The following is a 57285-nucleotide window of genomic DNA, read 5'->3' as shown; positions in this document are numbered from 1 at the left end:
TAGTGCCGCCCTTGCGGCGCCATCCGTCGGCACCGCACTCCCCTTGCGAGTCCTGCCCTTGTCCAGCCCCAGCCACGTCGCCGACACGCTGATCACCGACCGTACGCAGTTGGTCGACTACATCGCGTCCGGCGAGAAGCCGGTGCAGGACTGGCGCATCGGTACCGAGCACGAGAAGTTCGGCTTCCGCCTCGACGACCTGCGCCCGCCGACGTTCGACGGCGACCGCGGCATCGAGGCGCTCCTGAAAGGACTGACCCGCTTCGGCTGGGAACCGGTCGACGAGAAAGGCCGCGTCATCGCCCTGACCAAGGATGGCGCGTCGGTCACGCTGGAACCGGCCGGCCAGCTCGAACTCTCCGGCGCGGCGGTGGAGACCATCCACCAGACCTGCGTCGAAGTCGGCACGCACCTGAAGGAAGTGAAGCAGGTCGCCGACGAACTGCGGCTCGGCTTCCTCGGCATGGGCTTCCAGCCCAAGTGGCGCCGCGACGAGATGCCGTGGATGCCGAAGGGCCGCTACCAGATCATGAAGTCGTACATGCCCAAGGTCGGCCAGCTCGGCCTGGACATGATGACGCGGACCTGCACGGTGCAGGTCAACCTCGACTACGCCACCGAAGCGGACATGGTGAAGAAGTTCCGCGTGTCGCTGGCGCTGCAGCCGATAGCGACGGCGCTGTTCGCCGACTCGCCGTTCACCGAGGGCAAGCCGAACGGCTACCAGAGCTTCCGTTCGCACATCTGGACCGATACCGACGGCGACCGCACGGGCATGCTCGATTTCGTGTTCGAGGATGGCTTCGGCTACGAGCGCTACGTCGACTACATCCTCGACGTGCCGATGTACTTCTCCTACCGCGACGGCATCTACCATGACGCCAGCGGCAAGTCGTTCCGGGATTTCATGCAGGGCAGGCTGGACGTGCTGCCCGGCGCGCTGCCGACGCTGCGCGACTGGTCCGACCACCTGACCACCGCGTTCCCCGAAGTGCGGATGAAGAAGTTCCTGGAGATGCGCGGCGCCGATGGCGGCCCGTGGAACCGCCTGTGCGCGCTGCCCGCGTTCTGGGTGGGCCTGCTGTACGACGATGCCGCGCTCGACGCCGCATGGGACCTGGTCAAGGACTTCTCGCTGGAAGAACGCCACGCGCTGCGCGATGGCGTGCCGAAGCATGCGTTGAAGTTGCCGTTCCGTGGCGGCAGCGTGCGCGACCTCGCACGCGAAGCGGTGAAGATCGCCATCGGCGGCCTGCAGCGTCGTGCGCGCCTGAACAGCAAGGGTGTGGACGAGAGCGGCTTCCTCGATGCGCTGGTCGAGATCGTCGAGGCGAACGAGACGCCGGCCGAGCGCAAGCTCGCCCTGTTCCACGGCGAGTGGAACGGCGACATCGATCGCGTGTTCCGCGAGTTCGCGTACTAGCCAGGATGGCCGGCGTCACCCGCCGCCACCCCGGGCTGTCCCGCCCCGGCGCTCTTTCGCGTTGTCCTTGTTGAAGCCGTGCGGGGCCTGTTGCCTGCCTGGTGACAGGGGGCTGCGGCGGGAATGCCGCGGTGTACATCGGGTCTCGCGAGCGACACATGGAACACGTACCGGTTACCCAACTGTTGAAACGCGCGCGCGAAGGCGACGTGCGCGCCGCCGATGCGGTGTTCGCCAGCCTGTACGACGAGCTGAAGCGTGCCGCGCACCTGCAGCTGCGCCGGCACCGCGATAACCTCGACACCACGGTGCTGGTGCATGAAACCTATCTGAAGCTGGCCACCGGCGAACGCCTGGCCGCCAACGATCGTGCGCACCTGCTGGCGATGTCGGCCCGCGCGATGCGGCAGGTGCTGGTCGACCACGCGCGCATCGCGCAGGCGCAGAAGCGCGGCGGCGGCGTGGACGCGCTGACGCTCACCGCGAGGCTGGGTGGCGACGAGCGCGCGGTGGTCGAGGTGCTGGCGCTGGACGAGCTGTTGAACGCACTGCAGCAAGCCGATGCGCGTGCCGCACAGATCGTCGAGCTGCGCTACTTCGGCGGTTACGAAGAAACCGAAATCGCGCAGATGCTGGGCGTGAGCGAACGGACCGTGCGCCGCGACTGGCGGACGGCACGTGCCTTCCTGCTGGCGGAACTGGGAAAATGAGCGACGGTGACATCGAAAGCCGGCGGCGGGCGCTGGCGCTGTTCCGCGAGGCCGTCGAGATCGCGCCGTCCGAGCGCGACGCGTGGTTGTCGCAGGCGTGCGCTGAGGATGAAGGCCTGCGATCAGCCGTCGATGCCCTGCTGGCGGCGGATGCGAGCAACACGGAACCGTTCGCCGGCGACGCGCTGGCGTGGGGACGTGCCTTCCGCGACGAACACGGCGAGGTCGCGCGCGATGCGCTGGTCGGCCGCAGCATCGGGCCCTGGCGCATCACCGGACTCCTGGGTCATGGCGGCATGGGGGCGGTGTACCGGGTCGAACGCGACGATGGCGCCTACGCGCAACATGCTGCGCTGAAGCTGATCCGCGCCGGTACCGATTCGCAGGCGGCGCGCGAACGCTTCCTGCGCGAGCGGCAGATCCTCGCCCGCCTGCGCCATCCGAACATCGCCACGCTGCTGGATGGCGGCATCAGCGGCGACGGCGATCCGTGGTTCGTGATGGAACTGATCGACGGCCAGCCGATTGATCGCTGGTGCGACGCCCGGCAGCTCGGGCTGCGCGAGCGCATCGTGCTGTTCCTGCAGGTCGTCGATGCCGTTCGCCATGCGCATCGCAACCTGGTGGTGCATCGCGACCTGAAGCCATCCAACCTGCTGGTCGACGGCGATGGCCGGGTGAAGCTGCTGGACTTCGGCATCGCCAAGGAGCTCGCCGACACCACGCGCGCCGCGACCGTCGACCGCGCGCTGACGTTCGAATACGCCTCACCCGAACAGCTGCTCGATGCGCCCATCACCACCGCCACCGACCTGTGGCAGCTGGGCGTGGTGCTGCATCGCTTGCTGTCGGGTGCGCATCCGTTCGGCGTGACGCGGGAAACACCGGTGGCGCACCAGTTGCAGCAGCTCGAACGCGATCCGGAACCGCTGACGCGGGCCGCATCGCAGGCGAGCAGCGAGCAGGCCACGCAACGCGGTGGCCACAGCCCCGCATCGCTGGCGCGCGCGCTGCGCGGCAGCCTTGCGCAGATCGTGCAGGCCTGCCTGCGTCGCGATCCTGAGGCGCGCTACGCCTCGGCCGACGTGCTGGCGAACGACCTGCGCGCCTGGCTGGACGACCGGCCGATCAATGCGGTGCGCCTGTCGCGTGCCGATCGCGCGCGCCTGTGGCTGCGGCGCAACCGCGGCTTGGCCACGGCAGCGGGTCTTGTAGCGGTGGCGCTGCTCGCCGGCACCGGCGTGGCGTCGTGGCAGGCGCAGGAAGCGCGTTCGCAGGCCCGCATCGCCGAACGCGAATCGGAGACGGCGCGCGCGACGCTGACGTTCCTCGCGGACACCCTCGCGGCGGCTGCGCCCGAGCAGGCGATGAGCACGGAAGTTAGCGTTCGCCAGTTGCTCGACCAGGCGCGGGCCAAGCTCGACCAGCGCACGCTCGAGCCGCAGGTGCGCCAGCCGGTGCAGCGCATGCTGGGGCGGTTGTATCGCTCGATCGGCGACGACCAGCAGGCCGTGCGGTTGTTTGCGGCAGGCCTGAAGGGCGTGACGCCGCGGACGAGGGAAGAGGCGCTGGCGTTGGCGGACGACCTCGTGGCCTATTCCGATGAACTGGGAGATCTGGAGCGCAACACCGAATCGCTGGCGGCCGCCGACCAGGCGGTTGCCCTGCGCCAGCGTTTCGCGCCGGATGATCCCGAGCAGCAACTTCGTGCGATGGCACACCTCACGCTGGGCCACGTCGAAAAATATGGCCTGGAATGGTGCAGGAAGCGGGCCGAAGCCTCGCTTGCGTTCGCCAAGCGCATGCCGTCTCCGCCGGCCGATGTGGTGCTGGACATCTATTCGGATATCGGCACGGCCGCTAACTTCCAGAACGACCGTCGTCGCCTGTTGTCGGTCAGCCGGGAGGGTCTGGCCTATGCGGATGCGCGCGGCATCGCGGCCGATTCACCCGTGCGACGGACGCTGGTCAGAAGCCTGGTGTCCGGGTTGTTGCTGGAGGGCAGGCCGGCCGAGGCGGAGCGCGTGGTGCGACAAGCCATCGCCGATGCCGAGAAGACCGGCGGCTACGGCGGCACCAGCGCGACGGTGTGGTACCAGACGTTGGCCGATACGCTGTTGGGCCAGGGACGCTACCGCGAGTCGCGGGAAGCGGCGGACAGGAGCTATGCGCTGTCCAGTGAGCTCGGCGAGGGGCCGCGTAACCTGGCGATGGCGCTGGCGAACCTCACCGCGATCAACCTCATGTACGGCGACTACGCCACGGCGCTGGCGCGCGCCACGCAGGGCATCGCACGGCTGGACGCAGCGGGCGTGTCCCCCGACGACAGCTTCCGCCGCACGATCGAGCGCGTGCATGCGCGTGCGATGGTGGCCAACGGGAAGTTCGACGAGGCAAGGACGCGGCTGGACGATCTCCGCAAGCGCTCACTGCGTCTGGATGGTGAAGCGTCGGACGAGTATGCGCAGGTGCTGGGCGACCAGTTGAACCTCTACCTGCGTACGCGCGATGCCGCGCGCGGCGCGCCACTGCTGGCGGACCTGCGCGCGCGCATGACGCAGCGCGGCGTGCCCGACACGCATGAGCAGTTCGGCTATTTCTCCGCGATGGCGGCCACCCTGGATCGCCTGCGCGGCAACGCGGCCTCCGCCGAACAGCATCAGCGCGACGCGGTCCAGCGGTTGCAGGTGAGCGCCAGTGCCGTCGACGTGGCGGTTGCCCGCGCAACGCTGGCCGAGGATGTCGCGGCGCGCGGCGACCGGAAGGCCGCCCGCCGCCTGCTGGACGACGCGTTGCCGGTGATGCGCGACATGCTGCTTCCCGGTGAACGCAACCTTGTCGACGCGGAGGCGCTGTCGGCGCGACTCTGAAGCCCGCCTCGTCGCGCCGGCGCCGGCCTGTTAGCGGATGGAGGGCATCACGAAGGGCTGGTAGAAGACCTGGAAGCCGAGATCGCGCGATTGCGCGAACCAGATGCTTGCCGTGCTGCTGCGGTAATAGCCATCGCCGCCTGCGTAATGGTCGCCGAGGGGAGCACGGTACAGCGCGCACGTCCGCCCACCGGCGTTGGTGATCGTCAAGGCGTACGATCCTGCCGGCAGCAGATTCGGTTGGGTGAACTCGATCAGCCGCATCGCGAACTCGCCGCTGGGTAGTGTTCTTGCGTCGAGCGCCACGCCGTCGACGCGCTGGACCTGCCGCACCTGCGCGCCCGGCACGCCGTTCGGTGCATCAACGATGGCGATCTCGATCTCTATCTGGTCGCCGGTGGCGCAGGCGAGCGGCAGCATGAGGTGGCGTATCGAACCCGCGCGCGGCAGCCGGAAGACCTGCGCATACTGGCCCGCCTGCGGTACGAGCGAGTACACCACGCCGCGGTCGATCGCGACCTGTTCGGCGGCGATGCGCGGCACCTGCTGCGCGTGTGCGGAAGTGGCAAGCAGCGTAAGGACGAGCAAGGGCAGTGCGTACTGCTTCGACATGCGGATCTCCCGAGGTGGCGGATTGCCGTGGTCAGGAGATATGCGAGAGAACGCTGCCGGAGCGGACAGAGCTAGGACTCCTCGCAGGGCGGGATCGGTACCAGCGTGTAGCGCTCGGTGCCGTTGTTGCAGCGGGTGCCCATCGGGGTCTTCACGCAGCCGTTGCCGGTACCGGTGAGGGTGCCGCCCTTCTCGCTGGCATCGACGGTGTAGGTGCCGTTGCCATACACGCCGATGCCGCGCATGTTGCCCTGGTAGCTGTAGGAGCCGCCTTCCTCGTTGTTCGGCGTGAACGTCACGGTGTTGCCGCCACCGCTGATGGTGAAGGTCTCGCCAAGATTGCAGATCGTGCCGGTGCCATGGAAATCGTCGAGGCCGCCGACCGCGTTGTAGGCCTGCGGGCGCTTGGTGTCGAACTCGAGTGTCGCGCGTCCCACGCCGCGCTTGCTGCGTGCTTCAAACTTGATGGTTGCTTCCTCGTTCTTCTTGTCCGGGCCCGCATACGCGTACTTCGCATCGGCCGGCACCTTGCCGCTGGACGGCTGCAGGCTGGCGCCGCCACTCAGTGTGGCGGTCACCGTGCCGCCGGTCGGTGCGCCATCGGATTTCGCGCGTGGGATCGCCTCCAGGTCGAACGCGGTGTTCGGACGAATGCCCTTGCGCTTGCCCGGACTGCTGGTGGCCTTCAGTTCCACGCAACGGCCGCTTTCCCACGGTCCCGCACCGTTGCCCATGCCGCGCAGCATGATCTCGGCGATCAGCTGCTGGTAGATGAAGGACTGTTCTGCCAGCTTCGCCGCGTGCTTGACCTCGTCCATGCGGAAAATGCTGAAACCGCTGTAGTCGTTGAAGTCTTCATAGCCGCTGCCGGCATTGCGATCGAACCCCATCTTGAGATCGAAGGTCTGCTGTTTGCCGCCGCCCGTGCCGCCCGCCGACATCGTCATGCTCGCGTTGGTGCCGTGATCCGGGATGAGGTGCGCATCGTCGTCGAGGAAGCGCTCGAGCTTGAACTCGCTGCGCACGTGTCCGCCGACGCCCGGCTGGCCGACGACGCTCATCTGCGAATCCACGTTCAACGTCACCGTCAGTTTGCCCTCGGGGTCCGGGCAGGCGTCCATGTGGATCTTGATCTTCATCTTGCCCGACAGGCCATCGGTGGCCTTGCCCTCGAACTCCAGCGTCTGGTCCAGCGACCCGTCCGTGCCGAACTTCAGCTCCGCGCCGCCCTTGCCGTCCTTGTCCCCGCCGAGCTTGACCGGTCCGGCCTTCGCGAGTTCGGCCAGCCTTTCATCCGACATGTCCTGCACGGCGCCATTGACCATGCCGCCGGCGATCAGCCCGCCGAACGCACCGATGGCGAGACCCGCAAAGCCGCTGTCCAGGCCGCTGCCATCGAACGCCGCCGGGATCATGCGCGGCGCATCGGCCTGCGCGCCACGCAGCCAACGCTCGTTCTGGTCACCCAGCGCTTTCAGCGCGGCCACGGCTTTCGCCTCGCCGCCGAGCGCGTCGACCATGCCGGTGGCTTCCATCACGCGGTAGTGCACGAGGTAGTCGAAGGTCGCCATCTTCCGCAGCGTCGCATCGGGTCCTTCGGCAAGGATGGCGTCGATCTGCGCCTGCGTGGGCGCGCGTGGGTTGTCGTTGCCGGCGCCACCATCGCCTGCGGAGGGCGAGCATGCGGCGAGGGCCAGCACGATGGCGGCCACGAATGAGGTGCGCGGGAGGTGCATGGCGATTCCGTAGTGGTCAGTGATCGGCGGCGGCGGCCAGCAGCGAGGGCGATTCCCGTGCCTTCAGTTTCAACAACGCTGCCCAGTCCTGCCGATTGAGGTTGCAGTACGCCGGTGTGTCGGGATTGCACGATGCGCCCGTGCCGTCGCGCATCGGCAGGTCGGCGAAACGACCCTGCGCATCCAGCCGCAGCATCCGCAGCGCAACGGTCTGCTGCACGTTGCCGCCGACGAGCCACGCGATGCCGGCACCCGCCGCCACCACGATGTCGCAATGCATCGGCAGCCCGACACCCTCGCCATCCAGCACGCCCAGCAGGCCCGGATAGCCCAACGAACGCGACTGTCCGCGCACGTAGCAGAGCAGGTCGCCCGGCGCAGGGGCGGCATCCTGCGGAGAAACCAGACGATAAGGACCGGCACCGGACCGCGCTGCCGAGCGCACGTAGTCCACGTGGCGGGACGAGGCAACGAAGCCCGGCACGCGCGCCTGCCGCATCACCCACGACACGAACGCCGCCGACCACGGCGTGTCCACCACGAAGCTGCGGCAGGCCGCGCCGGGCTTGCCGCACTCGTTGCCCAATCCGCTGCCGCTCCAGTATGCGGCGACCTTGCGCCACGCCTGCGCGCCATCGGCCAGCGCGTCGTTCTCGGCTTCGTACACGGCTTGGCCGCCGGCACGACCATCGGCATCGATGAACGGGCGGAACCAGGCATGGTTCTCCTGGCAGGCGATTGCGGCGATCCGCGTCGCGACATCGGTGGCGGCCAGCTGCGTGCGCAGCTGCGGGCAGGGATCGGCCGCGTGCGCGAACGGGGCGCATGCGAGGCTGGCGAGGGCGAACAACATCAGCAGGCGTTTCATGGCGTCATCCTTGGCGGCAGAGGGCAGGAGGCGCGCCGCCTGCCCGTGACGGGGTTCAGAGGTTCCGCATCAGGCCGCGCAGCAGTTTCTTCGCGCCGCCTTCTTCCTTCTTCCCGGGGTCCTGCTTGCCGTCGCCATCGCCTTCATCGGCGGGCATGCCGTCCATGCCGCCGAAGTCCATGCCCAGCATCGCCACGGTGGTGGCCTTGGTGCGCACGCGGACGTTCCATTCCGGGTCCCACGGCTGTTTCGGGTCGGTGGGTTTCGGCGGCCAGGTGATGTTGGTCTCCGGTCCGTAGGCGATCATGTTGAGCGAGGCGAATCCACCCTGCTGCCCGCCCTTGCCCGTCGCCTTGAAGATGCCCTGCGGGATCGCACAGCTGGTGCTGCCCGGCGCGAGCAGCACTTTCTGCTTCAGCCACTTGTCGATGTACGACCCGGTCAGGTAGTTCACCAGCTCATGGCCCGCCCCGGGGACTTCGGCGCTGCTCCACATGGTGAAGTTGCGCTCGTCCTGCATGGCGATCGCGTTGAGGAAGTACGCCTTCGCGCGGTCGACGGGCTGCCAGGTCAGGCCGATGCTGTCGGTCAGCTCGCCGCGGGTCTGCAGCGCGATCTTCGGCATGAAGTCCGCATTCTGGCCCAGCTCGAACTGCAGCGAGGCCGGTACGCCATCGCCGGTGATGCGGTGCTGGCCCACCAGCGACGAGCGCTCGGCCACGCGCTTGTTGTTCTTGAGGTTGGGCCACAGCGCGTAGCTGGGATTGACGTCGATGTCGCGGTCGGGAACGAACAGGCCGGGCGCCAGCGCGCCGTTCTGCTGGAACTGCCCATTCTTGATCTTCAGCGTCATCACCTTCGGCTGTCCGGGGCGCACGGTGGCGCTGCATCCCCAGTACTGCCGGATGGTCACTTCGATGTCGCGCGTCTCGGGGTCCTGCGGTTGCTCGACGTTCTTGCCGGGCGGGGACGGCAGCAGCGACAGCGACTTGCCCACGCCGAGGCCCGCCGGCACCGCCTGGTCCGCGGGCATGCCCGGCTTGAGCCGGTTGTGCAGGGCGATGTCGAGCAGCCGACCCTGGCTAGCGGGAATGTTGCGCGACTGCGGATAGGCCTGCGGGCCCCTCTCGCCGCCCATCATCCTGCCGGCCAGTCCGCCCAGCATGCCCATGTCGGGCATGCCGGCCATGGAATGGGTGGCGACATCGATCCAGACCTGCGTTTCGGGGCCGGTGGGCGGTGCGCTGCTGGCGGGCAGGGCGACGATCAGCGCGGTGGCGAGGGCGAGTTTCAGCGGCGGTCGGCGCATGGCATGGAGCTCCTGGTGTCTGCAATGAAGGGGTATGCGAAGGAATGCCTTCGCAGGGGACACGAGCCGGATATCCCGCACCGGCCGGCGCCCGGCTTTGCCCCGACCAGCGGTCCGATCTATACTCCCCCCCACTATCAGGATGACGCCGTGCCGCACTCGCCCGCCGACAAGAAAAAGGCCTTGATGCGCGTCAAGCGCATCCGTGGCCAGCTGGACGCGCTTGAGCGTGCGCTGCAGGAAGGCGCCGAGTGCGCGCCCGTGCTGCAACAGCTCGCCGCCGTGCGCGGTGCCGTCAACGGCTTGATGTCGGAAATCCTGGAAAGCCACCTGCGCGAGGAGTTCGCGCATCCGGCCTCGACCCCCGAACAGCGCGAGGCCGGCATCGATGCCGCCGTCGCGCTGGTCCGTTCCTATCTCAAGTAAGCAGGAGTGCCCCCATGAAATCCCGTGCCGCCGTCGCCTTCGCCGCAGGCGAACCGCTGAAGATCGTCGAGATCGACGTCGCCCCGCCGCAGAAGGGCGAGGTGCTGGTGAAGATCACCCACACCGGCGTCTGCCACACCGATGCGTTCACGCTGTCCGGCGACGATCCAGAAGGCCTGTTCCCCGTCGTGCTGGGCCACGAGGGCGCCGGCATCGTGGTGGAGGTGGGCGAAGGCGTGACCAGCGTGAAGCCGGGCGACCACGTGATTCCGCTGTACACCGCCGAGTGCGGCGAATGCCTGTTCTGCAAGAGCGGCAAGACCAACCTGTGCACGTCGGTGCGCGCCACGCAGGGCAAGGGCGTGATGCCGGACGGCACCTCGCGCTTCTCCTACGAAGGCCAGCCGCTGTACCACTACATGGGCTGCTCGACCTTCAGCGAGTACACGGTCGTCGCCGAGGTCTCGCTGGCGAAGATCAATCCCGACGCGAATCCGGAACACGTCTGCCTGCTGGGCTGCGGTGTGACCACCGGCATCGGCGCCGTGCACAACACCGCCAAGGTGCAGGAAGGCGATTCGGTCGCCGTGTTCGGCCTGGGCGGTATCGGCCTGGCGGTGATCCAGGGCGCGCGCCAGGCCAAGGCCGGCCGCATCATCGCCATCGACACCAATCCGTCGAAGTTCGACATGGCGAAGCAGTTCGGCGCCACCGACTGCGTCAACCCGAAGGACTTCGACAAGCCGATCCAGCAGGTCGTCGTCGAGATGACCGGCTGGGGCGTCGACCATTCGTTCGAGTGCATCGGCAACGTCAACGTCATGCGCGCGGCGCTGGAATGCGCGCACCGCGGCTGGGGCCAGAGCGTGATCATCGGCGTGGCCGGCGCGGGCCAGGAGATCGGCACGCGCCCGTTCCAGCTGGTGACCGGCCGCAAGTGGATGGGCACGGCCTTCGGCGGTGTGAAGGGCCGCTCGCAGTTGCCGGGCATGGTCGAGGACGCGATGAAGGGCGACATCGAGCTCGCGCCCTTCGTCACCCACACCATGCCGCTCGACGGCATCAACGAAGCCTTCGACCTGATGCATGAAGGCAAGTCGATCCGCAGCGTGGTGCACTACTGAGATGACGACGTCTATGGAAATGATGGCTCTGGGCATGACGCCCGATGCAGCGGTGGACGGCATCGCCCTCGACCAGGAAGCGCGCGACGCGATTTCGCGCCTCGGCGAACACGACCTGCAGAAGATCGATCGGGCGATCCTGTCGTCGCTGGGTCGGGAGTGGAAGAAGGCGGGCTTCATCACCGCAGGCGTCATGATCGCGGCCCCGGACGAGTACGAGGATCTGCCGGAGATGTTCTACGCTTCCCGCATCCGGGCGCTTGCCGAGGCCTCGAGCATCGAGACGAAAGGCGATGCGCTTTCGTTGAAGACCTTCGAGATCCGTCTCGCAGCCGCAGCGGGAGTCGCCTGACATGACGATCGAGCGGATCGAGCACCGCGCCTGCTTCGGTGGCTGGCAGGACGTCTACGAACATGCATCGGAGCGCCTCGGCTGCACGATGCGCTTCGCGGTCTACCTGCCGCCGCAAGCCGAGCGCGGAAAGCTGCCGGTGCTGTACTGGCTGTCCGGCCTGACCTGCACCGAACAGAATTTCATCACCAAGGCGGGCGCGCAGCGGTACGCCGCCGAGCACGGCGTGATCCTTGTCGCGCCAGACACCAGCCCGCGTGGCGAGGATGTGGCCGACGCCGAGGGCTACGACCTGGGCAAGGGCGCCGGCTTCTACGTCAACGCGACACAGGCACCGTGGTCAGCGCACTACCGGATGTACGACTACATCGTCGACGAACTGCCGGCGCTGATCGAAGCGCACTTTCCAGCCAACGGTGCACGCGCGATCAGCGGACACTCCATGGGCGGACATGGCGCACTGACCATCGCGCTGAAGAACCCGGGCCGCTACCGCAGTGTCTCGGCGTTCTCGCCGATCGTCGCGCCGTCGCAGGTGCCGTGGGGCGAGAAGGCGTTCGGTGCGTATCTCGGGACCGATCGCGAAGGCTGGAAGCAGTACGACGCCGTCGAACTGGTCCGCGGCGCATCGGAGCGGTTGCCGCTGCTGGTCGACCAGGGCGATGCGGATGAATTCCTGCATACGCAGTTGAAGCCTGACCTGTTGCAGGCCGCGGCCGCTGCGGCGGGTCATCCGCTGACGCTGCGTTTGCAGCCCGGCTACGACCACAGCTACTACTTCATTGCCAGCTTCATCGGTGAGCACATCGCGCATCACGCGAAGGCGCTGAACGCGTAAGGCGGGCCAGAGCCCGCCGTCCCGGTCGTCGTTGTTGACGGGATGGCGATGGTGGGCCTGGGCCCACCCTACGATGCGGTGTCGAGCACGTAGTCGGTGAATGCGAAGCGCCCGTCGCGCAATTCGGTGTCGCCCTCAGTCAGCGTGAGCGGCGCATCGAACATGGGGCCGGCGGAAACACAAGTGTGGAACTCGCCGTTCTCGCCGCAGGGATCGACGTGTGCCGGCAAGGCGTCCCAAAGCGCGGCATCGAAGGCGTGGCCGGCGAAGCGTGTATCCAGTTGCTGTGTATCCACGCAGCACAGGTGCGCGTGCAGGCCGCCGTCGACCATCTCCCGTGCCAGCGCACCGGTGTCGGCACCGAACAGCGGCGTCATGACGTCCCAGCCGATCTTCGCCAGGTTCTGCACCCGGTAGGCGCGGATGTCCTCGAGGAACAAGTCGCCGAAGGCCATCGTGCGCAGCGTCGGCCAGCGTTGTGCCGCACGGGCCAGCGCCTCCGTCATCGCACGCTCGTAGTGGTCGTTGGTGCAGCGGGCAGCGATCATCGCCTCGATCAACGGAAGGCTGGCCGCACGTGCTTGCGCATGCAACACGCTGCGGCGGATACCCTGCATCGAGACGCGGTCGTAGTCTTCGGTCACCGTGGTCAGCAGGCTGACCACCTCGACGTCATCGCGCTGGCGCAGGGTGTGCAGCGTCCACGCTGCGTCCTTGCCGCCGCTCCAGGCGAGCAGCACGGGCATGCGCATGCCGCTCACGCGGCAGAGACGTCACGCTGACGCCGCGGACTACGCGGCGGATACATCACGCAGCTCCCAGGCATGTCCCGCCAGCAGGCGCAGGCGATGCTTCAGCACCTGGCCGGGAATCGAGGACGTGGCCACCAGCAGGATGCTGAGGTCGTCCTGCCGTCCGTTCACCATCGCGTCGTCGTCGACCACGCCGAGGCCGGGATCGACTTCATCGGGTTCTTCCTGGCGGGCGCGCCAGCGGTCGAACAGATGGCGGGTGCGCAACGCATGCTGGAGTTGCGCGGCGAATTCCTCCGCGCCATGCGCGTCGAAACTGAAAGCCGGATCGCCGCCGCGCGCGCGGCCGGGATCCGGCAAGCTGATGTAATAACGGACGGCCATGGCGCCCCCGGTAGAAACCCGGGGCATAGCGTCATCCACGGCGCGTTAGCCCGCCGTTATGCCGGCTTGAACGGGGCCGGCGGAGCGGCGAAGGCGGCGACCACGGCGCCCTTGCCGACATTGACCATGCCCGTCAGGCTCATCACGCTCTCGAACACTTCGACCTTGTTGTTCTCGCAGATGTCGCGCAGGCGCTGGTAACCCGGGAGGGCACGCAGTTCCGACAGCTCGCCGCCGTAGCTCAGGCAGACGGTCGGCGTCATCAGGCCGGCCATCACCCGGTTGCCGGTGAACTTAAACATCTGCTCCACCGCGTTCTCGAAGCCCTTGATCTTGGCGACCGGCTCGGTGTTGCCGGCGTGGCCGTACAGCACGGGCTTGATGTCCAGCGCGCTGCCCAGTGCGGCGCTGAGCAGGCCGACGCTGCGGTCGCCCTTGGTACGCGCACGGTTGCGCAGGTAGTAGAGATCGCGCGGGATCATGTAGCCGTGCGTGTTCTGCGCCAGTTCTTCCAGTCGCACACGGGTCTGCTGCACGCTGGTGCCGGCATCGCGCATGCGGACGGCCTCCACCGCGGTGATGCCCTGCGCGGCGAACAGGTTCTGCGTATCGATCACGCGCAGCGCGAACGGCGAGCTGTGGCCCGCGGCCTGCCGCACCGGCTTGTAGTCGTTGAGGATGGCGAAGCTGGCCTGCATCGCGTTCTCGTGGATCGGCGACCGCGTCTTGGTGATCGTCATGCAGAAGACATGGTCATAGTCGATCACCAGCCGCCCCAGGAACAGGTCGCGGATCTGGTTGACGGTGAACGGGGTGGTCTCGGCCTCATGCCCGCGCTCGGCCACGTGCGCGTGCAGGAAGCTCAGCGTGGCCTGTTCGTCGCGGTGGTCGGCCAGGACGGCCTCGCCGATCCGTACGGTGATCGGCAGGATGATGATGTTGTGCCGCTCGAGGTAATCCAGAGGCAGGTCACACGCTGAATCGACGACTATCCCTATGCGCATCTAGCCCCTCCCGGCATCGTCGCATCTGTATCTATCTCCGGAAAACTAGCGGAGAACGTCAGGCAAGTCGCTGGATAAACGCATGAAGTGTGAATTGAGTCACTCTTTTGTGATGTGACCCGTCGCGGAAAACGCGGCCGCCATCAGATGCGCGGCGGGGCCTGCAGCGCACAAATTGCGTGATATGAGTCACAAAAGCAGTGGCGCTGGACTTGTCGCGGGTCAGGCCGCGCCCGACACTCGCCGCGTAGGGGAAGGGGCAACATGAAACAGCGGTGGTGGAGGTTACTGCTGCTGCTCGCCCTGCTGCCGGCGGGCGCGCATGGGGAAAACATCGCGCGGATCGACCGCCTCCAGCCAGTGGCGCTGGAACAGCAGGCCGGACAGCGCGCCGGGCTATTTTCAGAACGTCGCTTCGACAGCGGCGACAGCGGCGTGCGCGTGCTCGGCAACGGGGAATGGCGTGTGCAACCCGCGCCGGGCGTGTCCGAGCCGTTGCTGGTGTTCTACCACCCCTACACCGCAAGCGTGAGCGTGCGTGACCGACCCGGCGGCGTGGCGCGTCGGCAGGACATCTTCAGTCGCGCGCTCGATCCGCAATACAGCCGGCGTGCGCTGGTGTTTCCGCTGCGTGGCGATGGGCCTGTCTACGTCAAGGTCGAGGGTGCGCGATACCCGCTGCGGGTCGCGGTGGAACCGGGCCCGGCCTACGCCGCCGCCGACCTGTGGCACATCCGCATGTTGCTGCCCGCGATCGGCGTGGTGCTGGGCGTGTCGCTGGCGGTGCTGCTGTTCTGGGCGGTACTGCGCGACCGCGTCTACCTGCTCTACGCCGGCGCCATGCTGTTCCAGTTGCTGTACGCGCTGTGTTCCTACGGCGAAGCGTACGCGTGGCCCGGTTTGTCGGTGCTGGCCCGCTTCGGTGCCCAGGGCATCTGGATCACCGGCACGCTGGCCACCATCCTGCTGGTCTACCTGTGGCTGGACTATGCCGGCCTGCGCAAGGTCACGCCGCGTCTCGCCGGCGCCATGCGTATCGTTGGTGCGTACGGCTGCGGCCTGACGCTGGTGTTGCTGTTGTCGCCATGGCCGGCCGACAAGACCTGGTTCCCCGACATCGCCAATGCCCTGTTCCTGCTGACCAACGCGATCGCGCTGGTCACGCTGGTCGTGGCGTGGCGCCGCGGCCAGCGGCATGCGGCCTACGTCCTGATCGCGTGGGTGCCTATGCTGGTCTTCACGATGACGCGCGCGCTGCGATTCAGTGCCGGCGAGCGCGCCGAACCCTGGCTGGAGTACGGCTTGCCGTGGGTGCTCGCTTCTACCGCCGTGGTCCTGGCGCTGGGACTGGCCGATCGCATGCTCACCTTCCGCCGCGAGCGCGACAGCGCCAAGGCGCATGCCGAGCGCGACGGCCTGACCGGCGTGCTCAACCGCGGCGGTATCGAACACCGCCTGGACTGGGCGCTGATCGAGCGGCAGCGCGAACAGATCCCGGTCTCGTTGCTCTTCATCGACCTCGACCAGTTCAAGCAGATCAATGATCGCCACGGTCACGCGCTGGGCGATGCGTGCCTGCGTGCGGTGACGCGCGCGGTCAGCGAACAGTTCCAGTACGGCGACCAGATCGGCCGCCTGGGTGGCGAGGAATTCGTGCTGGTGCTGTCCGGTGCCGGCCTGGTGTCGGCCGCCCGCATCGGCGAACAGGTGGTCGCGCGCATCCGCCACGACTGCGCCGTGGTGGATGGCGTCGAGGTGGCGCTCACCGCCAGCCTTGGTGTCGCCCAGGCGCGCGATGGAGACACCGTGGCGTCGCTGATCGCGCGCGCGGACCATGCCATGTACGCCGCGAAACGCGCCGGTGGCGATCGCGTGATGGACGAACGCTCCGTCGCGCTGCCCACCCATAGCACGAAGGCGCCCGAAGGCGCCCCCGTGGAGTGACGCCCGCGGGCGTCGCTTACTTCGAATACGCGCGCGGCAGCGGACCGGCCTGCTGCAGGTAACGGTCGCGAAGTTCGGTCTGGCGCGAGCGCATCGGGATCGCCCGGCCGCCCAGCCACACCTGCTCCGCGGTATTCGCCACGTCGAGTGGATCGCCGCTCCACAGCACCAGGTCGGCGAGCTTGCCCGGCGCGATGCTGCCCACGCGGTCGCCGACGCCGAACGCCTCTGCCGGCACGCGGGTCAGGCCAGCCAGGCCGTCTTCCCACGGCAGGCCGTTCGCCACTGCGTTGCCGGCCAGCTGGCGGTTCTTGCGCGCGTTGTGCGATTCGCCGGCTTGCGAGAACCCCACCGGCACGCCCGCGCGGTCCAGTCGCGCGGCGTTCTCCAGCGAGGCACCGATCTGGTCGAAGTCCGCCGGCAGGTCCGCCAGCGCATCCACGAACACCGGCACCTTCGCCTGCGCAAGTTGCGGCGCCAGCGTCCATGCTTCCGCACCACCGGCGATGGCGATACGCACGTTCTCGCGCTGCGACCAGCGCAGCAGCTGGCGGATGTCGGCCGCGCGGTTCACCGCCACCACGATGCGCCCGCCGGTGTCAGCAGCGCATGCGGTGAATCCACCGGCACGCGGCCTCGCGCCTCGGCCACCATCTGGTCCAGCAACATCCATTGCGCCGCACGCGACTTGCCGCTCAGGTCGGCCGCGCCACCACCTCCGAGCCGCACGAACAGCGCACGCGGGCCAACCGGATCAGGGCTGCCGTCCAGCCGCACCACGCCGCCCTGGCCAGCGATGAAGGAACCGCCGGTCGAGGCGGCCAGCAGGGTGAAGCCGACGCCTTCCACGCGCGTCACCGGAATCAGCACCGACGCCGGGTTGTACGCCAGCGTCACGTCGAACTCCGGCCGCATCGGCTGGTCCTGCAGCGTCACCGCCGAATCCGCGGTCGACGACTCGCCCGACACCTCTTCGATACCGATCTCGGTGATGCCGCCGAACAGCGCCGGCGTCAGCGGACGGCCGTTGGCCTCCACCACCGTCGCGCCCGGCGCGGCCAGCCCGCTACCCACGACCTGCACCACGCCGTTGCGCACCAGCACGTCGGCGTTCTGCAGCGTGCCCTGCGCACTGGCGGTGTGCACGGTGGCGTTGCGGATCAGGACGTCCTGCGCCGCCGCGGGCGAACACGCGACGGCCAGCGCCACGCACAGGGCGCGAAGCGACAGGCGGCTCATGGCGTCACCTCCTGGCCCAGCATGAAGTCCGATACCGGTTGCCTGCTGCGGTCGTTGCGGTCGTAGATGCGCGCGCCGTCGATATAGACCTGCTCGGCCTTGGCGTACACGCTGAAGGGGTTCTGGTTCCACAGCACCACGTCGGCCATCTTGCCGGCCTCCAGCGTGCCGGTGCGCTCGGCGATGCCCAGCGACTTCGCCGCGTTGCTGGTCACCCAGCGGATCGCGCGTTCCGGCGCGATCTCGCCCATGCCGGCGCGACGTGCGTTCGCCATCACCTTGGCGGCCTCCTGGTTCAGGCGCTGGATGCCCTCGTCCGAATCCGAGTGCACGATCGCGCAGCTGTTGGCGGGACGGTCGACCAGCGCGATGTTCTCCTGGATGCCGTCGAAGGCTTCCATCTTGAAGCCCCACCAGTCGGCCCACAGCGCGCCGCAGACGTTCTCCTGCGCCAGCCGGTCGGCCAGCTTGTACGCCTCCACGCCGTGGTGGAACGCGGCGATCTTGAAGCCGAACTCCTTCGCCAGGTCCAGCATCGTGGTCATCTCGTCGGCGCGGTAGCAGTGGATGTGCACCAGGATCTCGCCGTTGATCGCGCCGGCCAGCGTGTCCAGTTTCAGGTCGCGCTTGCCGCCGCTGTCGCCGCCGCTGTCGGCCTTGTCGTCGCCGCTGGCGCGTTCCCACCAGCGCTTCTTCTTCGGCTGCTGCGGCTTGGGCGCGTTCTTCTTCAGGTACTCGCTGGCATCGATGAAGGCCGCACGGTAGCCCGCCACGTTGCCCATGCGCGTGGCCGGGCCGGCCTTGCCGCCGTAGACGCGCTTGGGGTTCTCGCCGCAGGCCATCTTCAGGCCCCACGGCGCACCGGGAAACTTCATCCCCTGGTAGCTGGTGGACGGCACGTTCTTCAGCGTCACCCCGCGGCCGCCGACCAGGTTGGCCGAGCCCGGCAGGATCTGCAGCGAGGTGATGCCGCCCGCCAGCGCGGTGTGGAAGCCCGGGTCCTGCGCCCAGATCGAATGCTCGGCCCAGACGTTCGCGGTCACCGGTGCGGTCGCCTCGTTGCCGTCGCTGTGCGCCTTGACGCCCGGGCTGGGGTACACGCCCAGGTGCGAGTGCACGTCGATCAGTCCCGGCGTCACCCACTTGCCCGTCGCGTCCACGCGCGTCGCGCCGTCGGGTGCGGACAGGCCGCGGCCCACCGCCACCACCTTGCCGTCGGCCAGCAGTACGTCGGTGCCGTCCAGGCGTTCGCCGGTGCCGGTCAGCACGGTGGCGTTGGCCAGTAGCACGGGGCCGGACGCGAGCGCCCTGTAGGTGCTCGGGTACGGGTCCTGGGTGAAGCGGGAGGTGGGCGTGGCAGCAAGCGCGCTGCCGCCCAGCGAGGCCAGGATCAGCCCGGCCAGCAAGGTCGTTCGCATCGTGTATCCCCTGGAAGAGACCGAAACCTAACCGGCCACGGCGCGCCTTGCCAAGTGCGTGCGTCGCAGTCGTGCCAGAATCGCCGGTACAACAACAAGAAAAAGAGGCTAGGCATGAAGGACAAGAACGAGATCGTCGACAACTGGCTGCCGCGCTACACCGGCGTGCCACTGGACCAGTTCGGCGAGCATGTGCTGCTGACCAATTTCGGCGGCTACCTCAACGTATTTTCGCAGCTCACCGGTGCGCCCATCGTCGGCCTGGACCGGCCGATGGCCAGCGCCACCGCCGACGGCATCACCATGATCAACTTCGGCATGGGCAGCCCCAACGCGGCGACGATGATGGACCTGCTGTCGGCGATCATGCCGAAGGCGGTGCTGTTCCTCGGCAAGTGCGGCGGTCTGAAGCGCAAGAACGAGCTGGGCGACCTGGTGCTGCCGATCGCGGCGATCCGCGGCGAGGGCACCAGCAACGACTACCTGCTGCCGGAAGTGCCGGCGCTGCCGGCGTTCGCATTGCAGCGTGCGGTGTCGACGATGATCCGCGACCTGGGCCACGACTATTGGACCGGCACGGTGTACACCACCAACCGCCGGGTGTGGGAACACGACGTCGCGTTCAAGGAGCGCCTGCGCGCGATGCGCTGCATGGCCATCGACATGGAAACCGCCACCGTCTTCGCCGCCGGCTTCGCCAACCGCATTCCCTGCGGCGCGCTGCTGCTTGTCAGCGACCAGCCGATGATTCCGGAAGGCGTGAAGACCGAAGCCAGCGACGCCAAGGTCAGCTCCTCGTTCGTCGAGAACCACATCACCGTCGGCATCGAAGCGCTGAAGCTGATCCGCCGCAACGGCAAGTCGGTGCGGCATCTGCGGTTCGACGAATGATCTAAGCAACCACAATGGAAGCCAGAGGAAGGCAAAATGACAAAGTCCAGCAACGAGCGGTATGAGCTAGATTCGGATGGAACCAGAATTGAGAACGTTGGTGCATGGTCTCAAGAGAAGCATGATCGCCTTCGAAAGTACGTCGATATAACGAGAAGGACGAGAGCGAAGTTCGTCAACGCAGGATCGACGTACATTGATTTGTACTGTGGCCCTGGAAAAGTTCAGATCAAGGGTGAGGCAGAGATCAAGGATGGTGGAGCTGTTCTAGCCGTTCGGGAGGCTGTCAAAGATGTCCCATTCACCGAGGTTCATGTGGGTGATGTTGATGGCAAGAACATTGATGATTGTCTAAAGGGGATTGCTCGGATTGGAGGGACGTCAAAGGCGTTTGGTTATCCTGGCAAAGCTGAAGATACAGCGATCAAGATAGTCTCAAGGTTGCATCGCTACGGCCTCCATCTCGCGTTTCTAGATCCATACAATCTTAATGCGCTCCCATTTAGCATCATTCGAACACTAGCAGCGCTCGAGCGGATGGACATGATCATTCATGTCAGCGAGATGGATCTGAACAGGAACATCCGTCTATATAAGGAAACTGGCGTTCTGGAGGCTTTTGCTCCGGGCGCGGTTGAGAAAATCGACTGGCGTCAAAAAGATGAGATTGTCCGCCAAGGAGTCTTTGCTCATTGGCGTTCGTTGCTGGAGTCGCTCGACTACAAGGTCGGCGGTGCTGAGCGAGTGACGGGAGATAAAAATCAGCCGTTCTATTGGCTTGTAAGTGTTTCTCGCAATGATCTTGGCAAGAAGTTCTGGGATGAGATTCGCCAAGTTGAGCCGCAGCGCGGATTCAATTTCTGAGGGCTGCAGAAGTGACCACAAAATCCAGAATCGAATGGACCGAAAGCACGTGGAACCCGGTGGTCGGCTGCACCAAGCTCAGTGCCGGGTGCAAGCATTGCTACGCGGAGACCATGGCGCGACGTCTGCAGGCCATGGGCGTAGCCGGCTACGAGCAGGGCTTCAAGAAAGTTCGGACACTGCCATTCCGCCTTGATGAGCCGCTGAAGAAGAAGCAGCCGACGGTCTATTTCGTCAACTCGATGAGCGACCTCTTCCACACGGCGGTGCCGGAGAGCTTCATCGATCGCGTGTTCGACGTCATGGCGCGATGCCCGCAGCACACGTTCCAGGTGCTCACGAAGCGGGCGGAGCGCATTGCGGATTACAGCCAGGAGCGCGCGATCCCAGCGAACGTCTGGATCGGCGTCTCCGTCGAGAACAAGCGTCATGGCGTGCCGCGCATCGCGCACCTTCAATCAGCAAAGGCGAGCGTCAAGTTCCTCAGCGTCGAGCCACTGCTGGAAGATGTTGGCAAGCTCGATCTTGCCGGCATCGACTGGGTGATCGTGGGTGGTGAGTCGGGTCACGGCGCCCGGCCGATGAATGAGGCCTGGGCGCTCAACGTGAAGCGTCAATGCGACGAGCAGGGCGTGCGTTTCTTCTTCAAGCAGTGGGGTGCGTTCGGCGCAGACGGCGTCAAGCGCGACAAGAAATCCAACGGGCGCGAGTTGCTCGGTCGGACTTGGGACGCCATGCCGGAGTACGCGCACGCCTGAGGGAGCCCCACCACATCATCACTTGCTGGTGTGTACAACTCACGCTGACGCGATCGTTTCCCGTAAACGTCGACGGTACAGGACAGTTCCAATGAATCTTGAAACGATCGAGATGAAGGCCTTCGTACCCGCGCGCGATCTGGCCGAGTCCATCGCGTTCTACCAGGCGCTCGGCTTCGAGGTGACGATGGAGTCGGACGACCTGGCTTATGTCTGTCATGGCAAGACCGCCTTCCTGCTGTCGCAGTTCTACCTGCGCGAGCACGCGGAGAATTTCGTGATGCACCTGCTGGTCGAGAACGCGGACGACTGGCACCGCAACGTCGAAGCGTCCGGCGTCGTCGAGCGGTTCTCCGTCCGCCTCAGCACAGCGGATGACCGGCCCTGGGGCCTCCGCGACTTCACCCTGATCGACCCGACCGGCGTGCTGTGGCGCATCGGGCATGTCATTCCGGGTTGAGGCCCGATCCCTTTTCGTAACAGGAGACTACGCATGAACGAATCCAACGGCGTCATCACGCCCGACGTCGCGTGGGCCGACAGGCGTGGAGCGTAGTCGCATGAGTAGGCCTCTTGATCGACTGGTCGGCATGACGCTGCTTGCGGTTTCTCCGGGCGCCGACGTCTTGAGCCTGAATTTGACTGGCTGCGCGATCGCGGTCTACTCGAGCCATGCAGCCTCTCGACCGCTCAGCAGCCTGATTGCCTTGTCCGTAGAATCCGTCGACTGCTCCGATGGCGTGAGGTTGGACATCCGCTTCAGCAGCGGCGATCTCTTCTCTGTTTCGCTGCTTCCCGAGCACTATGTCGGACCAGAGGCCTTCAGCGCTGAATTTTCCGATGGCACGTACGTCGTTGTGTAGCATCGGTCATCGCACTGCACCCGAGTCGGATACATTTCATCTACCGACGTCATCAAAGCTGGAGAAATGCCCATGAACGAATCCAACGACGTCATCACCTTCTGGAAGAACGCGGGCTACGAGAAGTGGTTCGCCAACGACGATGCGTTCGATGCCGACTTCGACCAGCGCTTCCGTGGGCTGCACTTCCGTGCGGCGCGGCGCGAACTGGAAGGCTGGATGGGCGATGCCGAGGGCGCGCTGGCGCTGGTGCTGCTGCTGGACCAGTTCCCGCGCAACTGCTTCCGCCAGAGCGCGCATTCCTACGCCACCGACGGCCTGGCGCGGCACTACGCCGAGCGCGCCATCGAGGCCGGCTTCGATGCGCAGGTCGATCCGGCGCTGAAGATCTTCTTCTACATGCCGTACGAGCACTCCGAGGCGCTGGCCGACCAGCAGCGCTCGCTCGACCTGTTCCGCGCCACCGGCAACGACGAGTACCTCAAGTACGCGCAGCTGCATTACGACCTGATCGCCCGCTTCGGCCGCTTCCCGCATCGCAACGACGCAATGGGTCGTCTCTCCACGCAGGAAGAGCGCGACTACCTGGCGAGCGGCGGCTTCAAGGGCTGACCCCCTCACCCCAACCCTCTCCCCCGCAGGCGGGGGAGAGGGGGCGGATCTCTGATTCGTTCGGAGGTATCCACTCCCTGTAGGCACCGGCCCCCTCTCCCCCACGCGTGGGGGAGAGGATGCCCGCGCGTGAGCGGGGGCAGGTGAGGGGGAAACGGCGTCCTTCGATGCGCAGTGCCCGGAAATATGCCGCGTTCGCCACACAGCAACCGCCACGCGTCGCGTCCGGAACGCCAAGTGTCATGTCGCGGACGCCATGCGCCGGGTCCAGAACCCGGAACGCGGCCGCCCGAACCCGGAAAACGAGGTTCGGCAGCCCGCACGCCGCGTTCGGAACGCGGAGCGTCGCGTCCGGAACACCAGATGCCACGCCGCTAGCGCCATGTGCCGCCTTCGGAACGCCGCATGCGGCACATCGAACCCGGTGCACCGGGTTCGGCAACCCCGAGAGCCGCGTTCGGAACGCGACGTGTCGCGTATCGAGCGCGGTACGTCGAGTCCAGAGCGCGGAACATCGCGTTCGGAGCCCGGAACGCCGCCCCGTGAACCCGTCACACCGAGTGACGGACGCGGAATCTCGCATTCCGACCCTGACACGTCGGGCCCACAACGCGGAGGCCTGCGCGCCGTCCTCGACGCCAGACGCCCTCGACACCGGCATGGCGGGTCCGTCGTCGTAGGGTGGGCCTCGGCCCACCATCGCCATGCCTCACGACCGCGATGCGTCGCGGAGTCGATCCCTTTCGATGCGATCCGATACCCCGCCACGGCGGGCCAGGGCCCGACCTACGTCGCGGGCAAAAAAGAAAGCGGGCCGAAGCCCGCTTTCTTTGGATCGCCGGTGGTGCGGCAGATCAGTACTTGCTGACCGTGCCGTCCACGTCGTCGGCCCAGGCGTCGATGCCGCCGGTGATGTTGTGCACGTTGGAGAAGCCGAGCGCGCGGAACTCTTCCGCGGCCTGCTGGCTGCGGCCGCCGCGGTGGCAGAGGAACGCGAGCGCGGTGTCCTTCGGCAGCGCTTCCAGTTCGGCACGGCCGTTGCCGTCGAAGGTCTTGAAGGGCAGCTTCACCGAGGCGATGGCGCGCTCGTCGGCCGGGCGCACGTCGATGATCAGCATCTCGCCGGCGCGCGCCTTCGCGTCCGCGTCGATCGGCGACAGCGCCTGCACCGTCTTCGGCGCGTTGGGGTTGTCGATGGCCAGGCCCTTGCCGCGGATATCGTCCACCCAGTCGATGGTGATGCCGTCCGCGCGGCGCGCGCTGGCCAGGTCGAACTGCACGCGCACGCCGCTGGATTCGGCGGCAATCGCGTTGGCGTCGAACTGCGCCAGCTGGAAGTTGGGCTGGAACTGCGCGTTGATCGACAGCGCCAGCGACGCGCCCGGGCCGGCGTCGGCCACGGCGTTCTGCAGCATCTCGGCCGCGGCCGCGGTGATGGTGATCGCCGGCGGCGAGCGGTCGGGGGCCTGCAGGCCCAGCACGGTGGCCAGTTCGCCGGAGTTGGTCATCTGCTCGATGATGTCGCTGCCGCCGACCAGTTCGCCGTCGATGTACAGCTGCGGGATGGTCGGCCAGTCGCCGTAGGCCTTGATGCCTTCGCGGATCTCCTGGTCGGCCAGCACGTTGACGTGCGCGTAGTCCACGCCCAGCGCCGACAGTGCGCCCACCGCCTTCGCCGAGAAGCCGCACTGCGGCATGGTCGGCTGGCCCTTCATGAAGAGCACCACGCGGTTGGACTGCAGGAGGGATTCGATGCGCGAGCGCAGGGCGGGATCAAGGGACATGGACGAGCACCGGTAAGCGTGAAGGACAGGCAGAGGGGGATTTTACGCCCCATGGCATCATGGGGCATGAGCACGACAGGAACACTGCATCGTCCGCCGCGCCGTCCCGGACTGATATTGGGCCTGCTAGCGCTGTCGCAAGTAGGCGTGGCGTGGCTGTGGTGGCGTTACGGCTGGGCGGTCGGACTGTCGGCGATGATGGCCACCCACCTGCTGGTGGTCTGGGCCACGCTGTATCCGCGGGCCACCCTGTTCTGCCCCGCATTGTCGCGACTGCCCACCGACGAGCGCGTGGTGTGGCTGACCATCGACGACGGCCCGTCGGCCGACACCGGCGCGATGCTGGACCTGCTGGACCGGCATGGCGCGAAGGCGACGTTCTTCCTGGTCGGCGAACGCGCCATGGCGCAGCCGGACGTGGTGCAGGCCATCCGCGACCGTGGACACGGCATCGGCAACCACAGTGCGAGCCACCCGGACACGCGGTTCTGGCGCTTGGGTCCGGGCGCGCTGGAAGACGAGATCGGCCGCAACCAGTCCATCCTGACCGCCATCACCGGCGATACGCCGCGCTGGTACCGCAGCGTGGTCGGCATGACCAATCCGTTCGTGGGCCTGTCGCTGAAGCGGCACGCGCTGGCCCGCGTGGCATGGAGCGCGCGCGGCTTCGACGGCGTCGACTGCCAGCCGGGCCAGGTGCTGGCGCGCATCACCCGCGACATCGATCCCGGTGCCATCGTGCTGCTGCATGAAGGCGCGGCGCATGGGCACAACGTGGCGATCCTGGCGCAGCTGCTGGCATGGCTGGATGCGCAGGGCTATCGCACGGTGGTGCCGGAATCGGACCCCGTCGGGGATGCGGCGATAGTGACGGCGTGAGGTCCTTCTCCCGGCGGGAGAGGGGCTCAGGCGAGCAGATGATGCGCGACCGGAAACGCCAGCCGCGTCCATTCGGTGTACATCGCGGCTGACGGATGCAGTCCATCGTCGGCGAGCATCGCCGGTTCCGCGCCGCGCGCGCGGGTGACCGCGGTGATGTCGACGAAGGCGACGCCGCGTTGCGCGCAGACCTCGCGCGCGGCGAGGTTGTAGGCATCCAGTTCGCGCGCGATCTGCGCGACATCGCGATCCGATTGCGCAGCGAACGGGGTGACGCCCCAGTCGGGGATCGACAGCACCAGCACGCGGTCCGGGCGGTTGCGGGCGAAGCCGGTCGCGCGCCACAGCAGCGTGGCGAACTGCGTGCGGTATTCCGCCACGTCGCGGCCGCGGTACTGGTTATTGACGCCGATCAGCAGGCTGACGAAATCGTGTTCGCCCAGCGGCTCGGCGGCGGTGATGGCGGCGTCGAGTTCGTCGGTGGTCCAGCCGGTGGTGGCGATGATGCGCGGATCACCGAGCAGGACACCCTCGCGCCGTAGCAGCAGCGCCAGCTGCATCGGCCAGCGACCCGCTTCATCCACCGATTCGCCGATGGTGTAGGAATCGCCGAGCGCGAGGTAACGCAGCTCGGTGGTGAGGGCGGTGGTGTGCAGAGTGGAGGTCGTCGTCATGGGCGCATGATGCGCCGAAAGCCGTTGGCCGCGAACACCGCCAAAGCCCCCTCACCCCATCCCTCTCCCCCGCAAGCGGTGGAGAGGGGGCGGAAGCCTATGCCGCCGCCGGCCGCGGCTTGCCCTTGATCGGCACGACCTTGGTGGCGGCCTCGGCGCGGCGCGACAGGGCGCGGTCGATGCGGGCGAAGACTTCGCGCATCGTGTCCGCTTCCGGCAGCAGGGTGACGCGGAAGTGGTGGCGGTAGGGCACGTTGAAGCTGGAGCCCGGCACGACCAGCACGCCTTCGGTTTCCATCAGTTCCAGCGCGAACGCGTGGTCGTCGAAGGTCTTCGCCGCATCCCCAACCACCGCCGGGAACGCGTACAGCGCGCCGGCCGGGTTCACCAGGTCCAGGTGCGCACTCGCCTCGCAGGCCTCGATCACCGCGCGGCGGGTCTCGTACAGGCGGCCGCCCGGTGCGCACAGCGCGCTGATCGTGTCGGGGCCGTTGACCGCCGCATCGATCGCGTACTGGCCCGGTACGTTGGCGCACAGGCGCAGCGCGCTGAGCAGGTCCATCGCGTGCAGGAAGTCGCGCACCACGTCGCCGTGGCCGGACACCACGCCCCAGCCCACGCGCCAGCCGCAGGCGCGGTGCACCTTGCTCAGGCCGCTGAAGGTGATGCACGGCACGTCGCCGGCCAGCGGCGCGACGGGCACGAAGGGCGCGCCGTCGTACAGCACCTGGTCGTAGATCTCGTCGACCATCAGCAGCAGGCGGTGCTTCGCCGCGATGGCGACGATGCGCTCCAGCAGCTCGCGCGGATAGGTCGCGCCGGTCGGGTTGTTCGGGTTGATCAGCACGATGGCGCGGGTGCGCGAGCTGACCAGTTGCTCGATCTCGTTCGGATCGGGCAGGAAATCGTTCTCCGGATCGCAGCGGTAATACACCGGGCGTCCGTCGTTGAGGATGGTGGCGGCCGACCACAGCGGGTAGTCGGGCGACGGCACCAGCACTTCGTCGCCGGGGTTGAGCAGCGCCCGCAGCGAGAGGTCGATCAGTTCCGACACGCCGTTGCCGACGAACACGCGGTCCGGATGCGCGTCCGGCGTGCCGCGCTTGGCGTATGCCGCGGCGATCGCGTCGCGCGCCGAGGGCAGGCCCTGCTGGTGCGTGTACGGATCGGTGCGGCCCATGTCGTCGGCGATCGCGCGCTGCAGGTGCTCCGGTGCACGGAAACCGAACGCGCCCGGATTGCCGATGTTGAGCTTGATCAGCTTCTGCCCCTGCGCTTCCAGCTCCCTGGCTCGCCGTGCCAGTTCGCCCCGGATCTCGTAGCGGACTTCGGACAGGCGTTCGCGCGTGGCGAGCGGTTTGACGGGCGGGGTGGACATGGCGGCGACCGCAGGAGGGCTGGAAGTGAGAGGAGGGCCAGCTTAACGGATATTTAGCCTGCCCGGCCCCGCGCCCTTCACGCCCCGTCTAGAATGCGCGCCATGCCTGAAACCCCTGCTTCCCGCGTGTCCGATGCCACCCTTCTGCGCGCCATCGGCTGGCCGTATACGGGCGAGCCGACGGACCCCGTGTGGCGCGAGGCGATGGCCGCGCACCCGACCGCCACCCCGGCGCGGGTCAGCGAGCAGCACCGCTCCGGTTATGTGGTGGCCGATGCGCCCGGCGTGGGGGTGAAGGCCGAGTCGCTGCCGGAGTGGCAGCGCCCGCGCTTCCCCGCGCACGAGCGTCCCGCCGTCGGCGACTGGGTGCTGCTGGAAGACGCGGCGTCGAAGCGCCCGCGCATCGTCGCGCTGCTGCCGCGCCACACCGGCATCAAGCGCGGTGCGGCCGGCGAGCATTACCACCAGCAGGTGATCGCGGCGAACATCGATACGGTGTTCATCGTCTGTGGGCTGGATGCCGACTTCAATCCGCGCCGCATCGAGCGCTACCTGCTGCTGGTCGGCGGTGGTGGCGCGCAGCCGGTGGTGGTGCTGACCAAGGCCGACCGCACCGAGTACGCCGACGACGCGGTCGAGGTGCTGGCCGATCTCACCGCGCAGGGCGTGCCGGTGTTCACCGTCAACGCAAAGGACGCGGCCAGCGTGGCGCAACTCGCGCCATGGCTGGAGCCCGGTCATACCGTCGTGCTGGTGGGATCGTCGGGCGCGGGCAAGTCGACGCTGACCAACACCCTGCTCGGCGACGAGCGCATGAAGACCGGTGAGGTGCGCGAAAGCGATTCGCGCGGCCGCCACACCACGACGTTCCGCGCGCTGATCCCGCTGCCGGCGGGCGCCTGCCTGATCGACACGCCGGGCATGCGCGAGCTGAAGCCGACCGGCGAGGAAGACCTGGCCGACGGCGGTTTCGCCGACATCGAAGCGCTGGCCGAGCAGTGCAAGTTCCGCGACTGCTCGCACGACCGCGAGCCGGGCTGCGCGGTGCGCGCGGCGATCGAGCGCGAGGACCTGGACGAGGGCCGCTTCCTCAACTACCTCAAGCTGCGCGACGAAGTCGCCGCGGCGGCCGACAAGCTCGCCAGCCGCCTCGCCGAAAAATCCAGCGCCAAGGTGCAGAACAAGGCATTGAACAAGCGGCTGACGGACAAGTACGGGAAGCGCTGAGGCGCGCCATCCGGCGCGCCTCAGGCGGACTCACAGTCCGGCGTCGTCGAACGCCTTTTTCTGTTGCTGCAGGTAGTCCTCGAACGCGCGGTCGTAGGCCTGTTTCCAGTTGTCCTCGCGGCCGGTCGGCGCCGTCTTCCTGCCATAGCCGGCGGCGCTGGCACTGCGGACCGCGCCTCCCTCGAAGGTGATCGAGGTCTTGATCTTCGATTCCATCGAGACGACCCAGAAGCCCGGCGTGAGCCAAGCCCAGAATTCCTGGATGCCGACCTTTACCCGCAAGGCGTCCGCAGGCGCGGCTGCATCGGCAGCGAGCACGCGATAGCCCCGCTGTCGCAAGCCATCCGACACCAGGTCGCGGACGATGGTGGAAACGCTCTGTGGCGGCGTCAGCTGGATGTCGCCGATGGCCTTGCCGTAACCATTGCGCTTGCGTGCGATGGCTTGCAGGCGTCCTTCCGCATCAAGCGCATACGACGCGCCCTTTTTCAGCGACGGAATGCTCGGGTCACGCGGGTTCTCTTCGAACGTGCGCTGGTCGACGATGGTTTCGATGACCGCGACCTTGCCCTCCGTGGCGACCTGGCTGCCGGACGACGGTACCGCGAGCTGCACATAGCTGCGGCTGGTGGCGCAAGCGCCCAGCAGCAGAAGCGCGGGCAGCAGGAACAGGGCGCGCAGGCGCCCGGATGACATCGACATGGAATCCCCTTCCAGTAAGCCCGCACCCCGCGGGCGAGCCACGATAGCGATGCCCGTCGGCGGCTCGCAAGGGGAATTCCGGCCTCACTCCCAGAGATTGATGAAGCCGGTGATGATCAGCGCATTGGTGAAGTCGATGAAGAACGCGCCGACCAGCGGGGCGACGAGGAACGCGCGCGGGGCCATGCCGTAGCGTTCGACCAGGGTGCGCATCACCGCCATCGCGTTCGCGGTGGTGCCGAGCATGAAGCCGATGAAGCCGCCGCCCATCACCGCGGCATCGTAGTCGCGGCCCATCACGCGGAACACCACCACGCAGAACAACGCGACCAGCGCCACCTGCAGCCCCAGGTTGACCAGCAACGGCGCGGCCAGGCCGGCCAGTTCCCACAGTTTGAGGTTCATCAGCGCCACGGCGAGGAACAGCGCCAGGCAGACGTTGCCGATCAGGTCGGTGGTCGCCACCGGCAGGCCGATCCAGCCGGTGCGGTCGTCGAGGTAGCGGATCAGGGCACCGACCATCATCGCGCCGACGTAGGCGGGCAAGGTCATGCCGGTCGCGGTGAGTCCCGCGCTGACGCCGGCGCCCAGCCACATCGCCACCAGGATCACCACGATGCTCTTCAGGGCGCCGGACTCGCGCGTGGCGAAATCGGGCGTGTCGCGCGCGCCGGCGGGCTCGGCCGCGGATTCGTCCGGCGCACCCAGGCGCACGCCGCCGTACAGCTTGTAGCGACGGATCAGCACGGTGGCCACCGGCCCACCGATCAGGCCGCCGCAGAGGATGCCGGCCATCGCCGATGCCACCGCGATCGATTCCGCGCCGGTCACCCCCGCCTGTTCGAACAGCGGCGCGAACGCCAGCCCGGTCGCCGGGCCGCCCGTCAGCGTGGTGGAGCCGGCCAGTACGCCGAACAGCGGATGCAGGCCGAAGCCCACCGCCACCGCCATGCCGAGCAGGTTCTGCACCACCGCGAACGCGGTGGCGAGCAGCAGGAAGATGATCACCTGACGCCCGCTGAGCTTCAGCAGCGCCACGCTGGCGTTGACGCCGATGGTGGTGAAGAAGGCGATCATCAGCGGTGCCTGCAGGCTGGTGTCCAGCGTGAACAGGGTCACGTCGCGGCTGCGCGCGACCAGCACGGCCAGGGCCACCGCCAGGCCGCCGATCACCGGTGCGGGCAGGTTGTACGTCGAGAACAGCGGGACTACCCGGCAAAGCGCATAGCCGAGGAAGAGCGCCAAGCCGGCGAAGGCCAGGGTCTGCACTGCGTCGAGCTCCAGCATGCTGCCCCCGCAACCGTTGGATGAGTGTCGAGCATAGTCGAGCAGAGCCTGCCGTGCCGGCGATCGCGCACGCTGGGCTACAGTGGCGCCCGGGAGGACCCACATGCAGCCTGACATCGCCCATCACGCCGCGCTCGATGCGCGCCTGGTCAAGGCCGTGCGCGGCATCAAGCTGCTGAGCCTGGCCAGCTGGCCGGCCGACGTGCAGGCGCCGTTCCTCGACGGCGTCGCGCGCGGGCAACCGGTGTTGCCGGTCATCGACTATCCACGGCTCGAGTTCGGCGAGGCGCGGCGCGAGCTCGCCGCCATCGCGGCCGCCGCCGACGAGGCGCATCCGCTGGGCCGCTACCTGCGCGAGTCGGTGCACAGCTGGGACATCGCCGCGCAGTTGCTGGAATCGCTGGGTACGCCGGCGGTGACGACGCATTCGATCACCCTGTTCGGCACGCCGGAAGAGTGCCTGCCGGGCGATGGCCCGACCACGCGCGATGCCGCCGGCCACTTCATTGCCATCGCCAACGACCTCGATCACGAGCTGCTGTCGCCGGAAGAGCAGATCCCGGTGTCGGCGACCGCGCTGCAACTGCAGCTGCAGGCGGACCTGGACGATTTCTTCGACGGCCGCGTCATCACGGTGGAACTGGATCGCCAGTTGATCGCCAAGGCCGCCGCCGGCGCCACGCGCATCCGCCTGCGCCACGGCGCCGCCTTCAGCGACTACGACCGCCGCCAGTTGCTGCAGCACGAGGCGCTGGTGCATTCGCTGACGGCATTGAACGGGCGCGAGCAGGCGGTGCTGCCGAGCCTGGCGCTGGCGTCGCCGCGCGTCACCGCCACGCAGGAGGGGTTGGCGACGTTCGCCGAGCAGATCACCGGCAGCATCGACATCGAGCGGATGAAGCGCATCAGCCTGCGCATCGAGGCGGTGGCGATGGCGCTGGCCGGCGCCGACTTCATCGAGGTGTTCCGCTACTTCACCGATGCGGGACAGAACCCGGCGGAGAGCTTCTCCTCGGCGCAGCGCGTGTTCCGTGGTGTGCCGACGTCGGGGGGCGCGGCATTCACCAAGGACACCGTCTACCTGCGCGGGCTGATCGGCGTGCACACGTTCTTCCGCCGCTCGCTGCAGCAGGACCGCCTGCGCCTGTGCCGCCGCCTGTTCGCCGGCAAGATGACGCTGGAAGACGTGACCCTGTTCGAGCCGATGTTCGACGCGGGCGTGCTGGCGCCGCCGCGCTGGCTGCCGAGCTGGGTCAGCCGCGCCAACGGCCTCGCCGGCATGCTGGCGTTCTCGCTGTTCGCCAACCGGATCCGCCTGGACAAGCTGGATCCGGCCGCCTAGCGAGAAAGTGGTACGTGCCGCGTGCGTGCGCGATGGCACACTGGTGCCATGAGTTCGCCCGCCATCCTCGTCGCCGACGACCATCCGCTGTTCCGCACCGCGGTGACCCATGCGCTGCGCGGGGCGCTGCCCGGCGCCACCGTGGCCGAGGTCGCCAGCGCGGCCAGCCTGGGCCAGGCGCTGGATGCGCGGCCGGACACCGACCTGGTGCTGCTGGACCTGACCATGCCGGGGGCGCACGGCTTCTCGGCGCTGCTGCATGTGCGCGGCGAGCATCCGGAGGTGCCGGTGGTGGTGATCTCGTCGAACGAGCATCCGCGGGTGATCCGCCGCGCGCAGCAGTTCGGCGCGGCCGGGTTCATTCCCAAGTCGTCGCCGGCCGAGACCATCGGCGAGGCGGTGACCGCGGTGCTGGACGGCGGTGCGTGGTTCCCGCCGCTGACGGTCGAACGCTCGGAACAGGACGCCGCGCTGGCGTCGCGCCTGGCGCAGCTGACGCCGCAGCAGTTCCGCGTGCTGCTGTGCCTGGCCGACGGCCTGCTCAACAAGCAGATCGCGCACGAACTCGGCCTGGCCGAGAACACGGTGAAGGTGCACGTCACCGCGATCCTGAAGAAGCTGGAATGCCACAGCCGCACGCAGGCGGCGGTGCTGGTGAAGTCGCTGGAACCGGAAGGCTCGCCGGTCGAGTGACTCAGCCCAGCCAGGCGGGCAGCTGCATGACCAGCGGCACCGTCGCGGCGGCGAGCAGCGTCTGCCACGTCACCAGCGACGCCATCAGCGGCGCATCGCCGCCCATCTGCCGCGCCATGATGTAGGCGTTGGACGCGGTGGGCAGCGAGGCGTAGAAGCAGGCCGCCACCGTCACCGCCTCGCTCGCGCCCAGCCAGCGGCAGACGAGCACCGCGAGCAACGGCAAGGCGAGTAGCTTCAGCGCGGACGTCGCGCCGAGCAGCAGCGGGCGCACATGGTCGCGGTTGAACTGCAGGCCGCCGCCCACGCACAGTAGGCCCAGCGCCAGGGCGGCGTCGGCGAGGATGTCGAGCGTGGCGGCCAGCGCCACCGGCAGCGGCAGGCCGCTGAGGTTGTAGAGCAGGCCGGCCAGCGTCGCCAGGATGATCGGGTTGCGCGCCAGCGCCAGCGCGATGCCGCGCGCGCTGGCGTCGCCGCTGCCCCACACCGCCAGCGCGACCACGGCGATGACGTTGACCACCGGCAGGCAGATCGCCAGCGCCAGCATCACCATCGCGGTGGTCTCGGGCGGGAACAGCAACGCCGCCACCGCCAGCCCGAAATAGCTGCTCGGCCGCACCGCGCCCTGCACCACCGACGAGCGGCTGGGATCGGGCAGGCGCGGCGCGAACCGCAACGCCAGCAGCACCACGCCGGTCAGCAGCAGCGTGGGCAGCAGCGAGGCCAGCGCCAGGTCCAGCGCATCGGTGGCGGACAGTTTCAGGCGTGCGGCGCCGACGAACAGCAGCGCAGGGAAGGCGACGTAGAAGGAGAACCACTCCATCGCCTGGAACAGGCCATCGGGCACGCGGCGCATCCTTCGCAGCAGGGCGCCCAGCAGCACGATGGCGAGGACGGGAATGACGTAGGTCAGCATCGCAGGGCCATTGATCGATCCTCAGCGCGCGCGGCGCACGTGGAGTTGGGTCATCAGCGCGCGCAGCGCCGCGGGTTTCACCGGCTTGGCGAGGAAGCCCCAGCCGTTCTCCAGCGCGAGTGCCCGCAACGCCTCGTCGCGCTCGGCGGTGACCAGGATCACCGGCGGCGCGCTGCCCCAGCGCTCGCACAGGAGGCCATACAGCGAAGGCCCATCGGTGTCGCCCAGCCGCACATCGAGCAACAGCAGGTCGGGTGCTGCGTCCGTCGTCGCGGTCGCCAGGGCATCGGTCGGGCCGGCGGCCAGGCCGACGTCGCAGTCCCAGCGCTGCAGCAGCGCGCGTGTGGCTTCGCAGACGCGCGGGTCGTCGTCCACGCACCACACGCGACGCCCACGCAGCGGCGAGCCGTCGTCGATGTCGGCCATCATCGGCGCACTGTCGGCGACCACCGCATCGGCGACACCGCGCGGCAGCTCGACCCAGAACACGCTGCCGCACCCCAGCTGCGAACGCAGGCCGATGCGATGCCCGAGCAGGCGGCCGATGCGTTCCACGATCGCCAGTCCCAGGCCGGCGCCGCGGTCGTTGACGACGCCGTCGTTGAGCCGGCGGAACTCCTCGAAGATCTCCGCCTGCAGGCTCTCCGGGATGCCCGGTCCCTGGTCGTGCACTTCGATGCGCACGCCGTCGCCGGTGCGGCGCACGCCGAGCAACACGCGTCCGCGCGGCGTGTAGCGGATCGCATTGGACAGGAAGTTCTGCAGGATGCGCCGCAGCAGCGCTTCGTCGCTGCGGACGATCACGCGCGTGCGCACGCTGTCCAGCACCAGTCCGCGTTCCGCCGCGACCATGCCGAACTCGCGCGCCAGCGCCTCCAGCAGCGGCGCCAGCGCGAAGTCGCGCACGCGCGTGGGCAGCGCACCGGATTCCAGCCGTGCGATGTCGAGCAGGCTGTTGAGGATCGCGTCCTGCGCGGTCAGCGCGTTGTCGACATGGTCGGCGATGCGCTGCGCGTCGTCCTCGTGCAGGCGGCCGCGCAGCGCGGAGACGAACATGCGCGCGGCGTTCAGCGGTTGCAGCAGGTCGTGCACGGCGGAGGCGACGAAGCGCGTCTTGTAGCGGTTGGCGTTCTCCGCCGCCTGGGTGGCGTCGGCCAGCGCGCGGGTACGCTCTTCCACGCGGTGTTCCAGCGCGTCGGCCAGTGAGCGCAGGTCGCGCGCGGCGTGCTTGTAGCTGGTGATGTCGGCGTAGCTGGTGACGAAGCCGCCGTCCGGCAGCGGATTGCCGCGGATCTCCAGCACCACGCCATCGTCCTTCTCGCTTTCGCGCATATGCGGCTTGCCGCTGCGCAGGTGCTCGAGCCGACGCTGGATCGCGTCTTCCACCGGGCCCGCACCCAGCAATCCGCGGCGCGCGTTGTGGCGGAACACGTCCTCGATCGGCCGGCCGACGTGGATCAGGTCCGGCGGGAAGCGGAACAGGTCCAGGTAGCGCGAATTCCACGCCACCAGACGCAGGTCGGCGTCGATGATGACCACGCCCTGCGGCAGGTGTTCGAGGCTGCGGCTGAGGCCGGCGTCGGCCGAGCGCGCGGCTTCCACGATGCCGTCCTGCGCGGTGCGCAGTTCCTTCGCATGCTGCTGCAGCACGGCCTCCAGTTCCTCGCGGCTGCGCCGCTGCAGTAGCGCAATGCGACGGCGTTGCTGCATGAACAGCGCGAGGAATGACAACGCCAGCCAGCCGCCACCGGCGGCGATGGCGGCGGTGCGGCCGGCCGCGGTGATGGCCGAGGCGTCGTGCAGCAGGTGCAGCTGCCAGGCTTCCTCTGGAAGGGCCATCGACTGCCACAGCACCGGTGCGGGCAGCGTCGGGTCGCGCAGCTGCACGCGCCGCGCGCCGTCGCCCGGGGCCGACAGGTCCTGCCACTGCAGCGGACGCAGCGTCTGCCGCGCGTACTGGCGGGTGGCATCCAGCTCGCGGCGGTCGGCGCCGGTCAGCGCCCGCAGCGTGCGGTAGCGCCAGGCATCCTGGCTGGCGAGGAAGATCACCCCGTGCGCGTCGCTGACCAGCACGATGTCCGGCGTCTGCAGCCACTCCTGTTCCAAGGCGTCCAGCTCGATCTTGATGACGATCAGCCCGATGACCGCGCCGCCGTCGCCGGTGATCGCCTGCGAGAGGAAATAGCCCGGCTCTCCGGTGGTCAGGCCGATGCCGTAGAACTGCCCCTGGCCATCGCGCAGGGCCTGCTTCACGTAGGGGCGGAAGCTGTAGTCCTCGCCGACGTTGCTGGTCGGTTCGCGCCAGTTGCTCGCGGCCAGTGCGATGCCATGGCGGTCGATCAGCGTCAGCGTCGACGAGCGGGTCACGCTGTTGGCGTCCTCCAGGCGCTGGTTGAGCGCGTTGCGGCGCGCATCGCCCACCGGCGCGAGCAGCGCAGCGCGCAGGTCGGGGTCCTGCGCCAGCACCTGCGGCAGGGTACGGTAGCGGTCGATGCGCTGCTGCAACGCTTGCGCGTGCAGGTCGAGCTGGCGTTCCAGCTGCGCCGTTTCCGCGCGCTGCGCACGCGCGCCTGCCCAGTGGTAGGCCAGCGTCATCACCAGCGCCGCACCGCCAAGGATCGACAGCAGGACCAGCAGGGTCTGACGGAGGCGGCGGGTGCGCAGCATGGGGCCGCAGTGTACGGGTGCGGCGCAGCATCGGGGCGGGCTAGTACCAATAGGTTATCGGTGCGGCGGCGAAGCGGGGGTACAACATGCCGGCCGCCGATCCGGGTGGCGTCGCCATCCGTTCGGAGTTTCCCCATGCATCTGGCCGATACCCCCTTCGTGCCGCCGCCGAAGCAGCCGCTGTACAGGCAGCTGTACGTCCAGGTGATCGTGGCCATCGTGCTGGGCGCCACGCTGGGCCATTTCGAGCCGGCGCTGGCCGAATCGATGAAGCCGCTGGGCGATGCCTTCATCAAGCTGGTGAAGATGATCATCGCGCCGGTGATCTTCCTGACCATCGTCACCGGCATCGCCGGCATGACCCACCTGCGCACGGTGGGCCGCGTGTTCGCCAAGGCGATGGCGTACTTCATGTTCTTCTCCACGCTGGCGCTGGTCATCGGCATGGTCGTGGCGCACGTGGTGCAGCCGGGCGCCGGCATGAACATCAATCCGGCCGACCTGGACCAGTCGGCGGTGCAGGACTACGTGCAGAAGTCGCACGAGCTGTCGCTGGTCGGCTTCCTGATGGACATCATCCCGAAGACGCTGGTCAGCCCGCTGGTGGGCGACAACATCCTGCAGGTGCTGTTCGTGGCGGTGCTGTTCGGCCTGTCGCTGGCGCTGGTCGGCGAGAAGGGCCGGCCGGTGCTGAACCTGCTGGAGGCGCTGACCACGCCGGTGTTCCGCCTGGTGCACATCCTGATGCGCGCCGCGCCGATCGGTGCGTTCGGCGCCATCGCGTTCACCATCGGCAAGTACGGCGTCGGCATGCTGGTCAACCTCGCGTGGCTGGTCGGTTCGTTCTACCTGACCTCGCTGCTGTTCGTGGTCGTCGTCCTCGGGCTGGTGTCGTGGTGGTGCGGGTTCTCGATCTTCCGCCTGATCCGCTACCTCAAGGCCGAGCTGCTGCTGGTGCTGGGCACGTCGTCGTCCGAGTCCGCGCTGCCGTCGCTGATGGAGAAGATGGAGCGCGCCGGCGCATCGAAGTCGGTGGTCGGCCTGGTCGTGCCGACGGGCTACTCGTTCAACCTCGATGGCACCAACATCTACATGACGCTGGCCGCGCTGTTCATCGCGCAGGCCACCAATACCGAGTTGAGCCTCGGTCACCAGATCATGCTGCTGCTGGTGGCGATGCTGAGCTCGAAGGGCGCCGCCGGCGTCACCGGCGCCGGCTTCATCACGCTGGCCGCCACGCTCGCCGTCGTTCCGGAAGTGCCGGTCGCCGGCATGGCGCTGATCCTCGGCATCGACCGCTTCATGAGCGAGTGCCGCTCGCTGACCAATTTCACCGGCAACGCCGTGGCCACGCTGGTGGTCGCGCGCTGGGAGAACGCGCTCGACCGCGATGCGCTGGCGCGCGCGCTGGGCGGACCGTCCGCGCCGATCGCGGCCGCGCCCGATCCGGCCGCAGGCCCGGGCGACCCGACACGACTCACGGCCGACTGACGCTGGCCGCACCACGTCTTCAGAGGAGGGACTGAACGATGTATACCTGGAACCGACGCACCGCACCGTTGCGGAGCAGCCTGACCCTGGCCTTGCTGGCGGTGATCCATGCCGCCACGGCACAGGACACCACGCCACCGGCCGCGCCGGCACCGCCGCCGGCGCCCATCGAGGAGCCGACCACGCTCGACAAGGTGACCGTGGTGGGTTCGCACATCCAGGGCGCGTCGACCACCGATGCCTTGCCGGTGATGGTGGTGGGCGCGGAGCAGATCGACGCTGCGGGCGCAATCTCGGGCGACGAGCTGATGCGCACCATTCCGCAGATGGGCGACGTGCTGTTCGATGCGTCGAACAATCCGCAGACCAGCAACGCGGCGCGTGGCGACGTCAACTCGGTCAACCTGCGTTCGCTCGGCGTCGGCAACACGCTGGTGCTGCTCAACGGGCGCCGGCTGGTGCAGCACCCGACCAGCCAGGGCACGTCCGATACCGGCACGGTGCCGGTGCAGAGCTTCAACTCCAATGCGATCCCGGTCTCCGGCCTGGACCGCATGGAAATCCTGCTCGACGGCGCGGCCGCGATCTACGGCGCCGACGCGGTGGCCGGCGTCGTGAATACGGTGCTGCAGAGTGATTTCGACGGCGTCAGCGCCAGCACGCGCTACGGCGGCGCCGAAGGCACCGGCATGAACGAGTTCGAAGTGAACCTGTTCGCCGGCCACAACTACGATCGCGGCAACGTCTCTGCGTTCCTGAACTACGTCGACCGCTCCGAGCTGATGGCGTCGGACCAGGACTACACCGCGACCGACGACCTGCGCGCGCTGTTCGCGGACTACCCGGACTTCGCCGGGTTGGCCTCGCTGGACGGGCGTTCGTCGCATACGCCGTGGGCACGCCTGACCGTGGGGCCGCGCGCGGTGATCCGCTCCAACGGCACCGCGGTGACGAACACCGCCGGCGCGTTCCGCGTGCAGCCGTCGAGCTTCGGCTGCGGCGTCAGCCTGGGCAACGATCTCTGCCTGGCCAGCGGCAACCACAACTTCAACACCACCAACCGTGAGATGCGCTACGACACGCGGAACGGCACCAGCGTGCGGCCGTCGGTGGAACGCATCAACCTGTTCCTGACCGGCCACCACGACCTCAGCGACAGCGTCGAGGCCTTCGGCGAAGTCGGCTTCTACCGCGCGGTCAGCGAAGCCACGCAGCCGCCGGTGGTCAACCTCAACAGCCTGTGGATTCCCGCCAGCAACTATTGGAATCCGTTCGGCGCCGCCACGCTGCCCGATGGCTCGCCGAATCCGAACCGCCTGCCGGGTCTGACCGGCGTCTCCGCCGCCGGCCTGCCGGTGCAGATGAGCAACTACCGCTACGTCGACACCGGCTTCCAGCGTGTGCGCGTGGAGAACTACCAGGCCCGTTTCCTCGCCGGCCTGCGCGGCGAATGGAACGGCTGGAACTGGGAGACCGCGCTGCTGTACTCCGAAGCCGAGGCCGAGGATCGTTCGCCCAATATCAACATGACGAAGCTGCAGCAGCAGCTGGCCCTCGCCACGCCGGACGCCTACAACCCGTTCAGCGGCGGCTGCGTGTCCACGCCGACCTACGGCGACTGCTCGCCGAGTTCGCAGGCGGCGATCGACGGCATCGTGTTCGACCTGGTGCGCGAGTCGCGTACCACGCTGACGATGGCGGACTTCAAGATGAGCCGCGGCGACCTGTTCTCGCTGCCGGCCGGCAGTGTCGGCATGGCCTTCGGTGCGGAAGCGCGTCGCGAGACGCAGCGCGATGACCGCGATGCCAACCTCGACGGCACCTACACGTTCACCGACATGGTCACCGGCGAGACCAACCTCAGCAACGTGTCCGCCGTGAGTCCGAACCCGGACACGCGCGGCTCGCGCAACGTCGGTTCGGCCTATGTCGAATTCGCGGTGCCGCTGGTGTCGGAAGACATGGGCATCCCGCTGGTGCACCGCCTCGACATGCAGTTGGCCGGCCGCTACGAGCACTATTCCGATTTCGGCTCCGTCGCCAAGCCCAAGGTGGCGCTGGCGTGGGACCTGGTGGACGGCGTACGCGTGCGAGGCTCGTACTCGGAAGGCTTCCGTGCGCCGAACCTGGAGCAGACCAACGCGACGCAGTACGCGCGCCTGGCCAGTGGCATGGACCACATCCGCTGCGAAGCCGACCTGCGTGCCGGCCGCATCGCCTCGTTCAGCGCGTGCGGACAGAACACCGCCGGCGCGTCGCTGCTGGTGGCAGGCAATCCGGACCTCGCGCCGGAGGAGAGCACCAACACCTCGTTCGGCGTGGTGTTCCAGCCGACGTTCGTTCCGGAGCGCTTCGGCAGCTTCACCTTCACCGTCGACCGCTGGAAGATCAAGCAGGAGCAGATCGTCGGCCTGCTCGGTGCCCAGACCGCGCTGACGCTGGACTATCTCGGCCGTGTCGACGGCGGCAGCAATCCGCTGGTCGTGCGTGCGGCGCCGACGCAGGAGGACATCGACTTCTTCGCCGGCACCGGCATCGCGCCGGTCGGCCAGGTCACGGCGATCAACGACCGCTTCATCAACCTGCAGCCGCAGACCGCCGGAGGCCTGGACTTCGGCATGGACTGGTCGTTGCGGCGCACGCGCTTCGGTTCGTTCTCGGTGAACCTCAACGCCACCCGCCTGCTGGAATTCACCCGCGATCCGGGCGACATCGTCAACGCGCTGTACGCCGCGCGCGCCGCAGGCACCATCGATCCGCTGACGCCGCTGCCCGACTCCACCCAGCTGATCGGCCAGAACGGCCGTCCGGAATGGCGCGCGAGCGGTTCGCTGACGTGGAACAAGGCGGCGTGGCGCGTGGGCTATTCGGCGCAGTACATGAGCTCCTTCGAACAGCCGCAACTGCTGGGCCTCTCGGGTGATCCATGGGTGGTCGACCAGCGCCTGACCCACAACCTGTACGGCCAGTACCGTTTCCCCGATAGCACGGTGGTGCGCCTGGGCGTGCGCGACTTGACGAACGAAGGTCCGTCGCTGGCCGACGGCGGCTACCGCGGCTCGTTGCAGACGCCATGGGGTCGCTACTGGTACGTCAATATCAGCCGGTCGTTCTGAGGAGGATGCGGGCACGATGCGAACGATGAGCCGCCGCTGGATCGCCACCGCGCTCGCCGTGCTCGGCACGGCCGCACTGCCCGCCGGTGCTGCCGATGCCGACAGCGACGTAGCCTTCGCACCGGTCGCCTGTCCCGACTCGGTCGGCGCGCAGGTCGACTGCCATGAGGCCCGCGATGCGAACGGGGCCTGGCTGCTGGTGGCGATGCCGCGCACGTGGAACCGCCGGCTCATCGTGCATGCGCACGGCGGCCCGCGGCTGGGTGCGCCGGAGGCGGGCGATTCGGCGGAAGACCTGGATCGCTTCGCGGCGATGGTGCGCACCGGCTACGCATGGATCGGCAGCACCTACCGCCGCGGCGGTTACGGCGTGCGCATGGCGGCGGCGGACGTGGATGTCAGTCGCCGCGTGTTCTGGTCGCGCTGGGGCCGTCCGGAGCGCACGCTGCTGCATGGCCAGTCGTGGGGCGGCAACGTCGCGGCGAAAGCGGCCGAACTGTACGCACTCGACATCGATGGTCGCGCCACCTACGACGGCGTGCTGACCACCAACGGCCTGCTGACCGGCGGCACGCGCGGCTACGGCTTCCGCGCCGACCTGCGCGCGGTCTACCAGTACTACTGCCGCAACCATCCCGCCGCCGATGAAGCGCAGTATCCGGTATGGCGAGGGCTACCTGCCGGCGCGAAGATGACGCGGGACGACCTGCGCAAGCGCGTCGATGCCTGCACCGGTGTGGACCGGCCCGTGGCCGAGCGCACGCAGGCGCAGGCGACGACGCTGCGCGACATCCTCGCGGTCACCGGCGTGGCCGAGAAGCAGCTCGTCGCGCACCTCGCCTGGGGCACGTTCCATTTCCAGGACATGGTGCAGAAGCGGCTCGGCGGTCGCAATCCGTTCGACAACGCGAAGACGCAGTATCGCGGCTCGCGCGATGACGCCGCGCTCAACGCCGGCATCGAACGCTTCCATGCCGATCCTGCCGCCGTCGCCATGCTCGCCTACGATGCCGACCTGTCCGGGCTGATCGTGCGGCCCACCGTCACCGTGCATGCGCGCCACGATCCGACCGTATCGTACGAAGCCGAGGCGATCTACGCGGCCACCGTGAACGCGGCGGGGCGCAGCGATCTGCTGCTGCAGGCGCTCACGGACGAGAGCGACCACAGCCGCTTGCGGGATGCGACATACGTCAGCGCATTGCGGGTGCTCGAGCAGTGGCTGGATACCGGCGCGCGTCCTGCACCCGAGGCCTTCCAGGCCACCTGCGGCCATGTGTCGCGCCGGCGCGACGACTGCCGCTTCATCGCACGCTGAGCCTGCATCGCGCCTGCATGGCGTGACGCAGCGCCGCAATCGGCCAAGTCCGGCCCCGGCAGGGAAGGGGTAGAATCGCCACTCCCCCGCCTTCACCACAGGCACCGTTTCCGCAATGACGAACGACGATTTCAAACAGGCCGCGCTGGAATACCACCGCCTGTCTCCGCCCGGCAAGATCAAGGTCGCGCCGACCAAGCCGATGCTGACCCAGCGTGATCTCGCACTGGCCTACTCGCCCGGCGTGGCCTACGCCTGCGAGGCGATCGTCGAAGATCCGAATGCCGCCAGCGAGCTCACCGCGCGCGGCAACCTCGTCGCCGTGGTCACCAACGGCACCGCCGTGCTCGGGCTGGGCAACATCGGCGCGCTGGCCGGCAAGCCGGTGATGGAAGGCAAGGGCGTGCTGTTCCAGAAGTTCGCCGGCATCGACGTGTTCGACATCGAGATCGACGAGACCGATCCGGACAAGCTGGTCGACATCATCGCCTCGCTGGAACCGACCTTCGGCGGCATCAACCTGGAAGACATCAAGGCGCCGGAATGCTTCATCGTCGAGCGCAAGCTGCGCGAGCGGATGAAGATCCCGGTCTTCCACGACGACCAGCACGGCACGGCGATCATCGTCGGCGCAGCGGTGGTCAATGCGCTGGAAGTGATCGGCAAGAAGATCGAAGACGTGAAGCTGGCCACCAGCGGCGCCGGCGCCGCCGGCATCGCTTGCCTGGACATGCTGGTCGCGCTGGGCCTGAAGCCGGAGAACATCCTCGCCTTCGACCGCGATGGCGTCATCTACACCGGTCGCCCGAACCTGGACCCCGACAAGGCGCGTTACGCACGCGAGACCGGCAAGCGCACGCTGGCCGAGATCGTCGAAGGGGCCGACATCTTCCTGGGCCTGTCGGCGGGCGGCATCCTGAAGCCGGAGATGGTGGCGACGATGGCGGCCACGCCCGTCATCCTGGCGCTGGCCAATCCGAACCCTGAAATCCTGCCCGCCGATGCGAAGGCCGTGCGTCCGGACGTGATCATCGGCACCGGCCGCAGCGACTACCCGAACCAGGTCAACAACGCGCTCTGCTTTCCCTACATCTTCCGTGGCGCACTGGATGTCGGCGCGACCGTCATCAACGAAGCGATGAAGGTCGCCTGCGTGCACGCCATCGCCAACCTGGCGCGGCGCGAGGCATCCGACCTCGGCAGCGCCTATGGCGACGATGTGCCGTGCTTCGGCCCCGAATACCTGATCCCGCGACCGTTCGACCCGCGCCTGCTGGTGGAAGTGGCGGCGGCGGTGGCGCAGGCGGCGATGGATTCCGGCGTGGCGCTGCGCCCGATCGCCGACATGTGGGCGTACCGCGAGAAGCTGGGCCAGTTCGTCTACCGCACCAGCCTGATGATGAAGCCGGTCTACGACCGCGCGCGCGCCGACAAGAAGCGCGTCGTCTATGCCGAGGGCGAGGAAGAGACCGTACTGCGCGCGGTGCAGACGGTGATCGACGAAGGCCTGGCGTTCCCCATCCTGATCGGCCGTCCGGACGTGATCGACGCGCGCATCCAGCGCCTGAGCCTGCGCATGCGTGCCGGCGTCGACTTCGAGGTGACCAACCAGGACGACGACCCGCGCTTCAACGACTACTGGCAGCACTACCACGCACTGACCTCGCGCCGTGGCGTGACGCCGTCGGCAGCGAAGAACCTGATGCGCTCGCGGCCCACGCTGATCGCCGCGGTGATGGTGGCGCGCGGCGAAGCCGACGCGATGATCACCGGCATCGTCGGACGCTTCCACAAGAAGCTGGGCTACGTGCGCAGCATGATCCCGCTGGACCCGGGCGTGCAGTCGACCTCGGCGATGACCGGCGTGATCAACAACCAGGGCGCCTACTTCTTCCTCGACACGCACGTGCAGGACGATCCCAGCGCCGAGCAGATCGCCGAAGCCACGCTGCAGGCGGCCTACCGACTGAAGCTGTTCGGCATCGAGCCGCGCATCGCGTTGCTGTCGCACTCCAACTTCGGCAGCCACGAGACGCCGGGTTCGCTGAAGATGCGCAAGGTGCGTGAGCTGTTGCTCAAGCGCAAGCCCGACCTCAACGTCGATGGCGAGATGCAGGGCGACACCGCATGGGATGAAGTGCTGCGCAACCGCATCATGCCGGGCAGCACGCTGAGCGGCCGCGCGAACCTGTTCGTGCTGCCGAACCTCGATGCCGCCAATATCGCCTACAACATGGTGCGCGTGGTCACCGATGGGGTGGCGATCGGCCCGATCCTGATGGGCATCTCCAGGCCGGTGCACATCCTGACCACCAGTGCCACGCCGCGCCGGGTGATCAACATGACCGCCATCGCCGCGGTCGACGCGCAGATCCGTTTGCAGCGCGAAGCCGAGCGCAACGGGCCGGGTTGAGCGGTCCGGCATGAGGAAAAAGAAAACGCCCCTGCATGGGGCGTTTTCTTTGCCAGGAGATCGGTGGTTGTGGGAGCGACGTCAGTCGCGATGGGGTACCGGTAACGCTTCATCGCGACTGACGTCGCTCCCACGTCATTTCCGATCAACTCTCTTCCTCACCGTCGAGGATCCGTCGTTGCAACGCGTCGAGGTAGGCGTCGGCGTCGGCGCTGGATTCGAAGATCTCGTCCATCGGTACGGCCTGCACGATCTCGATGACCTTGCGGATCTGTTCCTGCGGGTGCACCACCAGCAGGCGGCCTTCATGCGGGGCCAGCGCCTTGCGTGCCTTGAGGATGCTGCGCACGCCGGCGCTGCTGATGTAGTCCAGGTGTGCGAGGTCCAGCACCAGCGCCTGCGGGCGTGCGGCCAGCATCGGCGCCAGCGCATCGTCGAGCTGCGCGTGGCTCTGCGTGTCCAGCCGGCCGGACAGCAGCACGTACTGGTTGCCGTTGACCGGCGGGTAGACCTCAATCTCCAGTGTCATCGGGCATCTCGGTGTAGCGGATCTGCCGGGTGGGGGAGCCCGGGGAGGCAGGGACGGGACGCTGGATCGTAAATCAAATGTGAGGCGATAGTGCGACCAGACGGAGGCGCGTCAGTCGTCGTCGCTGGCGTCGATGACTTTCCGCTGCATCAGGTCCAGATAGGCATCCGCCTCGGCCGTGGACGAGAAGATCTCGTTCAACGGCACCGCCTTGACCATGTCCAGCACCTTCTGGATCTGCGGCTGCGGATTGACCAGCAGGACCTTGCCGCCGTGCGGCGCCAGCGCCTTGCGCGACTTGAAGATGGAACGGATGCCGGCGCTGCTGATGTACTCCAGCCCCGACAGGTCCAGCACCAGCGAATGCAGTTGGCGCGTGAGCAGCGGTGCGAGCGCTTCGTCCAGGTCTTCGTAGGTATGGGTGTCCAGGCGCCCGCGGACCGCCACGCGCTGGCTGCCTTTGCCCGGGGGGGACAGCTCGATGTCCAGGCTCATGTGGGGGTCTCCTCGGTGGGTATGCGCAGGGACAGGCGCAGGACGTTGTAGTTACCCATTCGCTGATAGACGGCCATTTCGGCCACCTGGCGCACCAGATGCAGGCCCAGGCCGCCCGTCGGTCGGTCCAGGATGTCGGCGTCCAGGTCCGGGGACGGCTGTTCCAGCGGATTGAACGGCGCGCCGCTCTCGCGGAATTCCAGCGTCAGCAGGTGGTCGCGGATGGCGATGTCCACGCACAGTTCGTGCTCCTCGGCATCGATGCGCGCCACGTCGCCATGTTCGATGGCGTTGCCGGCCAGTTCCTCGACGATCAGCCGGACATCGCCCTGGATCGCGCGGCTGACGCCGTTGTTGGCCAGCACGGCCTCCAGCGAGGCATTGAGGTCGTCCACGCGGGCGTGCTCACGCGGGATGAACAGTCGCATCTGCATGTGCGGTCTCCTGGGTTGGCGGAGCTTCGGGGGAAGCGGGGGTACTGTCCAGCCGGCGGCGGATGGCGAGGGCCGTGATGTCGTCCGATTGCGGCGCCGGATCGGTAAATGCGTGAACCCGTGCGATCAGCGTTTCGCATTGTTCGCGCGCGGTCGCGCCCGGCTGCAGGGCTTCGGGAATGCGCTCCGCACCGAACGCGTGGTTGTCGCGGTCGAACGCCTCGGTGATGCCATCGGTCCAGGCGAGCAGCGTCGCGCCCGCAGGCAACTGCCCCGACCACAGCGGGAAGGCCTCGCCCACCTCGAAGCCCAGCGGCGGTCCGGGCTGCACCGGAAGTTCCTCGTGGCGACCGTCGGCATGCAAAAGCAGCGGTGCATCGTGCCCGGCGCTGGCCAGTACGCAGGCGCCACTGCGCACATCCACGCGCCCGCACAACACGGTGGCGAACATGCAGGCATCGTTGCCCTGCACCAGCCGTCGCGACGCCTCGGCCAGCACGCGCTCCGGCGACGGGTGGGCGCTGGCCGCCACTTCCAGCACGGTGACCGTGCGCGCCATGAACAGCGCCGCCGGCACGCCCTTGTCGGACACGTCGCCGATGGCGAACCACAGGCAGTCGGGATCGGTCTGGATGAAGCAGTAGAAATCGCCACCCACGGCCTTCGCGGGCTCCAGCCGTGCGTAGGCTTCCAGGTGCGCGTGCTCGCGGTCGATCATCAGGCCGGGCGGCAACATCGCCTGCTGGATCTCGCGCGCGATCGACAGCTCGCTCTCCAGCTTCTGGCGTGCCGCGGTCATGTCCTCGATCTCGCGCAGCTGCTGGCGGATCGAACCGCGCGCATGTTCCAGCGTGCGTGCCATCTGGCCGACCTCGTCACGCCGGTGCACGTGGGGCACGGGCATGTCGTAGTCGCCGTGGCCCAGTCGCGCCGCGGCCAATGACAGGCCTTCCACCGGCTGGCTGACATGGCGTGCCAGTTTGCGCACCACCAGCATGCAGACGAGGGCGAGCAGGGTGCCGATCGCGACCAGCATCCACAGTGCGCTGGCCAGGCGCTCGGTGATCAGGTCATAGGATTGCGCGACCAGCAGGCTCCAGCCGCTGTCGCCGATCGGCTCGACCACGGTGTAGCGGCGCTCGCCGCTGACCGCGTCCGCGTGCACGTACTGCAACGGCTGGCGCATGCGCACGGCCTGCGCGGCCTGGCGCAGGTCGGTGCGACCGGCGCGGACGATGTACTCGTCCAGCGTTTCCCGTTGTTCGATGCCGACCTCGGGATTCAACGCCAGCGTGCCGCCCGGGGCCACCAGCGTGACCCGCCAACCGGGCAGGTGCGCCAGCGAATCGACCGGGTCGGTCATGTTGGCCAGCGGCAGGTCCAGGCTGACCATGCCGCGGGTGCGGGCGCCGCGGCCGGGTTCGCGCAGCGGCATGTTATAGGTGACCATCCACACGCCGCCGGCGGTCTGGTTGAGGTAGGGCTCGGACCACCAGCCGCCGGGCGAGGCCACGGTGCGCTGGTACCAGCCCTGGTCGCGGAACGGATAGCCATCGGCGACGAAATCGCGGTCGTTGCCGGCCGCGGCGACGTAGCGCGCGAACGGCGCATCGCCGCGTTCGCGCGGTTCCAGCACCAGCAGCCCGCCGGCGCAGCCGGGCGTGGCCTTCACCATCGCGCGCAGCGTGGCGACCAGTTCGTCCGGCGACAGCTGCGCGCTGCCGACCAGGTCGGAAATACCGTGGGTCGTGATCGTCACCACGTGCAGCGCACCGTCGAGCCGATGCGCCGCTTCCTGCGTGGTCGCGTGGGTGTCGCGGCGCGCATCCTCCAGGATCATGCGGCGCGCGAACCACGCCGTCGCCAGCACCAGCAGCAACAGCAACACCACGTTGATGAGGCCGGCCCACAGCGCGATGCGCGTGCGCAGGCTGCTGCGCCAGTGCGCGGCACCGGCGGCATCCTTCACTGGCACGACACTGCTGGGCACTGCGTTGCGCATGCCGACCCTGATCGTCGCGTTCCCCCCGGACGCCGATGATAAGCCCACTTCATGTGTTGCATCGCAATAACCAAAAGGTCTGATTTTGGTGTTGCCACTGTCCCGGGACAGGCACGCAATGTCCTCTCCATACGCCTGCGTAGCCAGGTCCTGCGCGGGGTGCGTGCGTTACACTTCAAGGCTCTACAAGAAACGGCACGCCACGCCCCACGCGCGGCGCAACAGGAGTGGGAATGAACTGGTTGAACGAGATGTTGCAGAGCGATCCGGATCCGCAGGAATCCCGCGAATGGATCGATTCCATGCAGGCGGTGATCGAGAAGAACGGCGCCCTGCGTGCTCACCAGTTGCTCGAAGGCATGGTCGAAGTCACCCGCCGCGCCGGTGCCTACCTGCCGTTCTCGCCGACCACCGAATACGTCAACACCATCGCGCCGCAGAACGAGGCCAAGAGCCCCGGTGACGCTGCGCTGGAATGGCGCATCCGCTCGATCATCCGCTGGAACGCGATGGCCACCGTCGTGCGCGCCAACCGCAAGCCCGGCGACCTCGGCGGCCACATCGCCAGCTTCGCCTCCGGCGCGACGCTGTACGACGTCGGCTTCAACCACTTCTGGCGCGCACCGTCCGACAGCCATCCGGGCGACCTGCTGTTCATCCAGGGCCACAGCGCGCCGGGCATCTACGCCCGCTCGTACCTGGAGGGCCGCATCAACGAGCAGCAGCTCGACAACTTCCGCATGGAAGTCGATGGCCAGGGCATTTCGTCCTACCCGCATCCGTGGCTGATGCCGGACTACTGGCAGACCCCGACCGTGTCGATGGGCCTCGGCCCGCTGGCGGCGATCTACCAGGCGCAGTTCATGAAGTACCTGGAGCACCGCGGCCTGATCGAGAAGTCCGACCGCAAGGTGTGGTGCTTCATCGGCGACGGCGAGAGCGACGAGCCGGAAACCCTCGGCGCCATCGCGCTGGCCGGTCGTGAAGGCCTCGACAACCTGATCTTCGTGGTCAACTGCAACCTGCAGCGCCTGGACGGCCCGGTGCGCGGCAACGGCAAGATCATCCAGGAACTGGAAGGCGTGTTCCGCGGCGGTGGCTGGAACGTCATCAAGCTGCTGTGGGGCAGCTACTGGGATCCGCTCCTCGCCCGCGACACCAGCGGCGCGTTGAAGAAGCTGATGATGGAAACCGTCGACGGCGAATACCAGAACTGCAAGGCGTTCGGCGGCAAGTACACGCGCGACAACTTCTTCGGCAAGTACCCGGAAACGGCGGCCATGGTCGCCAACCTGTCCGACGACGACATCTGGCGCCTCAACCGCGGCGGCCACGATCCGCACAAGGTCTACGCGGCCTACCACGAGGCGGTGAACACCAAGGGCATGCCCACGGTGATCCTGGCCAAGACGGTGAAGGGCTACGGCATGGGTTCGGCGGGCGAATCGCTCAACCCGACCCACCAGACCAAGAAGCTGGACGACGAAGCGATCCGCACGTTCCGCGACCGCTTCAACATCCCGGTCACCGACAAGCAGCTGGAAGAGTCGGCACAGGTGCCGTTCTACCACCCGGGCGAGGACTCGCCGGAAATCCAGTACCTGAAATCGCGCCGCGCCGCGCTGGGCGGTTACCTGCCGCAGCGTCGCCGCAAGGCCAGCGAGTCGTTCGAGACGCCGAAGCTGGAAGCGTTCGAGCGCCTGCTGAAGAGTTCGGGCGAGCGCGAGATCTCCACCACCATGGCGTTGGTGCAGGGCCTGAACATCGCCCTGCGCGACAAGCAGGTCGGTCCGCGCCTGGTGCCGATCGTCGCCGACGAGGCGCGCACGTTCGGCATGGAAGGCCTGTTCCGCCAGATCGGCATCTACGCGCCGTTCGGCCAGAAGTACAAGCCGGTCGACGCCGACCAGCTGATGTACTACCGCGAGGACCAGTCCGGCCAGGTGCTGCAGCAGGGCATCAGCGAGCCGGGCGCGATGGCGTCGTGGATGGCCGCGGGCACCAGCTATTCGGTCAGCAACGTGCCGATGCTGCCGTTCTACATCTACTACTCGATGTTCGGCTTCCAGCGCATCGGCGACATCGCCTGGCAGGCGGCCGACATGCGCACGCGTGGCTTCCTGCTCGGCGGCACCGCCGGCCGCACCACGATCAATGGTGAGGGCCTGCAGCACGAGGACGGCTTCAGCCACGTCATCGCCGGCAGCATTCCCAACGTGCGCAGCTACGATCCGACCTTCGGCTTCGAGGTCGCGGTGGTCCTGCAGCACGGCATGCAGAAGATGCTGCAGGAGCAGGTGGACGAGTACTACTACGTCACCCTGATGAACGAGAACTACACCCACCCGGACATGCCGGAAGGCGCGGCCGAGGGCATCATCAAGGGCATGTACCTGCTGACCGACGCCGGCAAGCCGAAGAAGGGCGAGCTGCGCGTGCAGCTGCTGGGCAGCGGCACCATCTTGCGCGAAGCGATCGCGGCGGCCGAACTGCTGGACAAGGATTTCGGCGTCACCGCCGACATCTGGTCGTGCCCGAGCTTCAACGAGCTGCGTCGTGATGGCTTCGACGCGGAGCGCTGGAACCGTCTGAACCCGGAAGCGAAGACGCCGCGCAAGCCGTACGTGACGGAGCTGCTGGAAGGCCGCCAGGGTCCGGTGATCGCCGCGACCGACTACGTGCGCGCCTACACGGACCAGATCCGCGCGTTCGTGCCGGCGGCGTACACGGTGCTGGGCACGGACGGCTTCGGTCGCAGCGACACGCGTATCAACCTGCGTCGCTTCTTCGAGGTAGACCGTTACTACATCGCCCACGCGGCCATCGCCGCGCTGGCGAAGGAAGGCAAGATGACCGGCAAGGACGTCGCCCGCGCGATCAAGCAGTACAAGATCGACGTGGACAAGGCGAACCCGGTCACCGTCTGACCGTTGATACGCCCTCTCCCGCAGTCGGGAGAGGGCGCAGTGGATGCGTGCGGAGCAGGACGATCCGCTCACTTCGCAAGGAATGCGAACATGCCGCCGAAGATCCGCGATGTGTTGCAGCAGCTCAGGGATGCGGGATGGCAGCAAGTGGGCCAGACCGGCAGCCACCGTCAGTTCAAACACCCGACGCTTCCGGGCCGGGTGACAGTCGCCGGCAAGCCGGGCGATGATGTGGCCCCGGGCACGCTGGGCAGCATTCTGAAACAGGCCGGGATCAAGAGGTGACTTCCATGCGCTACGCCATCGTCATCGAACAAGCGGGCAACAACTATTCCGCTTATGTGCCGGACCTGCCCGGTTGTGTCGCCACCGGTGCCTCGAAGGCTGACGTGGAAGCCCTGATCCACGATGCCATCGCCCTTCATCTCGCCGGGTTGCGCGAGGATGGTGCGGCGATTCCGCCGCCTTCGAGCCAAGTGGAATACATCGACGTAGCGGCATGATCTTGCCGCGTCGATGAAGGACGCACTGGCCATGGGCCGCACAGCATGGCGCTGACGGGGGATCACCTGCGCCGCTATGCCGTCGCCCGCAGCCTGTTCAAACCAACGACCCTGCCGCGGGCGATCCAGCGGCTGGGCTTCGTGCAGGCGGACCCGATCCGGGCGCCGGCACGCGCGCAGGATCTGACCCTGCGCCACCGCGTCGCCGGCTATCGCGCCGGCGACCTGGAGCGGCGGTATCCACGCCTGCCGCTGGAAGAAGACTTCTTCGTCAACTACGGCTTCCTGCCACGCGCGCATCACCAGCTGATGCATCCGCGCACGGCCCGCGAGGCGTGGACGCCCGCGCGCTGGAAGCAGGCGCGTGCGGTGCTGGAGTTCGTCACTGAGCGTGGCACCGCGCATCCGCGCGAGGTGGATGCGCATTTCGGCCATGGCAAGACGACCAACTGGTTCGGCGGTTCGTCGAACGCGAGCACGCAGTTGCTGGACGGCATGCACTACCGCGGCCTGCTGCGGGTCGCGCGTCGCGAGGGCGGCACGCGGGTCTATGCGCCGCGCATCGGCGACGCGACACCGGTCGCGGCGTCCGATGCGGAGGCGCGGCTGGATGCGCTGCTCGACATCATCGTCAACAAATACGCTCCGTTGCCGGCGGCCAGCCTGTGCCAGTTGCTCGGGTATCTGCGTAGCGGTGTGCCGCAGTGGGCCGGCTTGCGTGCAGCGGCATTGAAGCGTGCGCGCCAGCGCTTGGGCACGGCGCGGGTCGACGGGGTGGACTGGTACTGGCCGACGGACGAGGATCCGCGCTCGCGGCGCTGGAAGCCGGATGACCAGGTGCGCCTGCTGACGCCGTTCGATCCGGTGGTGTGGGACCGGCGGCGGTTCGAGTTGTTCTGGGGCTGGACATACCGCTTCGAGGCGTACACGCCGGCACCGAAGCGGAAGCTGGGGTATTACGCGCTACCGGTGCTGTGGGGCGACCGGGTGATCGGATGGGCGAATCTGAGTGTGGTTGAGGGGGAGCTGCGGTCTACGTTTGGGTATGTGGGTGGGCGTGGGCCGAAGGATGCTGCGTTTCGTGTGGCGCTTCAGGAAGAACTGGGCCGTGTCCTTGTCTTCCTCGGGCTGGAGAGGTGATGTCGTTGCTTCCATCGCAGGCTTGGCTAAGACTGTTGGAAAATTCGGTTCGTGCGACCAATCAGCGCAAGATTGACGGTGATAAGGCGGGCCTGGCTAGGGTCAGATATCGAGAATTAGTTTCCTATTAGAGAGGGCGATCTCAGATGGCCCTTAACGATGGAAGGAACGCACAAAAGGGAGGTGCGCAGTGAATGCAGTGGTCGAAGAGTCTGGCAATGCTGAATTCAAACTCGAAGTGGACTTGAATGTCCTTAACCATCTAGGAATCGGGCTTTACAGCAGCACTCCTGCTGTCGTTACAGAAATCGTTGCAAATGCATGGGATGCGGATGCCACGCGCGTGGACATCAACATCAAAGATGGAACGATCGTCGTGCAGGATGATGGACATGGTATGGGGGGTAGTGAGCTTCAAGGAAGATTTTTGAAGGTCGGCTACGCTCGGCGTGAACAGCTAGGTGGAAGTAGGAGCCCTAAGTTTGATCGTCCGGTTATGGGGCGAAAGGGAATCGGCAAGCTCGCTATGTTTTCGCTCGCCAACCGAATTGACATTTGGTCAAAGAAGGAAGGCGACAAGGACGTCGCTGGCGCGGTGTTGGTGGACAAGTTGCGAGAACAGATAAGGAAGAACATCACCTACACACTTGAGCCTGTAAGTGAAAGCCACGACTGGAAATCAATCACAGGGACGAAGATTCTTCTTTCTCAGTTGAATTCGGGAACAGATAAGACTGAAGCCTTTCTTAGGCCGAGAATTGCCCGTCGTTTCAGTGTGGTTGGCGATACACATAACTTCAAAGTATTTATCAATGGCGCTGAGGTGACCACCAGGGACCGTGGCTATCACGGTGATTTGCAGTTTTGGTGGGATCTTGATGATGAGACTCGGAAAGATCAGCTTCCACTTGCGACGTCCTTGGCTAAGGATGATGTCGGCAAGCCATGCGTTGCTAGGCTAAGTAGCCTCGTTACACATGGGAACTCCGGGTACGACTTGCGGGGGTTCATAGCCACTGTCGCGAAACCAAAACAACTGAAAAAGACTGACGACAACATCAATCAAATATCGCTGTTTGCAAATGGTCGCGTTTTTCAGGAAGACATGCTTAAAGACATAGGCAATGCGAAGATTTTCAACAGCTACTTGGTTGGGGAGATTCATGCAGATTTTCTTGATCTTGATGGTGTGGACAGGGCGACCGCCAATCGCGAGGCCGTGAAGACCGGAGATCCTCTGGTTTCCGCAGTCAGGGAATGGCTAAAGAGTGCGCTTGGGGAGATATCGGATCAGTGGGACGACTGGCGGCGGCAACAGAATGTAGAAAGCGACGACGAGCAAACGAAGATTGCTCTGGAGACTTGGTACAAGTCACTAGAAGATCCCCGGGACATTAAGCTCGCCAAGAAGTTGATCACTCCAATTCTGTCCACGGAACACTCAAACGATGAAGCGAAAAGCAATGAGATAAAGCGAGATTTGGTTCGTAGTGCGATAGTGGGATTTGAGAAGCTTCGGATAAGGAAGCAACTTGATCGGCTTGAGCAGATCCAGGATGTAATGTCGGTTGAGTTCCAGAAAATATTCCACAATCTGGATGACATTGAAGCTAGCCACTATCATCAGATAACTCGCTCACGACTCCAGGTTATAGAGAAGTTTGAGAAGGAGATCGTTGATCCTGGCGCCTTGGAGAAGGTGGCTCAGAACTATTTGTTCGAACATCTTTGGTTGCTTGATCCGACGTGGGGGCCCGTTGGTGAGAGTAAGGTGATGGAGCAAACCTTGACCAAGGAGTTGAAGCAAGTTGCGCCGGATAGTGAAACTGGTGCTCGACTTGATATTGCTTATCGCACTTCAACCGGGCGGCACGTCATAGTTGAGTTGAAGAGGCCGGGCTTGAAGTCTGTCGAGGTTGAGGACTTGATCAAGCAAGGTAAGAAGTACAAGGCCGCGGTCACTCAGTATCTAAGGAATCATCCTGATATCGCAAACTATCAAGGGAGAACTCCACCCATTGATGTCTATTTTGTGACCGAGGAGTTGCCGAGGACTTCCTTCGGCGATGCGTTGGATGACCTACGTAAGCAGGATATGCAGGCATTCACTTACAAGGGAATGATCACTAACGCAAGGCGTGCTTATCAGGAGTATCTGGACAAGTCCCCGAATGTGTCTAGCATTGAGGACATCATTCGGCACATCACTTGATCCGACATGATTGAGGACGACGCCAGAGAAAAAAGAAGCTCCATCATGCGCTCCGTAAAGCAGAAGGACACGGGGGCAGAGATGGTTGTACGTCGTATCGCGCATGCAATTGGTGCGCGATATCGGCTTCATCGTCGAGATTTGCCTGGCCGTCCAGATCTAGTGTTTCCCAGCCGACATCTCTGCCTTTTTGTGCACGGTTGCTTCTGGCACAGGCATCACGGCTGCCGCTTGGCAAGTACGCCAGGCTCCAATGTCGAATTCTGGTTGGAGAAGTTCGCCCGCGATGTGGAGCGCGATGCACGAAAGGAAGCTGAGCTTCGTGCGGCTGGTTGGAGTGTCGAGACGGTTTGGGAGTGCGAGACGCGTGAGCCGGAGAGGCTGGCTGATCGTCTGCGAAGGTTACTGATTCCGCCTAGTTGACTCTGCCTTGTGTTTCAGTTTGTTCAAGATGCTTCTTGATGCTCATGGCGATCACCTCGCCAAGCCTGACAGGAACGGCGTTTCCGATGAGGCGCCCTACTGTCTTGAATTTCACGGTCTCACCCTTCGGAACAAACCGATAGCTTCTCGGAAAGGTCTGAAACAACGCGGCTTCACGTAGGCTGATAGCGCGATCCTGCTCCGGGTGCCCAAAGCGTCCGTTGCCGAATCCATAGCAGAGCGTGGTCATGGTCGGGGCTGGCTCATCCCAGCGCATCCGCCCGTAAACCGAACTGAAGCTCTTGCCGGAATCACGACGGTGGCAATCCGCCACTAGTTCTTCGTCCCAATCCTCCCAAGACCCACCCGGCTGCGACTGGCGAATTCGCTCAAGGTTTAGGTCGCTCATTCCCGCAGCTACGTGGAGAGGATCGTTCCAGTGAGCAGTCCCAGCGTTGATGTCGGGCAGGTAGCGGATCGTATCTGCCACGGTGGGGTGCCGATTCTTGTGCGTTGGTGGAATCAGCGAGATGGGTCCTAAGCGTGAAGCCAAGAACACTAGCCGGCGCCGTTTCTGCGGAATTCCGTAAGCTTCGCACTCTACGATCCCTTGCCAGGTGTCATATCCGTCGAACGCCTTAAGGAACTCGTTAAATATCGCGTGCTTGGGTAGTTGAGGTACGTTCTCCATAGTCACTAGGTCCGGTTGAACCTTCCGAACCATCTTGGCGAACGAGCGCAACAGGCTCCATTTTGCGTCGCCGCTCGTATCTTTGCCCTTCGCATAAGTCGAGAACGGCTGACATGGCGCGCACCCAGCCAGCAGGCTGTACTTGTTCTTCGGGAAGAGGCGAGAAATCTCCTCAATCGTCAGAGATTCGACATCTCGCTCCAGGAACTTCGCACCTTTATTGTTTGCCTCGTAGGCAAAACGGCAAGCAGGATCTACGTCTACGCCGGCCTTGACCTCAATCCCCTTCCTGAGCAGCCCATGGGTGAGGCCGCCAGCTCCACAGAACAAATCGACACACGCGACTGGCAGGATCTGTTTCATTGATTGAGGAGGCGTCTATGGTCTATGGAGCGTGGAGGCGCACTGGTGCGCACTTACGCGGTTGCATCGGATTCTAGCGACTTTGTGCACCCGTGATAAGGACTGTTTAGCCCTGCCAACATGCCCGGAATTCCGATCCAAGTGAAGGACTTCTCCTGGCGTTATCACAACACTCCTTGGAGGCTCCACGAAGGCGTGTCTTCTTTCTGGTAACGCTCGTATCCCATACAACAGACGTTAGAATCCAGCCGCCAGCGAGCGCCGCAGCCGCCATCGCATCCGGCATCCCTCACTGGAGTTCCTGCATGTCCCGTCCCCTCGCGCCCGCCGGGCGTCTGTTCGCTGTCGCGGCCTTCCTGGAAGGCTTCACCTGGGCCGGTCTGTTGATCGGCATGTTCCTCAAGTACGGGCCGGTGGCCAACGAACTGGGCGTCAAGATCTTCGGGCCGCTGCATGGTGGCGCGTTCCTGTTCTACGTCGTCGTCACCGTGCTGGCCGCGCTGCGCCTGCGCTGGCCGTGGTGGGCCACGCTGCTGGCCGTGATCGCCGCCGTGCCGCCGCTGGTGACCGTGCCGCTGGAGATGTGGTTCCGCCGGATCGGATTGCTCAGCGCACGCGTCTGATGTCTGGACCGGCCAGAGTTCTGTAGACACTCAGTCGCCGCTCTGCGCGTAGCGCCTTT

At 66.7% G+C, this 57285-nt stretch carries 49 protein-coding genes and 1 pseudogene; 29 read left to right on the top strand and 21 right to left on the bottom strand.

Translation table 11 applies throughout. From position 1 onward, the window contains the following. Nucleotides 1-58: 58 nt before the first annotated feature. From AX730_RS07740 to AX730_RS07730, 3 genes are all read left to right on the top strand, one after another. Nucleotides 59-1423: a glutamate--cysteine ligase gene (locus tag AX730_RS07740; RefSeq protein ID WP_062354384.1), complete on the top strand. Its 1365-nt coding sequence runs from the start codon at nt 59-61 to the stop codon at nt 1421-1423. 158 nt (nt 1424-1581) lie between these two features. Next, on the top strand, nt 1582-2133 hold the full coding sequence (locus AX730_RS07735; protein WP_062354381.1) for an ECF-type sigma factor: 552 nt from the start codon (nt 1582-1584) through the stop codon (nt 2131-2133). After that, entirely contained in the window at nt 2130-5003 is a 2874-nt protein-coding gene (locus tag AX730_RS07730; protein WP_062354378.1) for a serine/threonine-protein kinase, read from the top strand. Before AX730_RS07735 ends, AX730_RS07730 begins: the two co-directional genes overlap by 4 nt. 30 nt (nt 5004-5033) lie before the next feature. Here the strand turns inward: AX730_RS07730 and AX730_RS07725 are convergent, their stop codons facing one another. From AX730_RS07725 to AX730_RS07710, 4 genes are all read right to left on the bottom strand, one after another. Then, the gene (locus AX730_RS07725; protein WP_062354375.1) at nt 5034-5615 is read right to left on the bottom strand and encodes a hypothetical protein; all 582 of its coding nucleotides are present in this window, start codon (nt 5613-5615) and stop codon (nt 5034-5036) included. Nucleotides 5616-5686: 71 nt separating this feature from the next. Further along, the gene (locus tag AX730_RS07720) at nt 5687-7351 is read right to left on the bottom strand and encodes a hypothetical protein (protein ID WP_062354372.1); all 1665 of its coding nucleotides are present in this window, start codon (nt 7349-7351) and stop codon (nt 5687-5689) included. Nucleotides 7352-7367: 16 nt separating this feature from the next. After that, nucleotides 7368-8219, bottom strand: a complete 852-nt coding sequence (locus AX730_RS07715) for a DUF2272 domain-containing protein (RefSeq protein ID WP_083537799.1) — start codon at nt 8217-8219, stop codon at nt 7368-7370. A 55-nt stretch (nt 8220-8274) separates the two neighbouring features. After that, nucleotides 8275-9528, bottom strand: a complete 1254-nt coding sequence (locus AX730_RS07710; protein WP_062354368.1) for a hypothetical protein — start codon at nt 9526-9528, stop codon at nt 8275-8277. Nucleotides 9529-9678: 150 nt separating this feature from the next. Here AX730_RS07710 and frmR point away from each other — a divergent pair, with 150 nt between their 5' ends. From frmR to fghA, 4 genes are read left to right on the top strand one after another with little or no spacing between them, the layout of a single operon-like run. Continuing rightward, the gene (gene frmR, locus AX730_RS07705; RefSeq protein WP_062354365.1) at nt 9679-9954 is read left to right on the top strand and encodes a formaldehyde-responsive transcriptional repressor FrmR; all 276 of its coding nucleotides are present in this window, start codon (nt 9679-9681) and stop codon (nt 9952-9954) included. 14 nt (nt 9955-9968) lie between these two features. Continuing rightward, nucleotides 9969-11078 (top strand): S-(hydroxymethyl)glutathione dehydrogenase/class III alcohol dehydrogenase, encoded by a 1110-nt coding sequence (locus AX730_RS07700; protein ID WP_062354362.1) that lies wholly within the window; start codon nt 9969-9971, stop codon nt 11076-11078. 52 nt (nt 11079-11130) lie between these two features. Beyond that, nucleotides 11131-11430 carry a DUF3658 domain-containing protein gene (locus AX730_RS07695; RefSeq protein ID WP_198147077.1) on the top strand — a complete coding sequence of 100 codons (300 nt, stop codon included), beginning with the start codon at nt 11131-11133 and terminating at the stop codon, nt 11428-11430. A gap of 7 nt (nt 11431-11437) precedes the next feature. Then, complete coding sequence (gene fghA, locus AX730_RS07690) at nt 11438-12268, top strand: S-formylglutathione hydrolase (protein ID WP_062354400.1); 831 nt, start codon at nt 11438-11440, stop codon at nt 12266-12268. A gap of 68 nt (nt 12269-12336) precedes the next feature. Here fghA and AX730_RS07685 read toward each other — a convergent pair whose 3' ends face one another. Genes AX730_RS07685 through AX730_RS07675 form a run of 3 tightly spaced genes read right to left on the bottom strand, consistent with a single transcriptional unit; the run spans nt 12337 to nt 14408 of the window. Next, nucleotides 12337-13020: a Dph6-related ATP pyrophosphatase gene (locus AX730_RS07685; protein ID WP_062354357.1), complete on the bottom strand. Its 684-nt coding sequence runs from the start codon at nt 13018-13020 to the stop codon at nt 12337-12339. A 39-nt stretch (nt 13021-13059) separates the two neighbouring features. After that, nucleotides 13060-13404, bottom strand: a complete 345-nt coding sequence (locus AX730_RS07680; protein WP_062354354.1) for a hypothetical protein — start codon at nt 13402-13404, stop codon at nt 13060-13062. Nucleotides 13405-13460: 56 nt separating this feature from the next. Then, on the bottom strand, nt 13461-14408 hold the full coding sequence (locus tag AX730_RS07675) for a DegV family protein (protein ID WP_062354351.1): 948 nt from the start codon (nt 14406-14408) through the stop codon (nt 13461-13463). 264 nt (nt 14409-14672) lie between these two features. On the opposite strand from AX730_RS07675, the gene AX730_RS07670 reads away from it, so the two are divergent. Next, a complete protein-coding gene (locus AX730_RS07670) occupies nt 14673-16352 on the top strand; it encodes a sensor domain-containing diguanylate cyclase (protein WP_062354348.1) in 1680 nt (559 codons plus the stop codon). A gap of 16 nt (nt 16353-16368) precedes the next feature. Here the strand turns inward: AX730_RS07670 and AX730_RS07665 are convergent. Together AX730_RS07665 and AX730_RS07660 are read right to left on the bottom strand one after the other, a co-directional pair. Next, a pseudogene (locus AX730_RS07665) lies at nt 16369-17591 on the bottom strand (amidohydrolase family protein). Then, nucleotides 17588-19009 (bottom strand): amidohydrolase, encoded by a 1422-nt coding sequence (locus AX730_RS07660; protein ID WP_062354346.1) that lies wholly within the window; start codon nt 19007-19009, stop codon nt 17588-17590. The pseudogene AX730_RS07665 and the gene AX730_RS07660 overlap by 4 nt, the downstream one beginning before the upstream one ends. A 114-nt stretch (nt 19010-19123) precedes the next feature. On the opposite strand from AX730_RS07660, the gene AX730_RS07655 reads away from it, so the two are divergent. The 6 genes from AX730_RS07655 to AX730_RS07630 all read left to right on the top strand — a co-directional run bounded on the left by AX730_RS07655 (nt 19124) and on the right by AX730_RS07630 (nt 22997). Continuing rightward, on the top strand, nt 19124-19900 hold the full coding sequence (locus tag AX730_RS07655; RefSeq protein WP_062354343.1) for an AMP nucleosidase: 777 nt from the start codon (nt 19124-19126) through the stop codon (nt 19898-19900). Between the two features lie 36 nt (nt 19901-19936). Next, nucleotides 19937-20764, top strand: coding sequence for a three-Cys-motif partner protein TcmP (tcmP, locus tag AX730_RS18445; protein ID WP_083537798.1), 828 nt, complete (start codon nt 19937-19939; stop codon nt 20762-20764). Nucleotides 20765-20775: 11 nt separating this feature from the next. After that, on the top strand, nt 20776-21522 hold the full coding sequence (locus AX730_RS07645) for a phage Gp37/Gp68 family protein (protein WP_062354337.1): 747 nt from the start codon (nt 20776-20778) through the stop codon (nt 21520-21522). Nucleotides 21523-21613: 91 nt separating this feature from the next. Next, nucleotides 21614-21982 (top strand): VOC family protein, encoded by a 369-nt coding sequence (locus tag AX730_RS07640; RefSeq protein ID WP_062354335.1) that lies wholly within the window; start codon nt 21614-21616, stop codon nt 21980-21982. Between the two features lie 130 nt (nt 21983-22112). Further along, nucleotides 22113-22385, top strand: coding sequence for a hypothetical protein (locus tag AX730_RS07635; RefSeq protein ID WP_062354332.1), 273 nt, complete (start codon nt 22113-22115; stop codon nt 22383-22385). 66 nt (nt 22386-22451) lie between these two features. Next, a complete protein-coding gene (locus tag AX730_RS07630; RefSeq protein ID WP_407071480.1) occupies nt 22452-22997 on the top strand; it encodes a DUF924 family protein in 546 nt (181 codons plus the stop codon). 854 nt (nt 22998-23851) lie between these two features. Here AX730_RS07630 and grxD read toward each other — a convergent pair. Beyond that, nucleotides 23852-24781, bottom strand: coding sequence for a Grx4 family monothiol glutaredoxin (grxD, locus tag AX730_RS07625; RefSeq protein WP_062354326.1), 930 nt, complete (start codon nt 24779-24781; stop codon nt 23852-23854). A 51-nt stretch (nt 24782-24832) separates the two neighbouring features. Between grxD and AX730_RS07620 the strand changes: the two genes are divergently transcribed. After that, a complete protein-coding gene (locus AX730_RS07620; protein ID WP_198147075.1) occupies nt 24833-25660 on the top strand; it encodes a polysaccharide deacetylase family protein in 828 nt (275 codons plus the stop codon). Nucleotides 25661-25686: 26 nt separating this feature from the next. Here the strand turns inward: AX730_RS07620 and AX730_RS07615 are convergent, their stop codons facing one another. Beyond that, the gene (locus tag AX730_RS07615) at nt 25687-26334 is read right to left on the bottom strand and encodes an SGNH/GDSL hydrolase family protein (RefSeq protein ID WP_062354320.1); all 648 of its coding nucleotides are present in this window, start codon (nt 26332-26334) and stop codon (nt 25687-25689) included. A 97-nt stretch (nt 26335-26431) separates the two neighbouring features. Next, a complete protein-coding gene (locus AX730_RS07610) occupies nt 26432-27712 on the bottom strand; it encodes a pyridoxal phosphate-dependent aminotransferase (RefSeq protein WP_062354317.1) in 1281 nt (426 codons plus the stop codon). A gap of 93 nt (nt 27713-27805) precedes the next feature. Between AX730_RS07610 and rsgA the strand changes: the two genes are divergently transcribed. After that, on the top strand, nt 27806-28939 hold the full coding sequence (rsgA, locus tag AX730_RS07605; protein ID WP_083537797.1) for a ribosome small subunit-dependent GTPase A: 1134 nt from the start codon (nt 27806-27808) through the stop codon (nt 28937-28939). Nucleotides 28940-28969: 30 nt separating this feature from the next. On the opposite strand, the gene AX730_RS07600 is transcribed toward rsgA, so the two are convergent. Next, the gene (locus AX730_RS07600) at nt 28970-29641 is read right to left on the bottom strand and encodes a hypothetical protein (RefSeq protein WP_062354315.1); all 672 of its coding nucleotides are present in this window, start codon (nt 29639-29641) and stop codon (nt 28970-28972) included. A gap of 84 nt (nt 29642-29725) precedes the next feature. Further along, nucleotides 29726-30928, bottom strand: coding sequence for a sodium/glutamate symporter (gene gltS, locus AX730_RS07595; RefSeq protein WP_062354312.1), 1203 nt, complete (start codon nt 30926-30928; stop codon nt 29726-29728). Between the two features lie 103 nt (nt 30929-31031). Between gltS and AX730_RS07590 the strand changes: the two genes are divergently transcribed. Together AX730_RS07590 and AX730_RS07585 are read left to right on the top strand one after the other, a co-directional pair. Next, nucleotides 31032-32270 carry a flavohemoglobin expression-modulating QEGLA motif protein gene (locus tag AX730_RS07590; RefSeq protein ID WP_062354309.1) on the top strand — a complete coding sequence of 413 codons (1239 nt, stop codon included), beginning with the start codon at nt 31032-31034 and terminating at the stop codon, nt 32268-32270. 48 nt (nt 32271-32318) lie between these two features. Further along, nucleotides 32319-32963 carry a response regulator gene (locus AX730_RS07585; protein WP_062354306.1) on the top strand — a complete coding sequence of 215 codons (645 nt, stop codon included), beginning with the start codon at nt 32319-32321 and terminating at the stop codon, nt 32961-32963. Between the two features lies 1 nt (nt 32964). On the opposite strand, the gene AX730_RS07580 is transcribed toward AX730_RS07585, so the two are convergent. Both AX730_RS07580 and AX730_RS07575 read right to left on the bottom strand, forming a co-directional pair. Next, nucleotides 32965-33879 (bottom strand): AEC family transporter, encoded by a 915-nt coding sequence (locus AX730_RS07580; protein ID WP_062354304.1) that lies wholly within the window; start codon nt 33877-33879, stop codon nt 32965-32967. A gap of 21 nt (nt 33880-33900) precedes the next feature. After that, entirely contained in the window at nt 33901-36543 is a 2643-nt protein-coding gene (locus AX730_RS07575; protein ID WP_407071481.1) for a hybrid sensor histidine kinase/response regulator, read from the bottom strand. A 138-nt stretch (nt 36544-36681) separates the two neighbouring features. Here AX730_RS07575 and AX730_RS07570 point away from each other — a divergent pair, with 138 nt between their 5' ends. The 4 genes from AX730_RS07570 (at nt 36682) to AX730_RS07555 (ending at nt 44884) form a co-directional block, all read left to right on the top strand. Next, entirely contained in the window at nt 36682-38037 is a 1356-nt protein-coding gene (locus AX730_RS07570; RefSeq protein ID WP_062354298.1) for a dicarboxylate/amino acid:cation symporter, read from the top strand. A 38-nt stretch (nt 38038-38075) separates the two neighbouring features. Next, on the top strand, nt 38076-41153 hold the full coding sequence (locus AX730_RS07565) for a TonB-dependent receptor domain-containing protein (RefSeq protein WP_062354295.1): 3078 nt from the start codon (nt 38076-38078) through the stop codon (nt 41151-41153). Nucleotides 41154-41178: 25 nt separating this feature from the next. Next, nucleotides 41179-42471, top strand: coding sequence for a hypothetical protein (locus tag AX730_RS07560; RefSeq protein ID WP_062354292.1), 1293 nt, complete (start codon nt 41179-41181; stop codon nt 42469-42471). Nucleotides 42472-42586: 115 nt separating this feature from the next. Continuing rightward, nucleotides 42587-44884 (top strand): NADP-dependent malic enzyme, encoded by a 2298-nt coding sequence (locus AX730_RS07555; protein WP_062354289.1) that lies wholly within the window; start codon nt 42587-42589, stop codon nt 44882-44884. A gap of 145 nt (nt 44885-45029) precedes the next feature. On the opposite strand, the gene AX730_RS07550 is transcribed toward AX730_RS07555, so the two are convergent. From AX730_RS07550 to AX730_RS07535, 4 genes are all read right to left on the bottom strand, one after another. Continuing rightward, nucleotides 45030-45413: an STAS domain-containing protein gene (locus AX730_RS07550; RefSeq protein ID WP_062354286.1), complete on the bottom strand. Its 384-nt coding sequence runs from the start codon at nt 45411-45413 to the stop codon at nt 45030-45032. A gap of 111 nt (nt 45414-45524) precedes the next feature. Continuing rightward, nucleotides 45525-45908: an STAS domain-containing protein gene (locus AX730_RS07545; protein ID WP_062354284.1), complete on the bottom strand. Its 384-nt coding sequence runs from the start codon at nt 45906-45908 to the stop codon at nt 45525-45527. Then, nucleotides 45905-46342, bottom strand: coding sequence for an ATP-binding protein (locus AX730_RS07540; RefSeq protein ID WP_062354281.1), 438 nt, complete (start codon nt 46340-46342; stop codon nt 45905-45907). The genes AX730_RS07545 and AX730_RS07540 overlap by 4 nt, the downstream gene beginning before the upstream one ends. Beyond that, entirely contained in the window at nt 46314-48344 is a 2031-nt protein-coding gene (locus tag AX730_RS07535; protein ID WP_062354278.1) for a SpoIIE family protein phosphatase, read from the bottom strand. Before AX730_RS07535 ends, AX730_RS07540 begins: the two co-directional genes overlap by 29 nt. 233 nt (nt 48345-48577) lie before the next feature. On the opposite strand from AX730_RS07535, the gene aceE reads away from it, so the two are divergent. The 6 genes from aceE to AX730_RS18440 all read left to right on the top strand — a co-directional run bounded on the left by aceE (nt 48578) and on the right by AX730_RS18440 (nt 55549). Then, nucleotides 48578-51271 (top strand): pyruvate dehydrogenase (acetyl-transferring), homodimeric type, encoded by a 2694-nt coding sequence (gene aceE, locus AX730_RS07530; RefSeq protein ID WP_062354275.1) that lies wholly within the window; start codon nt 48578-48580, stop codon nt 51269-51271. 90 nt (nt 51272-51361) lie between these two features. Continuing rightward, nucleotides 51362-51556: a type II toxin-antitoxin system HicA family toxin gene (locus AX730_RS07525; protein WP_062354274.1), complete on the top strand. Its 195-nt coding sequence runs from the start codon at nt 51362-51364 to the stop codon at nt 51554-51556. Between the two features lie 5 nt (nt 51557-51561). Continuing rightward, on the top strand, nt 51562-51774 hold the full coding sequence (locus tag AX730_RS07520; protein WP_062354271.1) for a type II toxin-antitoxin system HicB family antitoxin: 213 nt from the start codon (nt 51562-51564) through the stop codon (nt 51772-51774). A gap of 45 nt (nt 51775-51819) precedes the next feature. Next, nucleotides 51820-52914 carry a DNA glycosylase AlkZ-like family protein gene (locus AX730_RS07515; protein ID WP_062354268.1) on the top strand — a complete coding sequence of 365 codons (1095 nt, stop codon included), beginning with the start codon at nt 51820-51822 and terminating at the stop codon, nt 52912-52914. Between the two features lie 190 nt (nt 52915-53104). Then, nucleotides 53105-55126, top strand: a complete 2022-nt coding sequence (locus tag AX730_RS07510) for a BbrUII/HgiDII family restriction enzyme (RefSeq protein ID WP_062354265.1) — start codon at nt 53105-53107, stop codon at nt 55124-55126. A gap of 6 nt (nt 55127-55132) precedes the next feature. Then, a complete protein-coding gene (locus tag AX730_RS18440) occupies nt 55133-55549 on the top strand; it encodes a very short patch repair endonuclease (protein WP_083537796.1) in 417 nt (138 codons plus the stop codon). On the opposite strand, the gene AX730_RS07505 is transcribed toward AX730_RS18440, so the two are convergent. Continuing rightward, complete coding sequence (locus tag AX730_RS07505; RefSeq protein ID WP_062354263.1) at nt 55542-56603, bottom strand: DNA cytosine methyltransferase; 1062 nt, start codon at nt 56601-56603, stop codon at nt 55542-55544. The two genes, AX730_RS18440 and AX730_RS07505, sit on opposite strands and share 8 nt — an antisense overlap. 305 nt (nt 56604-56908) lie before the next feature. Between AX730_RS07505 and AX730_RS07500 the strand changes: the two genes are divergently transcribed. After that, entirely contained in the window at nt 56909-57226 is a 318-nt protein-coding gene (locus AX730_RS07500) for a DUF3817 domain-containing protein (protein ID WP_062354260.1), read from the top strand. Nucleotides 57227-57285 lie beyond the last annotated feature (59 nt).

Source organism: Pseudoxanthomonas mexicana (assembly GCF_001556105.1).
Lineage (GTDB): Bacteria > Pseudomonadota > Gammaproteobacteria > Xanthomonadales > Xanthomonadaceae > Pseudoxanthomonas_A > Pseudoxanthomonas_A mexicana_A.
The sequence above is the reverse complement of the archived record's forward strand: the minus strand, read 5'-3'. Positions and strand labels throughout refer to the sequence as shown.

Excerpts from the sequence above, each read along its gene's own strand:
- AX730_RS07735 (WP_062354381.1), top strand. The coding sequence starts at position 1,582 with ATGGAACACGTACCGGTTACCCAACTGTTGAAACGCGCGCGCGAAGGC.
- AX730_RS07730 (WP_062354378.1), top strand. The coding sequence starts at position 2,130 with ATGAGCGACGGTGACATCGAAAGCCGGCGGCGGGCGCTGGCGCTGTTC.
- AX730_RS07725 (WP_062354375.1), bottom strand. The coding sequence starts at position 5,615 with ATGTCGAAGCAGTACGCACTGCCCTTGCTCGTCCTTACGCTGCTTGCC.
- AX730_RS07720 (WP_062354372.1), bottom strand. The coding sequence starts at position 7,351 with ATGCACCTCCCGCGCACCTCATTCGTGGCCGCCATCGTGCTGGCCCTC.
- AX730_RS07715 (WP_083537799.1), bottom strand. The coding sequence starts at position 8,219 with ATGAAACGCCTGCTGATGTTGTTCGCCCTCGCCAGCCTCGCATGCGCC.
- AX730_RS07710 (WP_062354368.1), bottom strand. The coding sequence starts at position 9,528 with ATGCGCCGACCGCCGCTGAAACTCGCCCTCGCCACCGCGCTGATCGTC.
- AX730_RS07700 (WP_062354362.1), top strand. The coding sequence starts at position 9,969 with ATGAAATCCCGTGCCGCCGTCGCCTTCGCCGCAGGCGAACCGCTGAAG.
- AX730_RS07685 (WP_062354357.1), bottom strand. The coding sequence starts at position 13,020 with ATGCGCATGCCCGTGCTGCTCGCCTGGAGCGGCGGCAAGGACGCAGCG.
- AX730_RS07680 (WP_062354354.1), bottom strand. The coding sequence starts at position 13,404 with ATGGCCGTCCGTTATTACATCAGCTTGCCGGATCCCGGCCGCGCGCGC.
- AX730_RS07675 (WP_062354351.1), bottom strand. The coding sequence starts at position 14,408 with ATGCGCATAGGGATAGTCGTCGATTCAGCGTGTGACCTGCCTCTGGAT.
- AX730_RS07670 (WP_062354348.1), top strand. The coding sequence starts at position 14,673 with ATGAAACAGCGGTGGTGGAGGTTACTGCTGCTGCTCGCCCTGCTGCCG.
- AX730_RS07660 (WP_062354346.1), bottom strand. The coding sequence starts at position 19,009 with ATGCGAACGACCTTGCTGGCCGGGCTGATCCTGGCCTCGCTGGGCGGC.
- AX730_RS07655 (WP_062354343.1), top strand. The coding sequence starts at position 19,124 with ATGAAGGACAAGAACGAGATCGTCGACAACTGGCTGCCGCGCTACACC.
- tcmP (WP_083537798.1), top strand. The coding sequence starts at position 19,937 with ATGACAAAGTCCAGCAACGAGCGGTATGAGCTAGATTCGGATGGAACC.
- AX730_RS07640 (WP_062354335.1), top strand. The coding sequence starts at position 21,614 with ATGAATCTTGAAACGATCGAGATGAAGGCCTTCGTACCCGCGCGCGAT.
- AX730_RS07635 (WP_062354332.1), top strand. The coding sequence starts at position 22,113 with ATGACGCTGCTTGCGGTTTCTCCGGGCGCCGACGTCTTGAGCCTGAAT.
- AX730_RS07630 (WP_407071480.1), top strand. The coding sequence starts at position 22,452 with ATGCCCATGAACGAATCCAACGACGTCATCACCTTCTGGAAGAACGCG.
- grxD (WP_062354326.1), bottom strand. The coding sequence starts at position 24,781 with ATGTCCCTTGATCCCGCCCTGCGCTCGCGCATCGAATCCCTCCTGCAG.
- AX730_RS07620 (WP_198147075.1), top strand. The coding sequence starts at position 24,833 with ATGGCATCATGGGGCATGAGCACGACAGGAACACTGCATCGTCCGCCG.
- AX730_RS07615 (WP_062354320.1), bottom strand. The coding sequence starts at position 26,334 with ATGACGACGACCTCCACTCTGCACACCACCGCCCTCACCACCGAGCTG.
- AX730_RS07610 (WP_062354317.1), bottom strand. The coding sequence starts at position 27,712 with ATGTCCACCCCGCCCGTCAAACCGCTCGCCACGCGCGAACGCCTGTCC.
- rsgA (WP_083537797.1), top strand. The coding sequence starts at position 27,806 with ATGCGCGCCATGCCTGAAACCCCTGCTTCCCGCGTGTCCGATGCCACC.
- AX730_RS07600 (WP_062354315.1), bottom strand. The coding sequence starts at position 29,641 with ATGTCGATGTCATCCGGGCGCCTGCGCGCCCTGTTCCTGCTGCCCGCG.
- gltS (WP_062354312.1), bottom strand. The coding sequence starts at position 30,928 with ATGCTGGAGCTCGACGCAGTGCAGACCCTGGCCTTCGCCGGCTTGGCG.
- AX730_RS07590 (WP_062354309.1), top strand. The coding sequence starts at position 31,032 with ATGCAGCCTGACATCGCCCATCACGCCGCGCTCGATGCGCGCCTGGTC.
- AX730_RS07585 (WP_062354306.1), top strand. The coding sequence starts at position 32,319 with ATGAGTTCGCCCGCCATCCTCGTCGCCGACGACCATCCGCTGTTCCGC.
- AX730_RS07580 (WP_062354304.1), bottom strand. The coding sequence starts at position 33,879 with ATGCTGACCTACGTCATTCCCGTCCTCGCCATCGTGCTGCTGGGCGCC.
- AX730_RS07570 (WP_062354298.1), top strand. The coding sequence starts at position 36,682 with ATGCATCTGGCCGATACCCCCTTCGTGCCGCCGCCGAAGCAGCCGCTG.
- AX730_RS07565 (WP_062354295.1), top strand. The coding sequence starts at position 38,076 with ATGTATACCTGGAACCGACGCACCGCACCGTTGCGGAGCAGCCTGACC.
- AX730_RS07560 (WP_062354292.1), top strand. The coding sequence starts at position 41,179 with ATGAGCCGCCGCTGGATCGCCACCGCGCTCGCCGTGCTCGGCACGGCC.
- AX730_RS07555 (WP_062354289.1), top strand. The coding sequence starts at position 42,587 with ATGACGAACGACGATTTCAAACAGGCCGCGCTGGAATACCACCGCCTG.
- AX730_RS07550 (WP_062354286.1), bottom strand. The coding sequence starts at position 45,413 with ATGACACTGGAGATTGAGGTCTACCCGCCGGTCAACGGCAACCAGTAC.
- AX730_RS07545 (WP_062354284.1), bottom strand. The coding sequence starts at position 45,908 with ATGAGCCTGGACATCGAGCTGTCCCCCCCGGGCAAAGGCAGCCAGCGC.
- AX730_RS07540 (WP_062354281.1), bottom strand. The coding sequence starts at position 46,342 with ATGCAGATGCGACTGTTCATCCCGCGTGAGCACGCCCGCGTGGACGAC.
- AX730_RS07535 (WP_062354278.1), bottom strand. The coding sequence starts at position 48,344 with ATGCGCAACGCAGTGCCCAGCAGTGTCGTGCCAGTGAAGGATGCCGCC.
- aceE (WP_062354275.1), top strand. The coding sequence starts at position 48,578 with ATGAACTGGTTGAACGAGATGTTGCAGAGCGATCCGGATCCGCAGGAA.
- AX730_RS07525 (WP_062354274.1), top strand. The coding sequence starts at position 51,362 with ATGCCGCCGAAGATCCGCGATGTGTTGCAGCAGCTCAGGGATGCGGGA.
- AX730_RS07520 (WP_062354271.1), top strand. The coding sequence starts at position 51,562 with ATGCGCTACGCCATCGTCATCGAACAAGCGGGCAACAACTATTCCGCT.
- AX730_RS07515 (WP_062354268.1), top strand. The coding sequence starts at position 51,820 with ATGGCGCTGACGGGGGATCACCTGCGCCGCTATGCCGTCGCCCGCAGC.
- AX730_RS18440 (WP_083537796.1), top strand. The coding sequence starts at position 55,133 with ATGATTGAGGACGACGCCAGAGAAAAAAGAAGCTCCATCATGCGCTCC.
- AX730_RS07505 (WP_062354263.1), bottom strand. The coding sequence starts at position 56,603 with ATGAAACAGATCCTGCCAGTCGCGTGTGTCGATTTGTTCTGTGGAGCT.
- AX730_RS07500 (WP_062354260.1), top strand. The coding sequence starts at position 56,909 with ATGTCCCGTCCCCTCGCGCCCGCCGGGCGTCTGTTCGCTGTCGCGGCC.